A 57,671-nucleotide genomic window follows, 5' to 3' on the forward strand; every position below is an offset into this window, starting at 1 on the left:
TTCCCGCCTCACTCAAAGAAAGTCCTTTGGTTTCGGGAGCAAATAAAACCGAAACAATTAACCCCACTAAAGAGATAAATGCGCCGATTAGCATCACCGTATTTATTCCATAGCGAGTAATAAATACCGGCAAAGCCCACATCGAAATAATCGCGCCAATCCGGCTGATAGACATAATCACCCCAACTGCAGAGGCGCGTATATCGGTGGGGAAGAGTTCGTTGGGATAAAGCCACTGTAATATTCCCGGACCACCAGAGAAAAATGCGTACACCGCAAAGGCAATAACCACCAGGCTAATTTGTAAATGATCAACCAGCCCAAGAATAGCCAGAGCGCCGGTCATCATCGCAAAACTCCCAATCAACAGCGGACGACGGCCCAGCGTATTGAGCCAGTACATGGCAGGAATGCAGCCTAGCATAAAGAAGAGGCTTATCACCACATTCCCCAGCGCCGCATTTTTCCCCTGATCCCAACCCAGCAGGCCAACGATTTGCGGGCCAAAGGTGTAAATCGCAAACATCGGAATAACCTGACAGGTCCAGATCACGGCAACAAAGAGCACTACGGGAAAATGTCGCTTGCTAAACAACTGCAAGAAACGCGTTTCCGGCTGCGGTTCTTCGTCAAATATCAGCGGCTCACCGAACAGTTTCAACATCATTTGCTCGCACTCTTTTACCCGGCCTTTACGCAACAGCCAGCGCGGGGATTCAGGCAGATCAAAACGTCCGATAAGAATGACCAAGCAGGGGATAAAGGCACTGCCGAGCATCCAGCGCCAGCCATCCACCATATCGTAAAGCCAGAAACCAACAAGATTGGCGCAAGTCGCCCCGACATACCACATAGCCGCAATAAAACCGACGGCAAACGCCCGCTGGCGGGTGTTGGAAAATTCAGTAATCATTGAAGTTGCAATGGGATAATCAGCGCCAATAACAATACCGATTAATACCCGCATGACCAGAAGTTCTGCGGGTGTGGAAACAAACATGGTCGCGACAGAAATAAGTCCGATGGCGACAATGTCGATCAGGAACATTTTTCTCCGCCCAACGCGATCACAAATATAGCCAAACAGTGAGGTACCAATAAATAACCCCACCAGCGTCCCAGCCCCCAACAGGCCAATCCATTGCGCATCGAGTTTTAATAATGGCGTGAGTTGTTCCAGCGCCACGCCGATTATCACCAGGACATAACCATCCAAAAATGGGCCACCACTGCCCCAGAGCATGATCCGCCGATGAACTGACGAAAACTGAATATCATCATATTTTCTGGGCTGCATATGCGTTTCCTTTTTTATTACAAAAAACTTTCATATTGCGAGCAAAAAAATCAACCGTAACGATATTCCACGCCGAAAGTTCCGCGCGGGTATTCCCATTTTTCCAGCGCACTTCCCAGCCCGAGAATTCGACAGGTTCCACATTCAAGACACCCGGCGTAATCAAAACGCACTGAACCATCCTCTTGCTTTTTATATAACCCTGCCGGGCAGGCTTTGGTTAATAGCGTCATCACCTGCATATCGGGCTGCGATTTCACAATGATGTGCGGGTTTTGTTCATCGACGTTGAATTTATTGATGCCCAGTTTGACATCCACATTGACTGGCTTACTCATAGCGCAGTGACTCCTTTAATACCGTCTTTCACCAAGTTGATAAAGCCCACTTTCTTGGCGTGTTTAAGGATGTTTTTACGCAGCGGCACAGGTGGTTTTCCATTAATGGTAAATAACTCGCTGGCGATGCCAATGGCCATTTCCGGGTATTGCGTGAACATGCGAGGGTTGTCGAGGAACGCGGGCATTTTCTGGTACATTTTCATGTCCCGCAACGGTCCACCCTCAAGCAGAGCAAGGTATTCGCTGAGGCTCTTTTTACTATAATCGTCTCGCTTCATTGCGCTGAGCAGCGTTTTTGCGGCGGCTTCTCCGGAGGCAACCGCCAAATCCATACCGCGAATGGTGAACCCCAGGTTCATGCACATACCCGCCGCATCACCTGCAATCAGCACGCCATCTCCCACCAGTTCGCTCTGCATGCGTAGGCCCGCTTCTGGGACAACGTGGGCCCCATACTCAATCATCTTGCCGCCTTCAATCAGCGGAGCCACTACCGGATGGCGTTTGAAATCTTCCAGCATCTGCGGAACGGATTTTTTTGCGTCTTTCAAGTGATGAAGCCCGCAAACCAGCCCGAGCGAAAGCGTGGTGTTATTGGTGTAAAGAAAACCACCGCCCATTAATCCATCCGTTGGTGCACCAGCGAATAACCAGGCCACTCCTTCACTGCCTCGCAAATTGAATCGATTTTGCAGCACCTCTTTCGGCAACTCAATCAGCTCCTTAACACCCACGGCCACATTTTCTGCTGTAACCGGTTTGGTCATTCCCAATTGTTCGGCAAGCAGGGAGTTCACGCCATCAGCAAGAATCACCGCTTTGGCCTCAAGGACGTCGCCATCAGCTTCCACACCAATAACCTTGCCATCTTTTACCACCAGTCTGTCAACCCGAATTCCAGTAATGCACTGCGCTCCAGCGTTTTCCGCCTGATCTATTAGCCAGGCATCAAATTTGCTGCGCAATACCGAGTAAGAAACCTCCCCGGCTTTCGGCTCGTCGCCATTGTGATAATCCAATGTCATCGCGCGCGTTTGTGTCAGAAACGACAATTTTTCGTGGGTGATCACACGTTCGACGGGAGCCTGCTCGGCAAAACCCGGGATAATACGCTCCAGACTGTGGGCGTACATGCGTCCACCTGTCATGTTTTTTGCACCCGCAGAATTACCGCGTTCAATAAGCAGAACCTGCGCCCCTTCTCGGGCAAGCACCAGAGCTGCAACCGCCCCTGCAAGCCCGGCTCCAACAATGATGGTATCGAAGACATCTTCGGACATAACCACTCCTGAACCTGAATAAAGTGGCAACGCATACCTTCACACGCTGCCGAAAGAGATCAACTGGCTAGCAGACGAGTCAGCTTTGGAAGGATAGTGAAAAGATCGCCCACAATGCCGTAATCCGCGTACTGGAAAATCGGTGCATTTTTATCTTTATTGATTGCCACGATAGTCTGAGCACCATTGGCACCGACCATGTGCTGAATTTGGCCAGAGATCCCTACGGCCAGATAAAGCTCAGGTTTGAGGAGTAAATTCGAAATGCCTACATAGCGCTCGTGCTCCATCCATTTTTCGTTTTCCGCGACCGGACGCGAGCAGGCGAGTTCAGCACCGATAACTTCACACAAAGCATTCGCCAGAGCGATATTCTCCTTGCTTCCAATACCGCGCCCAACGCTGACAACCAGCCGAGCTTTATCAAGATCCACGGAATGGCTTTCCCGTACCTGTTTGCCAGTGCAAACAATGGTATTTTCGGGAGCCAGCCACTGCACCGGTTGTACCGTTCCGCTCCTCGCGACATCAGGCTTCGCCGCCTCGAAAGTTCCGCCACTCAAGGTCAGTATGCACAAGGGTGAATAAAGGGTTTCATTGCTAAAGGCCAACCCGCCGTAAACCATATGTTTTGCCACCAGCACGCCATCAGAAACCGCAGCTCCACTGGTATCATTCACTACAGCAGCACTTAGACGAGCCCCTAGTCTTGCCGCCAGCAATTTGCCACGACGGCTATTAGGCAACAGGACCAGTCCACTTTGGCTCTGGCCTTTAAGCATCTCAACCAGCGTATCTGCATAATCTTCGATAATACTGTCGTCCGGTTTGCCTTGCAGCTGCCAGACCTGGTTTGCACCCAGTTGAAATGCCGCCGTACTGTGTTCTGCGTTAAGGGCAAACACCTGAATATTCTCCCCCAAGGTCTGTGCCCCCCCCATCAGTTCCGGCAAACGGGACAAGGTATCGCTAAAAACCCAAACGTTTGAAAACTTGCTCATAACCTGCCCCTTTTTACTGGATAATCTTGCGTAAATACCCGGCAAATGCCGCAACCTGTTCATCGCCATCACCTTCGATGATGACCCGCAAACGTTCTTTCTGTTTTGGAGCAACGATTTGCTGTTCAGACAAAGCGGTGACATCCCCGATACCCACATCTGCCGCCATCCATACTTGAACGGGCTTTTTCGCGGCACCGAGGATGGCTTTCATGGAAGGAATTTGTGGAGTATTGATATCGGTGGTGACACAAATCACCGCTGGCAGCGGGACGGAAAGGGTTTCGGTTTCATCTTCGAGTTCGCGTTCAACCACAATCATATCAGCACTTATCGAAAGAATTTTTTTGATACCATTTAGCGCCGGAATGCGCAAAGCTTCACCAAGCAACAGGCCCACTTGTTGAGCGTAGAGATCGGCGGAGCCGTCACCACATAGAATCAGGTCAAACCCTAGTTTGTTAACTGCAATGCCTAGTACCGTTGCCGTGTGATGTGGTAAGGCGTGTTCCAGTTGTTCATCAATCACGACCACCAGTTCATCCGGCCCGCGTGAAAGCACATCCTTTCGCCCTTTAGCATTATTCAGGATGTTACCGCCCGCGCTAAGCGCGACAATGTGCGCATCCGCAACCTGTACTTTGAGTTGAACCGCGGCTTCGATAGCATTGAGATCGTACTGGCTGATTTTACTTTCGGCACGGGATAAATCTAATGAACCATCAACATAATTAACCGTAATATCCTGCTCATCGGGCACACTTTTGTAACATGTAATAATCCTCATCACATCTCCTGATATATTAATGAAAGCATTAGTCATTGCAGCAATGGGGTGAATAAATATCATATCCAAAAGTGAAAAAGTAAAACCCCAATCACCAATATTGAACATACCAAGCCATAATCATGGAAATATTCAATATTGCCACTTGCCTCACAAACATTGAATTTCACAGAGTGAAAAATCTTCACAACAAAACTCATCCCATTGTTTTAAATGAACTAAAACGCATTTCTTGTGATGCATTTATTACAAAAACAAATTTGACAGAGTTAACGATACAGGCGTTTACTAGTATTTAGCATTGTACGAGAGCTTACTCTATCAGGAGAAATTCATTTCAACTGAAATAAAATTAACATAATTTAAACAAACGAGAAACTTATTATTTCAAACATCCTTATTCACGCCATATAAAAGCGGGATTGACTATGAAAAATGAAAAGAAAAAGGTGGGAATAGAACCCAAAGTATTCTTCCCGCCGCTGATTATCGTCGGCATTCTCTGCTGGCTAACCGTCCGCGACCTGAATGCAGCTAATACTGTTATTAATGCTATCTTCAGTTATGTCACTAACGTCTGGGGCTGGGCCTTTGAATGGTACATGGTAGTCATGTTCGGCGGCTGGTTCTGGTTGGTTTTTGGCCGCTACGCCAAAAAACGCCTCGGTGACGATCCACCGGAATTCAGCACGGCTAGCTGGATTTTTATGATGTTCGCTTCATGTACCTCCGCTGCAGTACTGTTCTGGGGGTCGATTGAAATTTACTACTATGTCTCCAGTCCACCGTTCGGCCTCGAACCCTATTCCATACAGGCAAAAGAGTTAGGCCTGGCGTACAGCCTGCTGCACTGGGGACCGTTGCCGTGGGCAACGTACAGCTTCCTTTCCGTGGCATTCGCTTACTTTTTCTTTGTTCGCAAAATGGATGTGATTCGCCCGAGCAGTACGCTTATCCCGTTGATGGGTGAAAAACGCGCCAACGGAATTATCGGTACCATCATCGATAACTTCTATCTGGTGGCGTTAATCTTTGCGATGGGCACCAGTCTGGGCCTTGCGACACCACTGGTGACGGAGTGTATTCAGTTTCTGTTCGGCATTCCACATACGCTGCAACTCGACGCCATCATCATCACCTGCTGGATAATTCTGAATGCTATTTGCGTGGCTTGCGGTCTGCAAAAAGGGGTAAAAATCGCCAGTGACGTGCGCAGCTATCTGAGTTTCTTGATTCTCGGGTGGGTGTTTATTGTCGGCGGTGCCAGTTTCATCATGAACTACTTCACGGACTCCGTGGGTACGTTGCTGATGTATCTACCGAGGATGCTGTTTTATACCGACCCGATAGCTAAAAGTGGTTTCCCTCAGGGGTGGACCGTTTTCTACTGGGCCTGGTGGGTGATTTACGCCATTCAGATGAGCATCTTCCTCGCCCGAATTTCGAAGGGTCGTACCGTACGTGAACTGTGTCTCGGTATGGTTGCCGGACTGACCGCTGCGACCTGGTTGCTGTGGACCATTCTTGGCAGTAACACCTTGCAGTTGATGGATCAAAACGTTGTCAATATTCCTGAGCTTATCAAGCTGTACGGTGTGCCACGCGCCATCATCGAAACATGGGCCGCTCTACCACTCAAAACTGCCACCATCTGGGGTTTCTTCATTCTTTGCTTCATCGCCACTGTGACGCTCATTAATGCCTGCTCTTACACCCTGGCAATGTCGACTTGTCGCTCAATGAAAGATGGCGATGAACCACCGCTGCTGGTGCGTATCGGTTGGTCTGTTCTAGTGGGGGTCATTGGTATCGTGCTACTGGCACTCGGCGGACTCAAACCGATACAGACGGCAATTATCGCCGGTGGATGTCCGCTTTTCTTCGTCAACATCATGGTCACGCTTTCGTTTATCAAAGACGCAAAAATACACTGGAAAGATTAATAGTTAACAAATAAATCAATAAATTAAGAGGTTAAATAGATGGATTTTAGACTGAATGATGAACAAGAACTGTTTGTTGCTGGTATCCGGGAATTAATGGCCAGCGAAAACTGGGAAACCTACTTCGCCCAATGTGATAAGGACAGCGTCTACCCGGAACGCTTTGTGAAGGCGCTGGCGGATATGGGAATCGATAGCCTGCTTATTCCTGAAGAACATGGCGGACTGGAAGCCGGGTTTGTCACTCTTGCCGCCGTCTGGATGGAGCTTGGGCGGCTGGGTGCTCCAACCTATGTTCTTTATCAATTGCCAGGCGGGTTCAATACCTTCCTGCGTGAAGGCACTCAGGAGCAAATAGACAAAATAATGGCATTTCAGGGTACCGGCAAACAGATGTGGAACTCTGCTATCACCGAACCAGGTGCCGGTTCCGATGTCGGTAGTCTGCAAAGCACCTATACCCGCAAAAATAATAAGGTTTACCTGACGGGTAGCAAATGCTTCATCACCAGCAGCGCGTACACTCCGTATGTAGTGGTGATGGCACGTGATTCCGCCTCGCCTGAAAAAGCAGTATTCACCGAGTGGTGCGTCGATATGAGCTTGCCGGGGATCAAAATCAACAAGCTGGAAAAGCTAGGCCTACGCATGGATAGCTGCTGTGAGCTGACGTTCGATAATGTCGAACTGGATGAGAAAGATATGTTTGGCCGTGAAGGCAACGGTTTTAACCGCGTGAAAGAGGAGTTCGACCATGAGCGTTTCCTCGTTGCGCTCACGAACTACGGCACCGCAATGTGCGCTTTTGAAGATGCGGCACGTTACGCCAATCAGCGTGTGCAGTTTGGCGAAACTATCGGGCGCTTCCAACTGATTCAGGAAAAATTTGCCCACATGGCAATCAAACTGAACTCAATGAAAAACATGCTGCTGGAAACCGCCTGGAAGAGTGACAACGGGCTCATCACCTCGGGCGACGCCGCGATGTGTAAATACTTCTGCGCCAATGCAGCATTTGAAGTCGTCGATGCCGCTATGCAAGTGCTGGGCGGAGTGGGTATTGCCGGTAATCACCGTATTACCCGTTTCTGGCGCGACCTGCGAGTGGACAGGGTTTCTGGCGGTTCTGATGAAATGCAGATCCTGACTCTGGGGCGTTCGGTGCTGAAACAATATCGCTAAACCATTGCTGACTGACGCAGAGGCTCGATGGCCTCTGTTCAGTTTTATGACGAGGTGTAAACCATGACCACTCATTTACCGATGCCCGAATTTGGTCCCCTATCCGGGCTGCGGGTTGTTTTTTCCGGGATCGAAATTGCCGGGCCGTTTGCCGGACAGATGTTTGCCGAATGGGGCGCGGAAGTTATCTGGATCGAAAACGTCGCCTGGGCCGACACCATCCGCGTTCAACCGCATTACCCGCAGCTTTCGCGCCGTAATTTACGTGCGCTCTCCCTCAACATTTTCAAAGATGAAGGCCGCGAAGCATTCCTGAAGCTAATGGAAACGACCGACATCTTTATTGAGGCCAGTAAAGGCCCGGCGTTTGCCCGCCGTGGCATTACTGATGAAGTGCTTTGGCAGCACAATCCTCGTCTGGTCATTGCCCATTTATCAGGCTTTGGGCAATACGGTGATCCACAGTACACCAACCTGCCCGCTTACAACACCATTGCTCAGGCGTTCAGCGGCTACTTGATTCAGAACGGTGATAAAGACCAGCCGATGCCCGCGTTCCCCTATACCGCAGACTATTTCTCCGGCATGACGGCAACCACATCGGCGCTGGCTGCGCTGTATAAATCGCGCCAGACTGGCAAGGGCGAAAGTATCGATATTGCGATGTACGAAGTCATGCTGCGTATGGGCCAGTACTTCATGATGGATTACTTTAACGGCGGTGAAGTTTGCCCGCGCATGACCAAAGGCAAAGACCCTTATTACGCGGGCTGTGGACTTTACACCTGTAGCGACGGTTATATCGTGATGGAGATTGTCGGCATCACCCAGATTCAGGAAATCTTCGCCGATATTGGTCTTGCGCACCTGATCGGTACGCCAGAAATTCCGAAGGGGACACAGCTTATTCATCGCGTGGAATGCCCTCATGGCATGCTCGTTGAAGAGAAACTGGACGCATGGCTGGCAACACTCACCATCGAGCAAGCGCTGGCACGACTTGCAGAACTGAACATCGCCAGTGCCAAAGTTCTAACCATTCCTGAGTTAGAAAAAAACCCGCAGTACATTGCCCGTGAATCAATCACCCAGTGGAAAACCCTGGAAGGCGATACCTGCAAAGGGCCGAATGTGATGCCTAAATTCCGAAACCATCCGGGGAAAATTTGGCGCAGCATGCCTTCTCACGGAATGGATACTGACGCAATTTTGCAAAGTATCGGTTACAGCGAAGCTGATATCAGGGGGCTGGTCGCTAAAGGACTGGCCAAAACAACAGAGTAAGCGCATGACCGGCTCAAACGGATTGTTACCCACGTTTGAGCCATCTGCGTCTAAGAACGGGATAAGCGTTCAATGGACCTTATAGGTGGACAAAACTTACGCCAGATGTGGGACAACATGGCGGATGTTAATGGCAACAAAACCGCACTGATTTTTGAATCCGCTACAGGTGAGGTACGGCAATTCGGTTACCAGGCCCTGAATGAGGAAATTAACCGCACGGCTAACCTCTTCCATGGGCTTGGTGTGGAAAAAGGTGACAGAGTCGCCCTACATCTCGACAACTGCCCGGAGTTCATTTTTTGCTGGTTTGGGCTGGCGAAAATTGGGGCGATTGTAGTCCCTATCAACGCTCGCTTTTTAATCGAGGAAAGCCGGTGGCTGGTTGATAACTGCCAGGCTCGCATGGTGGTCACTACCCATCACTTTTATCCGCTATATCGGCAGATACTTGGCGAAAACAGCACCTCGCTTGAACGCATTCTTCTCATTTCAAACCTGGCAATTGCAACGGATGCGGTTACGCTTGATTTTTCAGCGCTCCAGCAACAGCAAGCGCCTGAGCTAATGTGTCATGTTGAACTGAGCGTTAATGACACAGCAGAAATTTTGTTCACCTCCGGCACCACGTCACGCCCTAAAGGTGTCGTCATCACTCACTACAATTTGCGCTTTGCAGGCTATTACACCGCCTGGCAGTGCGCGCTGCGTGCCGATGATGTTTATCTCACTGTCATGCCTGCGTTTCATATTGATTGCCAGTGTACGGCTGCCATGGCGGCATTCTCCGCAGGGGCCACTTTTGTGTTGCTTGAAAAATACAGCGCCCGCGCTTTCTGGAGCAAGATCCTCAAGTACCAGGCGACGGTCACCGAATGTATCCCGATGATGATAAGAACGCTGCTGGCTCAGCCTCACAACCCAGATGAAAGGCAGCATCGACTACGTGAAGTGCTGTTTTATCTCAATCTTTCGGTTGAGGAAAAAGAGGCCTTTATTGCGCGCTTTGGTGTAAGACTCCTGACCTCTTACGGTATGACGGAAACTATTGTTGGGATTATCGGCGACCGTCCTGGAGATATGCGACGCTGGCCTTCCATTGGCCGCCCTGGTTTTGGCTACGAAGCGCAAATCCGCAACTACCGCGGCGCGGTTGTTCCGCCTGGTGAAGTCGGCGAAATCTGCATTAAAGGTGAACCGGGAAAAACGCTGTTCAAAGAGTATTACAACCAGCCGGAAGCGACCGCCCATGCTTACCAACGCGGTTGGTTACACACCGGTGATTGTGGTTATCAGGACGAAGATGGCTTTTTCTACTTCGTCGATCGCAGCAGCAATATGATCAAACGCGGCGGCGAAAATATCTCCTGTAGTGAAATCGAAAATATTCTCGCCTCGCATCCGAAAATTCAAGACGTTGCCGTCATTGGTATTCCTGATGCTATGCGCGATCAGGCCATTAAAGCGTTTATCGTTCTTCATGAAGGGGAAAGTTTTAGCGACCACGAATTTTTCAGCTATTGCGAGTCCAACATGGCGAAATTCAAAGTTCCGACGTGTATGGAGATTCGTCAGGATCTCCCCCGCAACTGCTCTGGAAAAGTGATAAAAAAACAACTTCAATAATACATTGAAAAGGAAGGGAAAAATGAACAATGAATTACAGATCACCCGTAACGGTCCGGTTCTGGAAATCGTGCTAAACAGGCCAAAAGCCAACGCCATTGACGCCGCCACCAGCTTCAAGATGGGGGAAACTTTTCTGCAATTTCGTGACGACCCTGAATTACGCATTGCGATTATTACCGGTGCCGGCGAGCGTTTTTTCTCCGCTGGGTGGGACCTGAAATCCGCCGCGGAAGGAGAAGCTCCAGACGCTGATTTTGGTCCTGGTGGTTTTGCCGGACTTACGGAAATCTTCAATCTGGATAAACCCGTGATTGCCGCCGTCAACGGCTATGCTTTCGGCGGCGGCTTCGAATTGGCGCTGGCAGCAGACATGATTGTCTGTTCTGATAACGCGAGCTTCGCATTACCCGAGGCGAAATTAGGGATTGTGCCAGACAGCGGCGGCGTACTGCGCTTACCGAAAATCCTGCCGCCTGCCCTCGTCAATGAAATGGTAATGACCGGCAGACGCATGGATGCACAAGAGGCGCTCCACTGGGGAATCGTCAATCGTGTTGTCAGCCCCGATGCTCTGATGGACAGTGCGAGGGAACTGGCCGCGCAAATCGTTTCCAGCGCGCCACTCGCTATTGCCGCCCTGAAAGAGATTTATCGCGCTACCCGCGAATTGCCGATTGAAGCAGGCTACCAACTGATGCGTAGCGGTACACTTAAACATTATCCGAGTGTACTGCATTCAGAAGATGCGCTCGAAGGGCCACAGGCGTTTACTGAGAAACGCGAACCACAATGGAAAAACAGATAATTTGCAGTACTCCAGATGAGACGGAGCGCTTTCCTGATAGGAGAGGGAGATGAGTTTTTATTCGTTTGAAGGGCTGACACCTGTTGTGCACCCCACGGCCTGGGTACATCCATCGGCGGTGATCATCGGTGATGTGATTATCGGTGCGCAGGTCTACATCGGTCCACATGCTTCACTGCGTGGCGACTATGGCCGACTGATTATCGAGGCCGGAGCCAACATTCAGGATGGTTGCATCATGCATGGTTACTGCGATACGGACACCATCGTGCATGAATCCGGACATATTGGTCATGGCGCCATTTTGCATGGTTGCATCGTTGGCCGTGATGCGCTGGTTGGTATGAACAGCGTGATCATGGACGGTGCGGTAATTGGGGATGAGAGTATTGTCGCGGCAATGAGTTTTGTGAAAGCTGGGTTTATCGGTGCACCACGGCAGTTGCTGGTTGGCAGCCCAGCCCGACATCTGCGAGCGGTAACTGATGAAGAACGACATTGGAAAAAACTCAATACCAGGGAGTATCAGGATCTGGCAGCACGATGCCATACATCGCTTTATCCTACAGAGCCAATATGCAAGGTTGAAGCAAACCGCCCCAGGCTACGCGGCACGACAGATGTAAAGCCTAAACACCTGTAAAAACAGGCGCATTACGCGCCTGTTTGCTGCGGCCTCACAGGACCGAGTATTACCAACACGCATGCAACTTGAAGTATGAAGGTTATAAACCTACCGACGTTGTGTTTTGGATAGCATCCACTGCCACTTTTGCTCTTGGTTAAGCTCCCCAGGCGGCACTGCTGCCAGCCGGGGTGAGGAGATATGGAATACATTCTTTACTTCAGAAGAAGATTCCAGTCGGGCGTATAACTGCTTATCAATACTGCTGACTTTCAATAATCGCTGGCACTGGCATCCTCTGCCCTTGAGCTGAGTAGGCATCGTTTTGGTTTCACACTCGATTTCCTCAACATCGGCCAGAATATACGAAACGGTGTTAATGGCTTTACAGGGGGCGATATTAAACTCACAGGCAATTTCTTTGGCACTAATCCAGCGATTTTGTGCCATTACCCAATCCGCAATTAATAAATACAACGGTTTATCAATACATTTATCATTCATACAGTTTCCCTAATCGAAAAATAAAATTCAAATTCAGCGCAACTGCTGGCGAAAATATTGTGCACCATCGCGCAATGCTTCATCGGCAATATCCATCATGCGTGAGTAATGCAAAAAAGCATGTAGCGTACCCGGGTACATCTTGTAGCTGCACTCCTGGCCATGCTCTTGTAAAACATGGTAAAGTGCCACACTATCATCAACCAGCGGGTCATACTCTGCGGTGGCGATAAAACAGGGTGGTATGGCATTACTAAGATTATTATTAAACAAGCAGTAATACGGTGATTCACGATCGCTTACCTTATTGAGATAAGCCGTTTCATAGAAGGCTAAATCCTCCTGCGTCAGTCCATCCCAACTGCCGCCATACAAACGTCGACTGGCGGAATCTCGCAAACCATACAGTCCATACCAGAGCAAAAGCCCCTTCACGTGACCACAGTGGATATTTTTATCACGCATCCACAACATGGAAGCCAGTGCCAGCATAGCGCCAGCAGAATCACCCGCCAGACCAATCTGTTCCATGTTCAGCGCATAACTTTCGGCGTGGTGATAATAAAACTGACACACAGCAACAATATCTTCGATGCCCTGCGGGAATTTAGTTTCAGGAGAAAGGGGGTAATCAATTCCGATAACAGTACAGCCAGTATAGTGCGCCAGCAGCCGCATGATCCTGTCGTGGGTATCGAGATTACCCAAAACAAACCCACCGCCATGCAGATAGAAAAGCGTTCCCTGGGCGCGCTCTTGTGAAATGTAAATCCGGGTTTTTGTCTCGTAGCAGAATGTGGGTACCATAATATCCTGGCTACGAACAGGCTGCGGTCCACCTTCATTCCAGTAGCGACGCTCATCACTGTAGGCTCGCCGCTGCGCGGGAAGATCACTTTCGTCAACAGCAGGCTGTGGATGCGCTTGCTGAAACGCCAGGATCTCGCGCATTTGTGGTGAGATCCTTTCCAGCACGCGTACTTTGTTTTCAGGCTTCATGGTTCTCTCCGGATAAACTTCACTCCATTTTAGAAACCCTACGCCGAAAAACTGAGAACTCACCGACCGATATTGAATATTTTTACCATCGGTACTTGCGGATCTATGACGGGCACCTGATCTAACCTGGCCCATTGACTCTCCATTTCACCCAGAATGTGAATCAGGCACTGAGCGATAAAGAGCTAAATGATTCCGACATTGCCAAACGCCTGATGCAACCTACCGAAGCTGCGCAACTCACAGGAAAACCCACAAGCCAGACTACGGCTACCGCGTTCCTTACTTACGCAAAGTTTTATGACTCTGGTATCAGTCCATTGCAGTTGACTAACCAAGAGCCTCAAACTCGCCTCCAGATCACACCCTCGACATTTAACATGAAAAGTACAATTTTTTACCTGAATGTTACATTCCATTAAAATATCCTTCCCCCATACTCATCCCACGCCCACCCCTACCGAGGGAACCAACTGATGAATACTAGCAACCCGATGCTGGAAAAATTACTGCCCATTCTGCCACTTATCGCTGCCAATGCCGCACAGGCGGAAAGCGAACGAAAAGTACCGGATGAGAATATCCGTTTGTTAAAAAGCATAGGTATGCACCGGGTGTTTCAACCGAAAAAATTCGGTGGCCTGGAAATCTCCCTGCCAGAATTCACCGATTGTGTCGCCGCGCTGGCCGGAGCCTGTGGCGGAACCGCCTGGGCTTTCAGTTTGCTATGCACCCACAGCCATCAGATAGCGATGTTTTCCCCCAAACTGCAACAAGAGATCTGGGGCGATAATCCAGATGCCACCGCCAGCAGCAGTATTGCCCCGTTTGGCCGTATTGAAGAAGCCGAAGGCGGCGTCTATCTGAGCGGTGAAATGGGCTGGAGCAGCGGTTGTGACCACGCCGAATGGGCGATTGTCGGCTTTCGCCGCAAAAACGCCGACGGTGAGTTGCTCTACAGCTTTGGCGTGATCCCACGTAGCGATTACGAAATTCGTGATGACTGGTTTGCGGTTGGCATGCGCGGCAGCGGTTCCAAAACGTTGGTCATAAAAAACGCCTTCGTGCCGAACCACCGCATTGAAGCCGCTCAGGATATGATGCACGGGCGCTCTGCGGGTTTCGGCCTCTACCCAGACAGTAATATTTTCTACTCGCCCTATCGTCCCTATTTCGCCTGCGGTTTTGCCGCCATCAGCCTTGGCGTTGCGGAGCGTATGCTGGTCGCCTTTAAAGAAAAAACCCAAAACCGCGTGCGAGCCTATACCGGAGCCAGCGTGGGAACGGCCACCCCGGCGCTGATGCGTCTGGCAGAGTCCACCCATCAGGTTGCTGCAGCCCGTGCCTTTTTGGAAAAAACCTGGCAGGAGCATGCCGAACACGGCCGCAAGCACCAATATCCTTCTCACCAGACATTGACGTTCTGGCGTACCAACCAGGCCTACGCAGTCAAAATGTGTATCGAATCGGTTGATCGCTTGTTCAGCGCCGCAGGGGCAACCAGTTGGATGGAAAGCAATGAGATCCAGCGATTGTTCCGCGACTCACACATGACCGGGGCACATGCCTATACCGATTACGATGTCTGTGCACAGATATTAGGCCGCGAGTTGATGGGGTTAGAACCCGATCCGACGATGGTGTAACGAGCAGGAGAACCTATTTAATGACACATCACACAGAACCTGCTTTGGATCCCCGCGCATTTCGCCGCGCGCTGGGTAATTTCGCCACCGGCGTGACGGTAGTGACAGCAGCAACCGCAGATGGCACCCGCGTGGGAGTCACGGCCAATAGCTTTAACTCGGTATCACTGGATCCGCCGTTGGTATTGTGGAGCATTGATAAACGCTCCGGCAGCTACGCGATCTTTGAACAAGCCAGCCACTTCGCCATTAACGTGCTGGCCGCCGATCAGATGGATATCTCCAATCGTTTCGCCCGCCCCAGCGAGGATAAATTTGCCGGGATTGAGGTGGAGGCCGGCGCGGGTGACGTGCCTTTGCTGACCGACTGTGCCGCACGCTTTCAGTGTGAGAAATATCAGCAGGTTGACGGCGGTGACCACTGGATCCTGATTGGTAAAGTGGTGGCGTTTGACGATCTGGGCCGCGCACCGCTGGTGTATCACCAGGGATCCTATTCCATGGTGCTGCCTTACCCGCAGGTGGCGGAGCGCGTTGCACAGAACGCAGTAGGCAGCGCCAGACAGGAGCGCCTGAATAACAACGTCTTCTACTTGCTCACCCAGGCGCTGCGCAGCTATCAAAGCAGCTACCAGCCCAAGCAGCTCTCCACCGGGTTGCGGGCCAGCGAGGCCAGAATGCTGCTGGTGTTGGACAGCGACGCCTGCCTTGATAAGGCCTGCCTACTGGCAGAAATGGCGATGCCGACCAGAGAAATCGAAGAGGCGCAGGAAGCGTTGTACCGTAAAGGTTTGGTGTCCAGCACCGAGAATGGCCATCACTTGACCGAGGCAGGAGAACGCCAGGCCAGCGTGCTGAGAGATATTGCTGCCAAACAGCAAGAGCAGGTCCTGTCCGCCTTCACGGCAGACGAAGTGGGCATTTTGAAGAAGCTGTTGCGCGGTATTATTGCCAATAGTCAGTGAGTTTACTCGGTAAACCTCATGCGCATTGTCGGCAACGGCAATGCGCATGAAAACTTCACCACCACATCCTACCTATTCATGCAGCCGTGAACCTATTCGCGCCACAGACATCCTCTGCCCTACCCAACCTAGCGCCGCGCAGACGGCCATCACCAACGTCATGGCAAACGGTGTGTCATCCTGCAACCAGGAAACGGCCAGGCTTGCCAACGCCCCCATACCAAACTGCAACGAGATCGCCAGGGCACTGGCACTCCCAGCCTGTTGACCGCGTTGTTGCAACAGTAGCGACAGGCTGTTGGTGCCAATAGCATTCACCAGCGACATAAACAACACCACCAGAATCACCAGGATGGAGAGGCTCTGCTGATGGAACACCAGTAGCAACAGCCCAAACAATACCTGGGCACTGCTTTGTATCATCAATAATCGCGGCAGGCTGTAGACCTTCAGCATCCGCACGTTCAGCAGCAGCACGGCGATCATGCCAATGACGTTGCAGCCAAACAGCAGCCCGTAATACTGAGCGGGCACCTGGAAGTAGCTGATGTAGACAAAGGGAGAACCGCTGATAAAGGCAAACATCCCCGCGAAGGAAAACGCCAGAGTAGCAATAATGCCCATCGCTTCTCTGTCACGGACCAACAGGCAATAGTTATGAAACGCCTTCAGGATGCTGCCTGACTGCCCTGGAGGGGTTTTTAACGTCTCCGGCAGTACCCAGAACACCAATAACCCGCTGATACAGCCCACCACCGCCAACAACATGAAGATGGCTTGCCAGTCGAAGACCATCAGCAAAGCACCGCCCAACAACGGGGCCAGCAGCGGTGCGATCATGGTAACCAGCGTCATTAGCGATAACACTCGGGGAAGCTCTTCCGAGGCATAAACATCCCTGGCGATGGCGCGCGCCATCACCACCGCGGCCCCGCTACCAAATGCCTGTAACGCCCGCAATACCACCAGTTGCTCAACCTGCGTGACCTGCGTACATAGCACGCTGGCAATCACAAACAGCAGCATGCCGCTCAGCAACAGCTTTCGCCTGCCTAGCCGATCGCTAAGCGGCCCGTACAGCAACATACCGATACAAAAACCGGCAAAGAATGCCCCCAATGAATGCTGCATCTGCCCCTGTGTGGCATGCAGTTGTTGCCCCATCGCGGGTAACGCAGGCAGATACATATCAATCGACAGCGGGCCAAAAGCCACCAGCGATCCCAGTAGCGGGATCAACCAACGTGGCGGCCGGTTAGTAAAGGCAGGTGGCATAGCGGCTCCTTTATCATCAATAACGCCTCAGCGGCTGTGGGCGTAAGTCTTGGTGATTATTCGTTAACATATTAACAATCATCTTATGAGATGGACACATTTAAGACAACATTTGTCTATTTCCTGACGAGAATGGATTTTATTAATACATTAAAGAAAAGAGGACTGGCGTTGATCCGCAGAGGGATGGGAATGCTGGGAGGATGTATTTTTAGCGGGAACCCAGGGCTCCCGCAAAGGTTACAGCTATCGGGTTGCCTTAGATCGCATTCAACTTCGCAATAGCTTCGCCCGGCAGTTTGAGTTGGGCTGCGGCAAGATTTTCTTTCAGATGTGCCAGAGAAGATGTCCCTGGGATCAGCAAAATGTTTGGTGAACGCTGCAGCAACCAGGCAAGTGCCACTTGCATAGGCGAGGCTCCTACCTGCTGCGCAACGTCTGACAACGTCGTAGACTGCAACGGCGTGAATCCACCCAGCGGGAAGAACGGCACGTAGGCAATGCCCTTGCCAGCCAGTTCGTCGATCAGTGCGTCGTCATCCCGATGTGCCAGGTTGTAATTATTCTGTACGCAGACAATCTCACAAATCTTCTGCCCTTGCGCAACCTGAGCCGAGGTGACATTGCTCAGCCCGATATGGCGGACCAGCCCCTGCTGTTGTAGCTCGGCTAGCACGGAGAGTGGCTCTTCAAGCGACCCTTCTGCCGGGCCGTGTGCATCAAACATGCAGCGCAGATTGACCACATCAAGCACATCCAACCCCAGATTACGCAGGTTATCATGCACGGCCTGGGTCAGCTCCGCCGGAGAAAACGCAGGCAACCATGCGCCTTGCTCATCGCGGCGAGCGCCGATCTTGGTGACAATGACCAGATCGTCGGCATAAGGATGCAGTGCCTGGCGAATGATTTGATTGGTATAGTGCGGGCCATAAAAATCGCTGGTATCGATATGGTTGACCCCGTTGGCAATCACTTCACGCAGAACCGCGATGGCCGTTTCAGGATCCTTCGGCGGACCGAAAACTCCCGGTCCGGCGAGCTGCATGGCGCCATAGCCGAGCCGCTTGACGGTGTGCGTGCCGAGCGTAAAAGTACCTGACAGATGGGTGCTGGACATAATCAAACTCCTAATAAGATGGCGCAAAGTTCAAACGCTGCCGTTGCCGACGATAGGCAAACAATATATACCCGTCGCCTGGCAAGCTACAGCGTTCAAACCTATCCGCGACAGATTTAGGGTTGAATCATCGAGCCAGTTGATTAAATAACAAACCCGTAGTGCGAACCATCCGGCAGCTCGATATCCAGACGCAGCTTGCCCCCCGCAGCCTCGATATAGCGCTTGAGCGAGGAGAGCTTCAGATCGCGGCCAGGCTTTTCCATACCCGCGACGGTGGGTTGTTTGATGCCAAGCGCCTGCGCCATTTCAACCTGGGTTTTCTGCACCCGCTCACGAAGTTCGGCCAGGTGAATATTGAGCAGCGTATCCGCCGCAATGCGCTCAGCGCTGGCCGCTACTTCAGGTTTTTCTTCCGCCAGGATTTGTTCCAGTGTTCTGCCCATGGCCTACTCCTTGTTCTCTGATGTATTCAGAAATTGGGTAAACTCCCGATCGGCAATCGGGATCATCACCTCATAAAAACGCTTCTCATTACCGGCCTTGTTACCAGCACAAAGCAAAATACCGCGACGACGTGGATCAAAGGCAAAGAATGCCCGTATCGGTATGCCTCGGCTTTGCACGCGTAGTTCCTTCATGTTGCTGTAGCGCGATCCCTTTACCGTGTCGGCATAAGGTCTGGGCAACTGAGGACCTTTTTCACGTAGTACAATGAGTGACGCCAGCACAGAAGCTCTGTCAGTGTCCTCCAACCGGCTGAACCACTCATCAAACATATCCGTTGTTTTAATCTCCCACACATGTGCTCCTTAGCAATATAGGCCAAAAGCTATATAGGTGTAAACCTATAAATTGCATTATGTCGGAGCTTGGTACGAGAGACAGCGGCCACAATGATGAAGCTGGGGGCCGATCCCAGCATTTCGATGACGGTGAAACATGAGCGTTGATATTTTGCGTATCTGGTAGCAAAACATGGCGGCAAGATGGGAGCTAAAGAGAGGGTACGTCTTAGATAGCCCTTGATTGCCGGGCCCGGCAATCAAGGGAACATGGATCAGGCCCGATGGTGCTGCAAGCGTTCGCTGCGGTAGAAACTCAATACACACCAGCCGAGGGCTATCAGGGCCAGCGGCGCACCGACGAAGCCAATGTTTGGCATTCCCAGATGCAGGCTGACCTGGTTGCCCAGCAACGCCCCACCGCCGATCCCAAAGTTATACAAACCGGAGAAGATCGCCATCGAGACATCGGTCGCATCCGGTGCCAGACTTAGCACCTTCGCCTGCATTGAAAGACCAATCGCCATGATGGCCATGCCCCAAACCACACACAGCAACGTCAGAGTCGTTTCATTACCGGAGGCGGGCAACAGCAATAACAGGCTGAGGGCCAGCATACCAATTGCCCCGATGAAGAAACCCGACGGGAAACGTTCGCTGTAGCGGCTGAACAGCAGGCTGCCGACAATACCCGCAGCACCAAACAGCAACAGCATCAAGGTGGTGAAGTTGGCAGATAACCCGGCCACGGTCTGGATAAAGGGCTCGATGTAGCTGTAGGCAGTAAAGTGCGCGGTCACCACAATGATGGTCAACATATACAGGCTGACCAGCTCCGGGCGTTTGAACAGCAGGGGAACGCTGGCCAGTGAACCGGAATGCTCGCTTTTCAGCACCGGCAGCAAGCGCCACAGCATCACCAACGCCAGGGTGGCGCACACGGCAATGCCAATAAACGTCATACGCCAACCGAGTAACTGCCCCACCACTCGCCCTAACGGTAAGCCCAACACCATCGCCAGCGCGGTTCCCCCCGCCAGCATGCTAAGTGCCTGCGCCTTCTTGCCTGCGGGTGCGACACGAATGGCCAATGACGCGGTGATTGACCAGAACACCGAGTGCGCCAGCGCCACACCGGCACGCGAGATCACCAAGGTGGTAAAGTTCCAGGCCACCGCGGTGAGCACATGGCTGGCAATAAATAGGATAAATACCCCGATCAGCAGCTTACGCCGCTCAATCTTGCTGGTCAGCAACATACAAACCAGCGACATCGTGGCAACGATCCAGGCATAAATGGTGATGATTAGCCCCACCTGCTCGGTTTGCATCCCAAAGCTTTGGGCAATATCACTCAATAATCCGACGGGGATAAATTCGGTGGTATTAAAGATAAATGCCGAAATGGCCAAGACGACCACGCGCATCCAGGCGGTCGAGCGGGAAGTGCTGATTTCATCCATCGTAAGGTGTTCCGGAACAGGGGCTGGCAGTGGTGCCATTTTAACTAACCTGTAACCAGAATGCGACCTAGATCACGTTTTTGTGACGCTGTTTTTTTCAACAGCAGGGGCACACATGCGGCGCCCCTTCGATCAAGGATGTCAATGCGCCCCTCACCGGGGCGATTGCCTTTATGCGCCCCCCAGATAAGCCTTTCTCACCTCCTGATTGCTCAGCAGTTCCGCGCCGCTGCCGCTCAGGCGGATTTGCCCATTGACCATCACATAACCCCGATCGGACAGTTTCAAGGCATGATTGGCATTCTGCTCCACCAGGAAAATTGTCATGCCGCCGTTGGCCAGTTCACGCAGAATGCTGAAGATCTGTTTGACGATGATCGGTGCCAGCCCCAGGCTAGGCTCATCCAGCAACAGCAGCTTTGGCCGACTCATCAGCGCACGGGCTATCGCCAGCATTTGCTGCTCACCGCCGGACATGGTCATCGCCCGCTGGTTACGCCGCTCTTTCAGGCGGGGAAACAGCTCATACATCCGTTGCATATCTTCAACAGCATGATGGCTGCCGAGGGTAATAGTGCCCATCAGCAGGTTTTCTTCCACGCTCATGTCAGGGAAAATCCGCCGCCCTTCCGGGGCCTGGGCAATACCGCTACTGGCCACAAAATGCGTCGACCGCTGGCTGATATCCGTCCCCTGAAACAGGATCTGCCCACCGCTGATGCGGGGTTGGCCAAAGATTGACATCAGCAAGGTGGATTTCCCCGCCCCGTTGGCCCCGATCAACGCTACGGTTTCCCCTTGCCTGACCTGCAATGACACCTGTTGCAGCGCCTGGATCGGGCCGTAATGGACATCCACCTCGCGAAATTCCAGCATCACCTCGCTCATCCCGCCAGCTCCTCTTCGTCTGCGCCCAGATAGGCGGCGATCACGCTGTCATTGTGTTGGATCTCCTGCGGCGTTCCCTCGGCAATTACATTGCCGTGGTCCAGTACGATCACCCGGTCGGAAATCTCCATCACCATTCCCATATCATGTTCGATCAGTAGCACGGTAATTTCATGATGCTGGCGCAGAAAGCGGATGATCCGGCTCAGGGTCGCGGTTTCCACCGGGTTCAACCCGGCGGCAGGTTCATCCAGGCAGATCATTTCCGGGGTGGTGCACATCGCGCGGGCAATCTCCAGCCGCCGCTGCTGGCCGTAGGACATCTCCCCCGCCAGCCGGTTGGCACAGTCCACCAACTCGACCACCTCCAGCCAGTAAAATGCGCGGTCCAGTGCTTCATTTTCTGCCCGGCGATAGGCAGGCGTATTGAGCACGCCAGCAATCAGGTTGCGGTTACTCAAACGGTGTTGTGCCACCAGCAGGTTCTCCACCACCGACATCTCACGGAACAGGCGGATATTCTGGAAGGTGCGGGCCAATCCGGCTCGGTTCACCAGATGTGTGCCACCAAACATTTTGTAGTACAGACGCGACCCCAGTTGCGCGGGGTTAATCCAGTCCCCGGCACGGAATTTCTGGCCGAGGATACGGATCACATCAATCGGCCGTTTGTGGGTATTGAGCAGGATCGCCCCGCCGCTGGCACGGTAAAACCCCGTCAGGCAGTTGAACACCGTGGTTTTCCCCGCGCCGTTCGGGCCGATCAACGCGGTGATCGACCCACGCTCCACTTCGAGATTCACATCGTTCAGCGCTTTGATGCCGCCGAAGTGCATCATCAAATGTTCAACGCGCAAAATGGCATCGCTCATGGTGCTACCCCCTTGCGTGGCGTAAAGCTGCTACGGCTGATACGCACCAGGCCGCGTGGCCGCCAGATCATCATCAACACCATCAGTACGCCAAACAGCAACACTCGATATTCGGCAAAGCTGCGCAGCAGTTCCGGGGCCACCGTCAGGACAAAGGCCGCCAGCACGACACCGATAGTTGATCCCATTCCACCCAATACCACGATCGCCAGGATCAGCGCCGATTCAAAGAAGGTAAACGACGTTGGATTGACGAACCCTTGATAGGTGGCAAAGAACACCCCGGCGATACCCGCGGTGGAAGCCCCCATCATAAACGCCGAGAGTTTGACCAGCACATGATTAAGCCCGAGCGAACGGCAAGCGATTTCATCCTCCCGTAACGCTTCCCACGCCCGCCCTATCGGCATCCGCGTCAACCGATGTTTGACGAACAGCACCAGCAACACTACCAGACACAACACCGCGTAGATGAAGATAAACTTCAGGTTGGGATTATAGGTAATACCGAGGAACTCATGGATCGGTACTCCCCCTTCCTTGGCTCGGCGGCCAAACTCCAGGCCGAACAGGGTCGGTGCAGGAACCGAAACGCCGTTTGGCCCGCCGGTTAACGATACCCAGTTGTTCAGCACCAGGCGGATGATCTCACCAAAGCCCAGCGTCACTATCGCCAGATAGTCACCGTGCATACGCAGCACCGGGAACCCCAGTAATGCCCCGGCCAGCGCCGCCATCAGCGCCCCCAACGGCAACATCGCCCAAAAACCCAGGCCCAAATACTGATAGCCCAGCGCCAGACCGTAGGCACCAATGGCATAAAACGCCACGTAACCCAGATCGAGCAGCCCGGCCAGCCCCACCACAATGTTCAATCCTAGCCCTAACAACACATAAATCAGGCCGAGGATCGCCACGGTCAGCAGGTATTTGGTCGCCATAAACGGGAACAGCAATGCCAACACCGCCAATAGTGGCAGGATCCAACGCAGGCTCGTTCTGGCGCCGACTGGCCGAACATAAACACCGTCATTGCCCCCCTCAAAACGCGCCGACACCTTGCGCCCCAGCGGCGTTTGCAAAAACAGGCTGAGTAACAGCCGCCCCGCCATCACTACCGCAATAATCACCACCAGGCGGCGTGGCTCAAAGTTGAAACTGTAGCCGTCCAGCACGATGCCGACGATCGGGCCAAACACAATCAGCGCGATCAGGCCCGCGAGAACCGCATCCAGCAGGCTGCGTTTAACACTCAGCCCTTGATGAACAGTGGATTGAGACATAGTTTTCCCTCACACCTTAGCGACCATTGGTCGCCCCAGCAGGCCCTGAGGGCGGAAAATCAGGATCACCACCAGCAGACCGAATGAAAACACATCCTTGTAATCCGAGTTCACCATGCCGGCGAACTGTGCCTCTGCCACCCCAAGCAGCAAGCCTCCGAGCATCGCGCCGGGTAATGAGCCAATGCCCCCCAGCACCGCTGCGGTGAAGGCTTTGACGCCGATAATAAAGCCCACATAAAAATCGAAGGTGCCGTAGTTCATGGTGACCAGCACCCCTGCCAATCCGGCCATCGCCGCGCCAATCACAAACACCAGAGAGATCACCCGATCGGTATTGATGCCGAGTATCGATGCCATCTTGCGATCCTGTTGGGTAGCCCGGCAGATACGCCCCAGCCGCGTGCGTTGGATCACGTAGGTAAGCACCGCCATACCCAATAGTGCAGCGACCAGAATAAATACCTTGGTGTAGGTAATCTGGATCACACCACCATCAAAATTGAGCCGAAAAACGCCGTCCAGCAGCGTGGGGATCCCCTGCTGGCGCGGCCCTTGGCTGATCTGCGCATAGTTTTGCAGGATCAGCGACATACCGATGGCAGAAATCAGCGGAGCCAGACGCGTGGAGTTTCGCAGCGGTTTATAAGCGATACGTTCAATCACCCAGCCATAAACACCGGTGACCACTATGGTGAATACCAGGGTGCCCAGGATCAACAGCGGGAAAGAGTGGAGACCAAAGAAAGAGAGCAGCGCCAGGCCAATTGCACACAGATAGGCAGAAATCATATACACCTCGCCGTGGGCGAAGTTGATCATGCCAATAATGCCGTACACCATGGTGTAGCCGATGGCGATCAGGCCATACACCGCGCCAAGGGTCAGGCCGTTAATCAGCTGTTGCAGGAAGAATACATCCATAATAAGCAATCTCACCTGATGGGCGAGCCGCAAGTTCAGCACCACGCGGCCCAAAGGGGGTTAAGGAACGGATCCGCCATACGCTCGGATCCGTTGATCTTTACATCAGAGCTGGTGATATTTGCCTTTGTCATCCCATTGGTAGACCACGTAGTCTGATACCTTCAGGTCACCTTTTTTATCCCAGGCTTTTTTCCCCATCACGGTATCCACATCGTGAGATTTCAACCACTCGCTGGCCTTGGCGCTGTCTTTACCGCCGGTGGCATTGAACGCAGCGGCGATGGCCTGGATCGATGCGTAGGAGTACAGCGTGTACCCTTCTGGTTCAAATCCACTCTCGCGGAACTTGGCAATCACCGCCTTCCCTTCTGGGATCTGACGCGGATCGTTACCGAAGGTCATCAGCACGCCAGTGGTGTACTGTGGCCCGCCGGCCGCCGTTACCAGCTCCTCGGTAACAATACAGTCGCCGGAGAAGAATTTAGCTTTCACCCCTTGCTCACGCATCTGGCGCACCAGCGGACCCGCCTCTGGATGGCAGCCGCCGAAATACACCACGTCTGGATCCACCGAGGCGATTTTGGTCACCAGGGCGTTAAAGTCTTTCTCACCGCGCGACAGCCCTTCATACATCACTTCCTTCACGCCACGTTTGTTCATTTCTGCCTTGGCGGCATCTGCCAAGCCCTGGCCATAGGTGTCCTTATCATGGATGACGGCAATCTTTTTCGCCTTCAGGGTATCCAACATGTAATTGGTGGCGATGACCCCTTGCTGATCGTCGCGGCCGCACATGCGGAACATGTTATTCATGCCACGTTCGGTGATTTGCGGGTTGGTGGAACCGGGTGTGATGGCAATGATCCCGGCTTCGTCATACACCTCTGAAGCGGGCATGGTAGAAGACGAGCAGAAGTGCCCCACCACCGCAGCGACGTGATCCTGATCGACCAACCGGTTAGCTACCGAGACTGCCTGCTTAGGTTCACAAGCATCATCGCCTTGCACCAGCTTGATTTTTTCCCCTTTAATCCCCCCGGCCGCATTGATGTCTGCGGCAGCCTGCGAGGCCCCACGCCAGTATTGATCCCCATAGGTAGCATTTGGGCCGGAGAATGGCCCGGCGACGCCAATCACGATATCGGCATGTGCAGAAAAAGCCGTACTAAAACAACCAATAAGCAGAGCAGCAAGCGGGGTTTTTAGCAATCTCAATGACATTTTGCATTCCTCAGCACTGTTTTAGCGAAAGACCGTAGACCCGGCCAGGTGCAAATTGCGGCCAATAACGGCGGCAGTTGCAGGACGACGGGTAAATGACGTGGAGCAGTCACTTTATGTGTAGTCGGGGAAAATAATTTGCGCGAGAGCGCAACCGATTTACCCGCGTTTATCCAAGCAAAAATCTAGCCATTGTGACGGCGCATACAAAAATAGAGCCGATTTGCTGGCGCTCTCAGCCGTAAAAATGAGGAGGCTCACTGGTTTTAACGGGCAACGAGCGTTAGAAAAGAACAAGAAGAATTTGCTGGCGCACCTTGCTGGTGCAACTGGAGGGCATTTTGGATGAGCAGAAAACAAAAACGCTCCCTAAGAGAGCGTTTCTGGTACAACACCATGTATTCCCGGAATATCTGAATACGGGGTATGCGCGTTAGGCGCCAGTCACACGCTCGATCAAGGCATTGGTCAGATCGGTGCTGATACGGTTACAGGTTTTGGCAATGCGGAACTGATAGGCAGCATCCATGATTTGATGGATTTCGGTGCTGACATTGTCACGAATGCGCATGTAAAGCTTGGCCTGCGCCACAATATCGTTCAATTCTACGCTGCGGGTTTGATACAACCGCGGGCTAACCTGTTGCAGAGCATTCAGCTCTTTCATGCAGGGATACATGATGTCATCGGTACCGACAGAAGCCATCGGCTGAGCTGGCTGCGTAACGGTAGCGCTTGGTGTAACTGGGGTTGGTGCAGGGACACCGGCGGCGGTGGCAGGTTTGGTTTTCGCAGTCTGGCACCCTGCCAGCAACACACACAATGCGGCTATGGCGATTGTTTTTTTCATTACTAAAAAACTCCGGGAAACAAAGGAACGGCGTGGTTTACCGCTATAAAAATGGCTTGGCGTAGCATAGAGTAATAAAGCAAGCATTGACAAGATCTGCGAGAGCTTCATTACTGGCATCAGCATAGAATGCCCTCCAGAGTAACATAGAAGAATCTTAAAAAAAATCACTTATCGTCAGGCGACTAGCGCTATTATTTTGATTTATATCAACTTTATTAAAAAAACCAAGCATCCTAACGCTGAAAACTAAAAAAACAATCTCGATCACAGTTTGGTAAAAAATAAGCAGATATTTTGGGTTTTCGTTGGTGGCCCTATCCAGATGGCGTTAAGACCCTTCCTGATTAATTTATATTCGATGAGGAGTATTTTAGTGGGATCGCTTTATGGCGATACTGCTTAACATTCTGTCATGACAGGGGAATGGCGAAATGGGCAACCAGCTCACTTTGTGGGGGCTGCATACTGCGCCCGTTTAGCTGTATGTTGAACCCGTTACTCTTTGTCATCCCTATAGAACCGCATTTTTTCGCGTTGTTCATCAAAGCAAAGTGCCGAAAAACGAGCCAATATGCTCAATCTGGCAGCAAACGCACTTTTCCCTCACTTTAGTGCTTTGACAAACCCAATACGCCTCGCTATTATTCGCCTCGTTCACACGATTCCTCTGTAGTTCAGTCGGTAGAACGGCGGACTGTTAATCCGTATGTCACTGGTTCGAGTCCAGTCAGAGGAGCCACTTTCTATTCCAAGGATGTTTACTGACGTCCATGGATGCAGCAAAATCAATAAGTTATACGTAAATGTGGTTACGCTGAGTTCCATATTATTACGTTGACTGCCACAACTTTTGGGGGCTTTATTAGGGCCTTTTCGGTTCGATAATATCGAGGCCCCCAAATGTCAATTTCTGATGTTGTGATCCGAAACACCAAGCCCCAAGACAAACCCTTCAAGCTGAGTGATAGCGCCGGTCTTTACCTTCTGGTCAAACCCAATGGTTCAAAACTCTGGTGTCTCAAGTACCGCTATCGTGGAAAGGAAGCTGGCCGTTGGTGCCTATCCTGCCGTCTCATTTCCGATATCCGCACGGCTGATTTGCTGTGTGTTCTCAACGCCATCGAAGACAAAGGATTTCTGGAGATCGCCATGCGGTTGCAGCAACGTATCGTCAGTATCATGCGTTATGCCATTCAGAATCAGATGATCAAATATAACCCGACGCTCGATTTGAGCGGAGCCATTGCCGTACTGAAAAAGCGTCATCATGCCGCCCTTCCACTCTCTCGTCTGCCCGATTTCTTTGTCAGACTGAATCAGGATAAAGGACGACTTCTGACCCATTTGGCACTGCGCTTCAACTTTCTTGCAAAGGACCGGGGAATAACCGGTTCTTTGTAATCAAGTCAGCCAATGATTAGTTTTTGGGCAAGTCATTTTTTCTGAACGATGGGTGGGAACGCCGATAAATAACCATTATTACACCAGATAACGCAATTGCTGAGCCAATAATTTCATAAATATTCAACTGCTGACCAAACCACAAATAAGCGAATACCATCGTTGTGGGCGGTTCCAAATAAATAAGACTAGCCGTTTTATTAAGCTCACCTCGTCGAAGCATAATTGCCAGAAGACCATATGCGCCAAGCGTAGAAAATAAAGCCAACCAGAGCACCGCAAACCAGTTATCAAAACCAGACCAATCTTCAAGAGGGACCAGAAATATACAGATAACCAAAAATGCAATCATATTTATTATGGATTGCATAAACATCAATGGAGGGAGTTTAACTTCTATCTTGACATTTTTTTTCTGATAAATAGTGGAGGCAGTAAGACTTAGCATCGAGATAAATGGCAGCAAATAAATCCAAATAGGTAATGAAGAGCCATTGTCAGCAATAGTCCCGCCGATGATAACAAAACAAGTACCAAGCAAACCAATACCAAGCCCAACCCATTGTCTAAAAATGAGATTTTCTTTTAGCAACACACCTGAAAGCAAGGCAGTAACCACGGGCTGCAATGCTGCAATGAGTGCAACAATACCCGCTTGCAATCCTAATTTAATAGCGTAAAACACGCACACCAAGTAAACAAACTGTCCAAACAAAGCCGTTATTGCAACAAATTTAAATTTATTAAAATCGCCCAACACGGAAAGGATATTCTTCCTGAATATTACTACAACAGGTGACATTATGACGACAATAACTAAAAACCGTAAAAATAAAATTTGAAACGGATTATTATCACCAACTAACAGAGCACCGATGAATCCAGAGCTCCAGGTTAATACAAAGCCTGCTGATAAAATCATATTTATCAAACTTGCTTTGGAAAGAGTCATGCTAAATCTTCCCATGTTATAGGAGCACAACCGATAGCGGAATAGGCAGCATGGCTCCTTTTTTTAGCCGTTTGAAAAGCCCCCCAACTCTTCAGCGTGGCCGGGACTCCGTCATCACCAGCAACATGCCAGAAAGTATTTGAATCCATCTCTGGCAAGTAAGGGCAATACATGGAAAGAATAATTGAAACACGCTTACCTTTCGTCACTGGTGTTACGGCATGAAATACCTTACTCCCATGAACATAAATTGTATCACCGATATGTTTGGAAGGACTGGTCATGACTAAATCATCATTAGGACGCAATGAAAATTGGCTTACTGGTCCTTTGAAATAGATAAAATCACCTCCTTCAAACTCCGTAACATCACTTAATAATATATTGAAGACAAAGTTCATTCCATCAACATGCCATTTTGCGATTTTTTTATCCTGGCAATCGTCGTCTTCAGGATAGTAATAGTTCACTTGTGTAGCTGCATTTCTGATGAGATGAGGAACCAGAGGAGCCTGAGCAATTTTGGATAAATTAAGCAAGAAATTTCGATCTCTGATCATGTCATAGATGAATTTAGAATGGCTATCTGCAGCGCGAGTCCTTTTTGAGATAATAAAATTACTGCTTCTGGCGTAAGTTTCAAGATTTAAGCAGATCTCGCGTAACAGTATTTCTCCGGCGTTGGTCAAAATTTTACAGGGGCCTTTGAATGATGTCATAGCCAAAATGCTGTCTTCATAGTCTTTTAAGGAGTAACCTAATTCTTTGAGGGATATTAAATTATTGCTATCCTGTTGTATTGCATAGGAAGTTTTCCATTCAAAATCTTCCGGATTTATGCCGCAGACAGGGGGTTTGGCTCTCAGGGCCGTGAGGACCTGTTTTAGACCGGTAGCGTACGTTGGCAGATTCGTGGGTAACTTCATCATTGACATCCTATGCTGTGCTCGGTGCGTCAATCAACCTGACAGGTTTAGCCTTCAATAGGAAATCAAGAATTAACTCATTAAAATAAGAGGGGCTTATGTTGCGTGGCAATGCAAGGCAATTGACGTTAGAGCACATGCGTGTTTTTGTCGCTGTGATTGAAACAGAAAGTTTTTCAAAAGCTGGGGAGGAACTAGGAAAATCTCAGCCCGCTATAACGCAAATAATCAAAAGGCTTGAAGACATTTTAGCGTTACCACTTTTGCTGCGTAAGCAAGGGAGGATTGAGACTCCTACTCCTGACGGGCGGATTTTTTATCTCAAAGCTAAAAAAGTTCTAGATGCAACAGATGAAGCCTTCTTCTCCATTCGAGATTCGCCATTTTCCGGTAAGTTGAGAATTGGTGTTTTAGATGACTTTCAAGCCAAGTATATCCCAACGCTGATCCTCTCTTGCCGGATAATGTACCCAAATGTTGAATTAGAAATAACGTCAGAACTCTCATGGCGACTTAATGAGGGGTTACAAAGAGGGAATCTCGACGCTATTCTTAACAAACACATTTATACCCATGATTTTTTAGAGACACCGCTATCGGTTGAACCGCTAAGGTGGGTGGCTGCGCAAAATTTTGTTTTAACATCGTCGCCCATCCCATTAGTGGTATTTCATGAGGGATGTCTTTATCGCCAATGTGCTATTGATGCTCTAAATAACAGTGGGATGGCGTGGAAAATAGCCTATTCAAGTTATAGCTACAGCAATATTCAGGAAGCGGTCTCTGCCGGAATGGGGATTTCCCCTCTTCCTCCGAGAGCCATGTTATTAAACCACGATGACATAAGTTTGACGTTAGAGCTTCCCGCACTGCCCGATATCTGTATGACTATAAGGCTTTCACAATCATTACAAGCCGACCGTATGGCGAATGAGGTTGTTCGCCTGATAGCTAAAACGTTTGTTAAAGAAAACTCTTTGCTAGATTATGGAAATGATGACATATGCGTTCCAGAATAAATACTGGAACTTTTCAGGGGGCTTAGCCGTCATAAAGAGCATATTTTTAATATATATCATTAACTTCAATGCGTTGTGTTTTTTATTTAACTACCGAACATCAATATTATCGGGTATCAGCGACAAGGCTTTAGGGGATTTTCTGACTACTTGGTGATGGTGAGCTGCCTCTATTCAGGTGGCAAGATTCACTGTACCGCTACAAAATGTCTCAATATGTTATATTGAGGGTTGCCTCAAAATGTCAGTGTGTTACGGTATAAGACACATTTAGCACTATTGGGGAATAAATTCCCGTTTAAAACTTCACTCTGGTGAGCGAGAATCACTAGGCGTTAATGTGATGTCACATCAGCTTTACTGAACCATATGTCAGTGCGTGAAAAAGACAAGTTCGGAGAGGTATTCAATAGAGAAAAACCATCTAATAATAGGCTATGGATCATGAAGGGGAATAAACTCAGCATGGAATTAGCAGATATTTATTTATAAGTAAACCAGGAGGGATTTAATTATTCACATGCGCGTTAATCAAGAAAATTTGACTAATATATACTCTAAATAATTCGAGTCGCATGTAGATGGCAAGACCAAGAGTTACCAGGAGCATAGCCCACAATGTGACTGGTGCGAACGGATGTAGCCAACACCCATGCAGCTTGAAGCATGACGAGTATATACACCTAATTCAATCGGCGTAATCGTCGCAGACAGTTTAGGTATGGACAGCGCGTACACGCAGTCCGAGCGCTGCCGTAGCACAAAATGACACATAAAATAGCCTAGTGATTTAGGCCAGAAAAAGGAAAATCTATGCGCTCCACAGGAATCTGGGCCGTTGTACTTGCCACGCTGCTTAGCTCACAGGGTGCGACCGCTGCTGATTTACCGGGAAAAGGTATTTTGGTACAACCGGTGCAAAGCACTATTTCTGAAGAAACATTCCAGACGTTGCTGGTCAGCAGGGCGCTGGAAAAGCTCGGTTATGATGTTAAAGAACCCCGCGAAGTGGACTACAACGTGGCCTACACCTCGGTCGCCTCTGGTGACGCAACCTTTCTTGCGGTCAGTTGGGAGCCGTTACATGCCGATCAATATCAGGCAGCAGGCGGTGATAAAAAATTATATCGGGAAGGGGTGTACGTTAAGGGATTGGCACAAGGTTATTTGATCGATAAAAAAACTGCCGACCAATATCACATCACCAACTTTGAACAGCTAAAAGATCCGAAGCTTGCCAAGCTGTTTGACACCAATGGCAACGGCAAGGCTGATATGACCGGTTGTACACCGGGTTGGGGCTGTGAGGCCGTGATTGATCACCATATTGATGTCTACGGCTTAAGCGATACGGTGGAACACAATCAGGGTAACTACGCTGCTATGATTGCCGATACGATTACTCGCTTCAAGGAGGGTAAACCGGTGCTGTATTACACCTGGATGCCCTACTGGGTCAGTGATGTGATGGTCCTTGGGCGTGATGTGGTATGGCTACAGGTCCCCTTTTCTTCATTACCAGGCGAAAACAAAGATGTGGATACCAAGCTGCCGAATGGCGCCAACTATGGCTTCCCTCTTAGCAGTATGCATATCGCCGCCAATAAACAGTGGGCGCAAGCTAACCCTGCTGCCGCGAAGCTGTTTTCTATCATGAAGTTGCCGGTTGCCGACATCAATGCACAGAACCTGCGCATGCACGAAGGCCATGCCTCTGAAGCCGATATCAAAAACCATGTTGATGGTTGGATCAAAGCGCATCAGGCTACTTTTGACGGTTGGGTCAAGACCGCCGCAGAAGCTGCCAAGTAATAAACGTATTTGCACGAATACTGTGTAAAAACACCTTTCTGCGACCTACTTCTTAAGAGTGTCTGGGAACTCAATGGATGATGCCCGGATACATCACGGTGACGTTCTGGTTGTCGATCACTCATTGATGCCTGTGCATGGCAGTACTGTTATCGCCAGTATAGACATTGAATTTACAGTCAGCCGACCAGGTATTCAAGTACAGTGCGGCTGAACGGTTCATCCCCGCTAGCGCGGGGAACAGCTATTCCCTATACTTTCACATGCTCCCGCCGTAAATGGTAATCCACCTGGTACTCGCTGGCATTTCTGAACATCACCGAATAATTCACGAAATCGCCGCTGTCGCTGTATGACAGCGAGGTGATGCGCAGAATAGGTGTCTGCTCATCGACATTCAGCAGCTTCGCCATCTTTTTATCGGCCAGTACAGGCGTGAGGCTCTCATAATTGCCGCGCACGATGATGTGGCATTCATCTTCGATATAGCTGAATTTTGACCCCTCCAAGTGGGCAATGGACAAATTGCGATAGAGCTTCGCTGGCATATAGCTGTCTTCTACCATCAGAGGCTTGCCGTCGACCGAACGAACCCGGCGCGAGTAGTAGATCCGTTCATCAATCTTGATGCGCAACTGGCTAGCGATAGCGGGTGGCGCGGGCATAATAGTAAACTCCAGCACGTCGCTTACCACTTCCTTACCCTGATTGCGCATCACCTCGATAAATCCGGTCAGGTTGGTGGTTTCATGATGCACATCTTTCTTCGCGACATAAGTGCCGCTACCGTGGCGACGCTCCACCAATCCCCACCCCACCAGCAGATCTATCGCCTTGCGAATGGTCATACGCGAGACGCCAAACTCTTCCGCCAGGCGAACCTCCGCAGGCAATGGGCTGCCAATATGATAATCGGCGGAATTGAGCCGAATGCGTAGCCTGTCGGCTATGGATTTGTAGATCACTGATAGACCTCTCTGGCGTTTCGCACTGCGCTTAAATAATCCACGTCCTATAAATTAATAGGCTGTTTTTATTGAAGTTGTAAACAACCTCATCAGGTGAAAATTTCAAGTGAAATCGTCGTGTACAGTTTTATGACGAAAAGTAGACAACTTGGTGCAAACAAAAACCATGAATGCGATCACGAATCGGTGCGACGGACAAAGATAACCCCTCACGTACTCCCTACTCTGCTTCTCAGACCCGCGTTAAAGAATAAGGTCACTTCCCCTACAGGTTGTTATATGAGGATTTAAAATGCTCAGTCAAATACAACGTTTTGGTGGCGCAATGTTTACCCCGGTCCTGCTATTCCCGTTTGCCGGGATTGTGGTCGGTATCGCCATTATGCTGCGCAACCCGATGTTTGTCGGCGAAGCGCTCACTGCACCCGATAACTTATTTGCGCAAATCGTCCACATTATTGAAGAAGGCGGCTGGACGGTATTTCGTAATATGCCACTGATTTTCGCCGTGGGTTTACCTATTGGCCTGGCAAAACAGGCTCAGGGCCGCGCCTGCCTGGCCGTACTAGTCAGTTTCATGACCTGGAACTACTTCATCAACGCAATGGGAATGACCTGGGGCCAGTACTTTGGCGTTGATTTTAACGTCGACCCGGTGGCGGGAACCGGGCTCACGATGATTGCCGGCATCAAAACGCTCGATACCAGTATTATCGGTGCGATTGTGATTTCCGGATTGGTCACCGCTATCCATAACCGCTATTTCGATAAACAACTTCCCGTTTTCCTCGGTATTTTCCAAGGCAGCTCATTCGTGGTCATTGTTGCCTTCTTCGTCATGATCCCTTGCGCGTGGCTAACCCTGTTCGGCTGGCCAAAAGTACAGATGGGGATTGAATCACTGCAGGAATTCCTGCGCAGCGCGGGATCGCTCGGCGTGTGGGTTTACACCTTCCTTGAGCGCATCCTGATCCCAACGGGGTTACATCACTTCATCTATGGTCCATTTGTCTTTGGCCCGGCAGTCGTGGAAGGCGGAATTCAGGTTTACTGGGCGCAGCATTTGCAGGAGTTCAGTCAAAGCACGCTGCCGCTGAAAACGCTGTTCCCAGAAGGTGGCTTTGCGCTGCACGGTAACTCGAAGGTGTTTGGCTGTCTGGGGATTGCGCTGGCTCTCTACGCCACCGCTTCACCTGAGAATCAAGTAAAGGTGGCAGGCCTGCTGATCCCCGCCACGTTAACGGCGATGCTGGTCGGCATTACCGAACCACTGGAATTTACCTTCCTGTTTATCTCGCCGGTACTGTTTGTCGTCCACGCATTTCTGGCCGCTACCATGGCGACGGTCATGTATATGTGCGGCGTGGTGGGCAACATGGGCGGCGGTCTGCTTGACCAATTCCTGCCGCAAAACTGGATCCCGATGTTCCACAACCACGCATCAATGATGTTTATTCAGATTGGCATTGGACTTGCCTTTACCGGTATCTACTTCCTGGTGTTCCGCACCTTGATTCTACGTTTCAATCTGAAAACGCCGGGCCGCGAAGAGGCTGAAATCAAGCTCTACAGCAAGGCGGACTATCAAGCATCCCGCCAGCAAACTACGGCAGCGGCCGCGAAAGAAGCCAAACAAGGCCAGGCTGCCGGTTTTCTCGAAGCACTTGGCGGAACCAACAACATCCTGAGCGTTAACAACTGTGCGACCCGCCTGCGCATTACCCTGGTGGATATGTCGCTGACGCAAAGCGACGACATTTTTAAAGCGCTGGGTGCCCACGGTGTGGTGCGACGCGGCAACGGTATACAGGTGATTGTGGGGCTGAACGTCCCGCAGGTCCGCGACCAGATCGAAAACCTGATGAAAGACGCTTCTTCAAGCGAACTTAAATCCATGACGGAGGCAGTATCATGAATAAATTCTCTGTAGTTGTAGCTGGCGGTGGCAGCACCTTCACTCCTGGTATCGTACTGATGTTACTGGCAAACCAGCACCGTTTCCCGCTGCGCGCCTTGAAATTCTATGATAACGATGGTGCGCGCCAGGAAACCATTGCCGAAGCGTGCAAAATTATCCTGAAAGAGCAGGCACCAGACATCGAATTTAGCTACACCACGGACCCCAAAGTGGCATTTACCGATGTGGATTTCGTGATGGCACACATCCGCGTAGGCAAATACCCGATGCGTGAAAAAGACGAAAAAATCCCTCTGCGCCACGGCGTGCTCGGCCAGGAAACCTGCGGGCCAGGGGGAATTGCTTACGGTATGCGCTCCATCGGCGGCGTGCTGGAAATTGCCGACTACATGGAGCAATACTCGCCAAACGCCTGGATGCTGAACTATTCCAACCCGGCGGCGATTGTGGCAGAAGCAACCCGTCGTCTGCGCCCAACGGCGAAAATCCTCAACATCTGCGATATGCCAATCGGCATTGAAAGCCGCATGGCGCAAATTGCTGGCCTGAAAGACCGCAAAGAGATGCGCGTGCGTTACTACGGGCTTAATCACTTCGGCTGGTGGACGTCTATTGAGGATCTTCAGGGCAACGACTTGATGCCTAAAATCCGCGAATACGTGGCTAAATTTGGCTACGTTCCGCCCTCAGATGAACATGGTACGGAGGCTAGCTGGAATGACACCTTTGCCAAAGCGAAAGATGTCTGGGCGTTGGATCCAGAAACCTTCCCAAATACCTACCTGAAATACTATCTGTTCCCGGACTACGTAGTAGAGCATTCCAACCCGGAGCGTACCCGCGCTAACGAAGTCATGGATCACCGCGAGAAGCACGTATTCGGCTCCTGCAATGCCATTATCCAGGCGGGTAAATCCTCGGCAGGTGAGTTGGAAATCGATGAGCATGCCTCCTACATCGTCGATCTGGCAACCGCCATCGCCTTCAACACCCAGGAGCGCATGCTGTTGATTGTGCCAAACAACGGCGCTATTAATAACTTCGATCCGGAAGCCATGGTCGAGATCCCCTGCCTGGTTGGCAAAAGTGGCCCGCAACCGCTGGTGGTTGGCAATATCCCGCAATTCCAGAAAGGGCTGATGAGCCAGCAGGTGGCGGTAGAAAAACTGGTAGTCGATGCCTGGGAACAGCGTTCTTATCAGAAACTGTGGCAAGCCATTACGCTGTCGAAAACCGTACCTAGCGCATCAGTTGCCAAAGCGATACTTGATGACTTGATTGAGGCGAACAAGGACTACTGGCCTGAGTTGAAGTAAGTAAGGATAACGTTATTCCCCTCCCTTAATCCCTGTACAGGCCGAGGAGGGGAAGATTGGAACAGGAGTTAAATGGGCGCAGCAGCGCCCCTACAAAACCGCGTTTTACCAACGTAGCACGTTGCCTGCATAGTCAATAAAGTGATGCCCTCCTTTGCCTCGCCAGGCCAGCACCTGGCTCACAATGCCAGAGCCGCTTTGTTCGACAGTCAGCGTGGCATTCGTTCCGCCCATATCCGTTTGTACCCAGCCTGGATGCACCGACAGCAAAGTCAACTCCCGCCGTGCGGCGGTATCACGCAACCCGCGCGTTAACATATTCAGAGCCGCCTTGCTGGCGGCGTACAGCGGATAGGTCGCCGCGTCGTTCTCATTTAAACTGCCCAACTCCGATGTCATCAACGCCATCACGCCGGTGTGCGGTTTCACCAGCGGTATTAACGCTGCCGCACAGCGAACCGGCGAAAAGGTATTGGTCATAAACAGTTGAACGATCTCATCGTCATTCGCCTGGGTAACGTCCTGATGGGCTGGCCCGTAAACACCGGCGTTGATAAAGATAAGATCGAATTGTTGCGGCGACAGCCGCTCTTTCAGGGCAATCCTTTCATCCTGATGATTGATATCTAACTTCAGCCATTGCGTATCCGCCGGGCTATCGGCAGGCACCGCGTCGCGACAGGTTGCAACTACCTGCCAGCCCTGCATGGATAGCTGCCTGACAATACCTAAACCTATGCCGCGTGACGCACCGATGATCAGTGCCGAGAATGGAGATGTCATGATTTTCTTCCTTATGTCGATAGCTGTCGGTTTATCCCCCTGAATTACTCTGGGTCCACGTGGGTCATTTTGCCCATCACAAAGGCTAAATTAGCCGCCGCGATCAGTGCCGCAGCGTGGGCATCGGTACTCATCTGTTGCGCATAGAGCAGACCATTGGCAGCCTCGTTGGCCACGGTGATGGTCCCCACGCCGTTGCGATAAGACTCCAGCGCGGCGTCGTAGGTAATAAACGCGGTTTTTACCAGGTTCAAGGCTGCCTGGTTGGCTTCTAGCGCGGATTGCAACGTATCGGCAGCCACGATAATCTCTCGAACAGCAGCCTCCTGCGTCTTTTGGAAAGTCTCGTTTGCCACGGCAGCACGTGATTCGGCCTCTTTCACACGGGCAGCTCGTATTCCACCATCGTAAAGCGGTACGGTAACGCCCAAGAGAATGCTAGAGGAGGAGGTTTGCTGACCAATCGGCGGCAATCCCTGCATATCGAAGCGCCCATCGCCACCCGCGACCGCGCTGGCAAGATAGACCTTAGGCAGAAAGTCCGCCTCTGCCGCTTTGATACCTGCAGTTGCAGCCTGCGCAGCAGCATAAGTTGCCAATACGTCTGGCCGCTGGGAGAGCGCCAGTTTAATCATCTGCTGGGTTGGCGCACTGGCCGTCTGCGGTAAAGGTTTATCCTCGGCATAGCCTATTTTGATTTGCGATGAGGCTGATATGCCCATAGCTGCCAGTAAGGCCTGCCATGCGTCACGTTCCGTTCCCTGCGCCACAACGCGATTCAGTTCCGACTGCGCGACCTGCTGGCGTGCCTGCGCGACTTCCACCGTTGTCGCGACGCCATTTTTGTTACGCGCCAAGGCGGCATCGAGGATTTTCTGGCTATTGCGCAGCGTCTCCTGAGCTATTTTGCGGCGTGACTGGGCTGCACCGTATTGGTAATAGCTGCGCGTAACATCGTAAATAATCTTTTGATGCATGCCGTTAAAGGCGACGTTGGCGGCATAGGAAGTGTGCTTGGCCGCCTGTTGCAAAGCGCTACGCTGACCAAAATCGAAGATTAACCACTGCAATGCCAGTGCCGGTACAACCGCGCTGCCGGTGGTATCCAGATCGTGTTGGCCGTCAATGTCATAAGGCAACGGCGTGCGCGTTCTTTGATAGCCGCCGATAACGCTGGCTGAAATCATCGGCAAAAATGTCGCTTCAGCCATACCTACGCCCAGCGCAGCCTGCCGCGCCTGCTGCCAGGCGATGCGGGTATCCGGGTTTTGCATCTGGGCGATGTCGATAAGCTCGGGTAACTGGTAAACCTGTTCCTGGTTGATCGCTGGCGGTGCAGGGAGTTCCGCTACCGCCGGGTTGGCCGGAACAGCAAATTCATGACTGCTGATGCCGTCAGGCGCCCAGGGAGAGGAAGGGCTAGCCGGGGCCAACGCCAATTGGTCCGTGGCACAGCCTGCTAACAGACACAGCCCCACTGCCGTGCTGAAAGTTCGTATTTTGAAAGTCTGAGTGCGCGGCTTCATCCGAGAAGTTCCTCAAGTCGCCTGATGCTTTGTTGGATCTCAAGTTCAACGGCGGGTGGCAAACCGTTATTGCTGCCTGTTGGTACTGAGGGATCAATCACTCCACCGTTCGAGGAAAGTCGGCTGAGCCGTTCCACATCGGAGGAGGACTTATCAAAGGGCAAAAACAGCACCGGACAGAGGTTTTCCATTTCGCCAAGGATAGCTTGCAGACGCCGGCATTCTTCGGGAGAGGGGCGTAGCGATCTTGGCTCAAAAGGAACCAGCCTTAGCGCCTCCCGTGCCGTAGTCAGTTCTTCTTCAACCTCTGCCGCCTGTCTTATCGCTGCCGGGCGTTCTGTTGGTGCCAATGCGGCCAGATTGCTTAACCCCGTGACCAGGCTGCGGATGCGAGTGCGGACAAAATCAGCAATGGCGACGGGCCACACGTAAGTGAATATCAAATACACCACCAGATTCCCCAGCAGGATCCCCAGCACCCTGTCGAGCGCGACGCCCAAATCCGTGCTCGGCCCAAAGCCATGTAATACGGTCAGTAAAAATGCCAGTCCGATTTGTATTCCCGCATAGGCAATCCGCTCATTGCCGCTCGATACCCAGGCACTGAGCAGCAACGCGCCGAACACCAGCGCCATTAACTGGCCGATATCACTCAGCGACGGAACAATAAAAATCAGCGAAAGCACGCCCATCAATGCGCCTATCAGGCAGCCAACGATGCGCAGCGTCAGCTTGTGTACCGTCTCCCCCGCCGTGCCGAGCGCGGCGACATAACAGGTGATCATGGCGGTATGAATATCTTGCCAGTCCAGTGCGGTATAGACGAGATAACAGATCACGCTGGCCGCCGTGGTTTTTAAGGCAAATTGCTGATGGACGGGATTGGTAAAGGCGTCTGCGGCTAAAAATGAGGCTTTTGGCGCACTGGTGTCTACCGCGTTATCTGGCGTTGCAAGTTGCACCAGCGCGTGGGTGACTTCGTCATTTTTCCCACTCTGATTAAACGCAGGGGGTTCAACCACCTGGCCTGTGGTAATGGCCTCGGCGGCAGAACTGCACCAGTCTGCCAGTTCAGGGCGAGTTAACGCCGGTACGGTTTTATTGAGGGCTGAAATTGCCAACAGTAACCGATAGCTGCTGTTGACAGCGGCGGTTAGCCAGGCGGCCTCTGCGGCAGGCCGCAGATGGAAAATGCGCACGAGCATAGCCCGCTGTTGATGTTCGCTCTGCCCTTCCCGCAGCAGCTCCTCCACTTTACGCAGGCTGGGGGCATCCGGGTGGCGTAATGCCGCACCGGCAACCTCTAAGCGTTCTGCCAGACTTGCGCGTAACAGTTTCCAGGGTGGCCGCCCGATGAAAAGATTAAATGCCACTAATAGCAGCATCGGTGATGCGGCCATCAGCCAGGCATATAGCACCGCGCGTACCGCCAACTCTCCATTCGGCGCATCGCCAAGCAGCGACATGATAAAAGCGATCACCAGCGCAATAATGCTGCCCACCGGCCCGAGCTTGCTCGCCGAGCCTAGCCAGAGAAAGGCAAACGAGCTAAGGGCCAGCACCGCCATGCGTAAAGGCGCAGATTCCAGGGTATAAGGCAGGATCAGCAAGATCAGCCCCACCACTATGGAAACGAGCAGGGTCACCGCAATGGCCATCGCCATACTTTCGGCGGCGTCTGGTTTCATCACGAACAAAATCAGATAGCAGCTAATCGCTGATTCGGGGATACCGTACAGCATGGCAACCAGCGTCATCAGCGCACAAAGCGCACCGACCCGCCAGGCCATCGCCAATCGGCCAGGGAAATAGGCCAAATCGCGCTTCACCTGGCGCAGCATTCTGCCCCAGGGGCTGTCAGCAACCATGGTCGTCTCGTACGATTGCCACCGCGCTGGCACCAATTCGCATCAACTCAGCCGGCGGATCTTTAAGGTTGATCCGCACCGGGAAACGCTGTTCGACCCGCACCCAGTTCAGCGATTTCGGGACATAAGGCAGATTTCGTGGAATGTTAAACTGCTCCTCGGAGCTGATCCCCCAGCCAATGCCCTCCACTCTGCCCTGAATCGCACGCTGGCGATCGGCCATAACATAGACCGTGGCGCAGTCCCCCGGTTTGACGTGCGCCAGCTCTGTTTCGCGAAAGTATGCAGAGGCGTGCCAGTGGTCGCTATTAATCAGCGTAAATACTGCCTGGTCCGGCATCACAAATTCCCCCGACGAAACATTAAGCCCCACCACCAGGCCATTGTGCGGTGCTCGTATCTGGGTATTCTCCAGCTCTTGTTCGGCAATGGCCAATGCGGCGCGGCGAGCACTGAGCAAGGCCTCAGACTCCGCAGCGCTGCTGATTAATGCCTGCGAAGCGACGGTTTGCTTCAGCGCCTGTTTCAGGCTGATTTCCGCATCGTGTTTGGCGGTCTGGGCATCATCAACCTGCTGGGCGGTGACATAGCCCTTGCCCAGCAGCGGCTGAATGCGTGCCAGCGTTTGAGTTGCCAGCTTAAGGTTGGCCCGCGCCCGGTTAACCTGCTCATCGGTGATCGCCGCGTTAGATTGTTCTGCGATCATCGTGCGGTGCTGCGTATCCCAGGCAGCTTGCGCCATCTGCAGTTCCGCCCGCGCCTGCTCGACCCGCAAACGGTAAATCGTCGGATCGAGAGTGAACATCACCTCACCCCGTTGGACCTTGCCGTTTTCTGTTACGTTAATTGACTGGATACGCCCAGGAACGGAGCTGCTGACGTTCACCACGCTGGCACCGATGACCGTATCTTGCGACGTGGGATTTAACGAGTTTTGACGCAGCGTCAGCCACCCTGAAATAGCGGCAGCAATAACGATAACCACCCCGATGACGATCGCTATCCGACGTTTATTGCCCTGTTGTTTTAACCTGTTCATTTTTAGCGCACTTAGAATAAAAGCAATGACATAAATGCTACGGCGAGCGCCAGGCAGGTATAGACGAAGAGTCGCCACGGCAGGACTTCGTCAATTCCCGCAAAAATCAGCAGAACGCGAGCCCCTATCGCTACCGCGAGGCCAATCGCTGCACAGGCTAGCCAGGCAGGGAAATAAGAGCCGAGCAAGGAAAATGCTGGCGCACCAAAGTCACGACACCCGATGAGGCTAAAGGTGCTGACCAGCAATAAGGCCAACGCTCCATAGCGCGTATGGCCTGAACGAAAAAACAAAGGCCACCGGCGCTGACGAAAAGAGTGTGCGCTTGCCATTTTATCTCCCAAAACCGCATTGCGGCGCTGTACTAAACCGCGCTGTTTTCCAGCGTATTTTTATAAATTTGCCCGTTCTTCATGATCATCTGGAACGCGTCCTCAGGCTGGGCCAGCAGTTGAATATCCGTTAGCGGATCGCCGTCGACGATGATCATATCGGCCAGAGCGCCTGCTTCTATCACCCCAAGCTTCTCGGGATAAGGGTTACGTGGGCCGGAGAGCGCGCAAAGTTCAGCATTAACGCTGGTAGCCATTTTAAGAATTTCGAGAGGCGTATACCAGCGTATCAGCTTGGCAAGTTGCGCTCCTTGACGTGTGGCAAGCCGGGCGTCGAAGAGTGTGTCGGTACCCCAGGCAGTTTTAATGTGGTGCTTTTTCGCCAGTTGGTAGGCGTTATCGGTTCCAGCGGACATCACCAGTTGCTTGGCGCGTGAGGCCGGATTCGCCATAGGTACGGCATCTTCATCGTCCAGGAAAGGTTGCAGGCACCACCACAAATTCTGTTGCGCCATGAGCTCCACGGTCTGTTCATCCACCAACTGGCCGTGTTCGATACATTTCACGCCGCCTTTGATTGCCATGGTGACAGCGCGGGCCGTGTAGGCGTGAACGGTCACGTAGGTGCCCCAATTTTCAGCAGCGGTCACCGCCGCCTGGATTTCGGGCACGGAGCCTTCCGTCACGTCGATGCCGTCATAGAGCGAGGCTACTCCGCCACCGGCCATAAATTTGATCTGGGATGCTCCCCTCATCAGCTGTTCCCTGGCGCGTAACAACACCTGATCGGCACCATCGGCAATGGCGGTTATCCCCACCCTCTCGATATAGCTCAGAGAGTCCGCGGGGGCGCGAGGGACTTCGCTGAGCATGCGAAAATCACCGTGGCCGCCGGTCTGGGAAATGAACGCCCCGGACGGGTAAATGCGCGGGCCAACCGTAATCTGCTCATCAATTGCGCGCTTCAAGCCAAACACAGGCCCGCCCATATCGCGGACCGTAGTGAACCCACGCAGCAGCGTTGCTTGCGCTTCGGCAATCGCCAGCGCCTGGATATAGTTAAAATCGGCCGTCATCGCTGTCATCATGGAAGGGCGAGCCATGATGGCATGCCAGTGAGCATCAATCAGGCCAGGCATCAGCACGCCACCGTTACCGTCTATCACTTTTGCTTGCGCAGGCGGAGGCGTATCAGCAGGTTCAATCGATTTGATTTTGTTGCCTTCAACGATAACCTGCATCCCCTCGCGCAGTTGGTCAGAAACCCCATCAAAAATCCGTACGTTGATAAACGCTTTCAACTGCGTAGCGCTGGCGGCTGCATTGGAATGTGTGGATTGCCCTGCGGGTATTGCTGCTGCGACCGTGGCCGTCGTTATCGGCGGCGCTTTCGCCGCCTGGCGGGTTAGCACCGTATTAATACGTAAAAATGCCGGGCTGTGGCATAGGCATGCCTCAGAATGTTCGTAGGCAGGCAGAAACATGGTTTTTTGCTGCATAACTCATCACTCCTTATCAAATCAAACCGACTTCGCGGGTAACTGCAGGTTTTGTTTAGAGTAATTGTAGAACGTAATCCTCACAATGCTTTATTTTTCAATAATTTTATATCCTCATTAATAAACCATTAGGTTGCAGTGGATAATATAGGAATCACCTTATCAATATAGAGAAAAGTCTCATTAAAAGATTTAATGTTATTATAACCATGCTGTAACAATGATTAAATTACTGTCATAAAAATCCGAGTGCAGCTAGATCTATGAATCACCACACCCTTGCTTAAAAAACACTGGCAAAACGCTCAACAAGAAAAGCCTCCTTCTCACTGATTTTACTGGAAAATTACTATATTTAAGATGATTTCCTATCTTTTCCAGAAAATGTTCTAGAATTAACGCCAAGACTTGATGGCGTTAGTAGAGCACAGGGGACGGTTTTACATGGTCCTGCCGAGTATATTGACATATAAAAATCAAGAGGGTTTTTATGAGTAACAGCAACCAGAAAAATAACAGCAATGTTAATGATGATGTTTATTCTTCGATCGATTTAGCCATTTCACTACCGAAATCTGGGTTTCCAGACGCAGAGCGAAATCCTCGCCACGTATTTAGTGCCATCCGCGATGAATTAATGTTAGACGGTAACTCACGGCAAAACCTGGCGACATTCTGTCAGACCTGGGTTGATGAAGAAATTCGCGACCTGATGGATCTGTCCATCGACAAAAATATGATTGATAAAGACGAATATCCACAAACGGCCGAAATTGAAGCCCGCTGCGTGCGCATGCTGGCCGACCTATGGAAATCGCCGTCGCCGGACACTACGCTGGGCTGCTCCACCATTGGCTCGTCAGAAGCCGCTATGCTGGGTGGGTTGGCGTTGAAATGGCAATGGCGCAAAAAACGTGCCGCGCAGGGCCTGACAACCGATAAGCCCAATATGATCTGCGGGCCGGTGCAAATTTGCTGGCACAAATTCGCGCGCTATTTCGATGTAGAATTGCGAGAAATCCCTCTGGAAGGCGATCGTCTGATCATGAGCCCGGAAGAGGTACTGAAACGAGTCGATGAAAATACCATAGGTGTAGTACCCACCCTCGGAGTGACCTTTACCTGCCAGTATGAGCCGGTAAAAGCGGTCAGTGACGCACTCGATAAACTGCAACAAGACACCGGGCTGGATATTCCTATTCATGTCGACGGTGCCAGCGGCGGCTTTCTCGCCCCATTCTGTGCCCCTGATCTGGAATGGGATTTCCGCCTGCCCCGCGTAAAATCCATCAATACCTCAGGCCACAAGTTTGGGCTGGCCCCTCTGGGGGCGGGCTGGGTGGTATGGCGTGAAGCGGCAGACTTGCCAGAAGAACTTATTTTCAACGTCAACTATCTTGGCGGCAATATGCCTACCTTTGCGCTCAACTTCTCACGCCCTGGTGGGCAGATCATCGCCCAGTACTACAACTTCTTACGCCTTGGTCGCGAAGGCTACGCCAAAGTCCATAACGCTTGCTATGCCACGGCCCAGTATCTTGCCGACGAGATCGGTAAGCTCGGTCCGTTTGAAATTCTGTTTGATGGCGACAGTGGTAAAGGCATCCCGGCGCTGGCCTGGAAACTGAAAGAAGGCGCCAATATCGGTGGCTACACGCTGTATGACCTCGCCGATAAATTACGCTCACGCGGCTGGCAGGTACCTGCGTACTCCATGCCAGCTAATCGGGAAGATCTGGTGATCCAGCGTATTCTAGTCCGCCACGGCGTGAGTTTTGACCTGGGTAGTCTGTTGCTTGACGATCTGAAGCGAGCACTTGAGCATTTCGAAAGTCATCCGGTCGTTAACCCACTTTCGGAAGATGAAGCGGCCGGTTTTAACCACGGCTGATCCGCAGTTGGCCTGTTAATGGAGTGGCATGCTCACCGCCACTCCTGTTAACCATAAGAAATCAACTGGCAAGCATCTTCGCTTGTCCCAGGAGAATTGCCATGGCTACCAATCAAATCATCGCTGCGCCAAAACAACTCACGCTGTTGGGCTTTTTTGCCATAACGGCATCAATGGTGATGGCGGTTTACGAATACCCAACGTTTGCAACCTCTGGTTTTTCACTGACCTTCTTCCTGATCCTTGGCGGCTTGCTGTGGTTCATTCCAGTAGGATTGTGTGCCGCTGAAATGGCAACGGTTGAGGGCTGGCAGGAGGGCGGCGTGTTTACCTGGGTTTCTAAAACCCTGGGTGAGAAATGGGGTTTTGCCGCTATTTCGTTTGGCTATTTGCAAATCGCGATAGGCTTTATTCCGATGCTCTACTTCGTGCTAGGTGCGCTGTCCTATATTCTCAACTGGCCCGAACTCAATAACGATCCGATAGTTAAGACCGTCGCCGCACTGATTATTTTATGGGGTCTGGCCTTGACTCAGTTTGGTGGCACCAAGAATACCGCTCGCATCGCCAAGATTGGCTTTTTTGCCGGTATCCTGCTGCCCGCCGCAATTCTGGTGATCCTGGCCGTCACTTATCTGCGCTCTGGTGCTCCTATTGCGATTGAAATGAATGCCGAAACCTTCTTCCCGAACGTCACCAGCATGAGCACGTTAGTGGTGTTTGTGGCCTTCATCCTAAGCTATATGGGGGTGGAAGCATCCGCTACCCACGTCAATGAGATGAAAAACCCGGGCCGCGATTATCCGCTCGCCATGCTGCTGTTGATGTTTGCGGCGATTTGCCTCAGTTCAGTCGGCGGGCTCTCCATTGCTGCCGTAATACCCCATGAGCAAATCAACCTCTCTGCGGGCGTGATGCAAACCTTCACGGTGCTGATCAATCATTTGGGGACGGGTTTCGAATGGGCTATCCGCGGTATCGCTGCGCTGTTGCTCCTGGGCGTGCTAGCTGAGATCGCGGCATGGATAGTCGGGCCTTCCCGTGGGATGTTAGTGACGGCACAACAAGGGATCCTGCCTGCCCGTTTTGCCAAAATGAACAAAAACGGCGTACCGGTGGTGCTGGTCATTTCCCAGTTACTCATCACCTCGGTGGCACTGATTGTGCTGACCAATACCGGGGGTGGCAATAACATGTCGTTCCTGATTGCGCTGGCGCTGACGGTAGTGATTTATCTTTGCAGCTATTTCCTGCTATTCCTGGCTTATATCCAGTTGATCCGCAAACAGCCGAACAACAAACGCACCTTTAATATACCGGGAGGCAATGGGGTTAAAATTGCGGTTGCTGTCGTCGGGCTGCTGACCTCTCTGGTAGCCTTTGTCGTCTCCTTCTTCCCTCCTTCGGGGCTACCGGGTGGGGAAGCTAACGACGTCTATGCCGGTTTACTGGTCGTTTGCTTCCTGGTGGTGCTGGTAATCCCCTTCATTATTTACGCACTGCATAATAAAGCGGCTGGAGCGAAAAATATCACGCTGGTGCCAATCAACACGGATAGCGCTCAGGAAGGGCATTTCTTCATCCATCCGAAGGCACGTAGCCCGCACCACATCATTGTTGATGGTAAAAAGCTTCACTGATCGTCGATTATCAGGTGGATGTGCGGCAACGCCATCCACCCCTTTACCCCCCGGTTAAACAGCCTTCAAACGACTCAACTGCGTAATTTTGCCAGCGCTAAAGGCGTCATCGCCAACAGCGGATGGGTTTTCATCAGCTCAAATGACCAATCCACAAAGCTTCTCACCCGAACCGACAAATGCTTGCCGGTGGGGTAGATAATATGAATTGGCCGTGGGGCAAAGTGCCACTCGGGCAACACCGGCTGCAAGAGCCCACTCTTCACATAGCTTTCCACCGCGAAGGGTGCTCCGGAGCAGATGCCCGCCCCGCTAAGGCAGGCACTCATAGCCACATCGGGATCTTCGATCAGTAAACTGCTGTTGCCTACTACCGCAATGCTCCGGCTTGCCGATTGCAGATGCCAGCTAAGTTGCTTACCTCGCTGAATGCCAAAACTCCCAACCCATCGATGATGCTGAAGATCTTCAGGCTGCCTGATAGCTCGCGCTGAGCGGAGGTAATCAACTGAGGCATACAAGCCCATCTGCACGTCGCAAACGTGCCTGGCCACCAGCGTTGAATCCTCCAGTATGCCGCCACGGATAGCGCAGTCGATACCCTCCTCAAACAAGTTGCTGATGCGATCGCTGCTGGCAAGCCGCACCACGATCTCTGGAAAACGCGCCTGAAAATCATGCAACTGAGGTGCGAGGATCCAACGCGCAATAGAGGCCAAAGCCTCTATACGGATCTTGCCGCTAGGCGTTATCACCCCGCCACTGAGCCCCCCTTCCAACTCATCAATTTCCGCGAGAATATGCTGGCAACGCTCGAAATAGGCGCTGCCATCCTCCGTCAGGCTCAACGCCCGGGTCGTTCGATGCAATAGGCGCACGCTCAGGACGCGCTCAAGATCGCTAATACGCTGGGAGATCCGCGCTTTGGGAAGCCCCATGGCAATAGCCGCGCGGGTGAAACTCCCGGTTTCAACCACTTTGACAAAAGTGGCCATGGCTGCAAGTTTGTCCATTTGTTCACAAATATTGAACAGAGTTAGCTTTTATAGTCTATTTATTAATTTTTGCTGTCAAATATCATGATGACTGTGATCTCAACCAAGCTTGGAGTTTCATCATGATGCAATGCGATCCCACCACCGGCAGTTGTCTTCTGCCTGACGAGCCCTCTGATGCACAACGGCAACCCACTACGCCCAGCGATGTAGTCATTCGCTACGTCGGCGATCCGATGTGCTCCTGGTGCTGGGGCATTTCACCCGTGGTAAAGAAACTGGCGGAGTATTGCGAGCAACATGGCCTGAGTTTTGTGATGACCATGGGTGGCTTGCGCGCTGGTGGCGGCGATGCTTGGAACTCGGCATTCAAAGACTTCTTAAGGGGGGAGTGGAGTTACATCCAGAAAAAAACCGGCCAACCCTTCGGTTTCAGCCTGCTGGAAGCTGAGCAATTCAACTACGATACCGAGCCGGCCTGCCGGGCGGTCGCAACGGCTACTTTGCTGTTGGTTGAGCGGGGTTTACGTTCCTCGGCAGCGTTGCCGTTTCTCTCTGCCACTCAGCATAAGTTCTATGTCGATGGGCGAGATCCTAAAACCGAGGCGTTTTATCGTGATATCTGCGACCAGGTGGGCCTGCCATTTGAAGAATTCAGCCAAACCTTTACGTCACAACGGGCCAGAGAGGCGGTTAGCCAGGACTTTGCGCTGTGCCGCCAATGGGGCGTTCGCTCCTTCCCCACCCTATTGCTAGAACGCCATGGTGAGATTTCCCTGCTCTCTACGGGTTACGTGGACACCGAGACCTTGCTTAACCGTCTCAACGCACAATTACCGCAGGTTGCAGAACGCGCCACGGAATAACCCTGTTTCATATACAACCACTCGCCACGAAAAGGAGCACAATATGAGTGTCATTTTACAGATTGATTTTAGTTTCCCTGCCGACCAGCTTGGTGCAACCCTGTCCAAAAATGCGCAATCGCTGGCCGAAAGCATCAATCTCGAGCCGGGTTTTATCTCCAAGATATGGACTGAGAATGAGCTTACCGGCGAGGCAGGCGGGATATACTTTTTCGAAAACCGAGCGTTTGCCGAAACATATGCCGAACACCACGTCAAAAGGGCTGAGGCGATGGGTGCTAAAAATATCCATCTGAAAATATTCGACATCAACCTTCCCCTGACCAAAATCAACCATGGGCGTTGTGATTAATTTTGTGCCTATCTGTTCCCCCTTCCTTTTGGAAGGGGGGATACTGATTGAGTCAGCGAATTTGCTGTCTGCCTGAACGCCTTGCTTTTCGCCAATACCAAAAGCCGCCCAACAAACATACCATCACCAATGTCCCTATGGTCATTAGCCAGTTTATGTATCGCATTATAAACGGAGGCTCCCCACCATCACGAAGGGTCTGTACATCCTGCGCAGTCACTTTGTCGTCAATACCGGCAAAACGACTGCGAACATAGTTACTGACTGAGGCAATTTGCGCGTTGTTTAACTGGTCAGAAAATGCGGGCATGCTGATATCAGAGTTACTGGTTTTACGTTGGATACCTTCCACGATGACCATCACCAAATTCTGCGGACCCAATGCGGAAACCGCACGGTTGCGAGTTAATGCAGGATAAAAGTTATCGTCGGTTCCCTGACCGTCATGCCCATGGCAACTCGCGCAAGCATTTTCATAAAGTTTAGCGCCGTCCGTTGTTGAGCGGTCTGTCAGGGTTCCCTGCCCGGTGAGAACGCTATTGATATCAACCCCAAGCCGTGGCGATTGAAGCCCAATGTCGGCAACCGCCGTAGGAATGGCTGGCACCTGCTTAACCCATGAAGCGATCGCATTCAAATCATCATCCGTCATCAAGCTGAAGCTGTTTTGAACGGCTTCCGCCATCGCACCTGCCGCCTGTGCCTTACCAACCAGATGCCCGGTTTTCAGGTAGGTGACCAAATCCCGCTGGCTCCAATCGCCAATGCCACTCTTATCTGGGGTAATATTAGGGGCGTACCAGCCACCCAGCGGGCTACCGGAAAGGTTAAGGCTGCTCTGCTCTGCCATCATAATATTGCGTGGGGTATGGCAGGCGCTGCAATGCGCCAACACTTCAACCAAATACTTACCGCGCTCCAATGAACCAGGAACCGCCTCTGCCTTATCAGCGGAAGCGCCGCTGAGATACAACAGATTCCAGCCCCACATAATCTGCCGGATATTAAACGGGAAACTCAGATCGGTACGTGCCGAAGGGGGAATATCTGCGGGTTCAACCCCCTGCATAAAGTAGGCATAAAGTGCCTGTACATCCGCCGTCGTCATATCACGGTATGACGTGTATGGCATAGCTGGGTAGAGATTCTTGCCATCAGCGGCGATCCCCTCACGCACAGCCTTGGCAAACTGCTGTTCGCTATAATTACCGATGCCATACTGTTTCGAGGGGGTAATATTACTGGCAATGATACGCCCCATCGGTGACTCAATCGCATATCCCCCTGCAAAGGGAACACCATTATTGAGAGCCTGGCGATGGCAGGCACCGCAATCAGCAGCGATCGCAATATATCTCCCACGCTCAACCAACGCCTTATCGGCGGCAAATACAGCCAAAGAGTGGCTAAACCCAATAAACAACACGGTTACAGCGAGAAACCTGAAAAGTATTTTCATATTCAAATCTCACGCTCAATGATTTCAGCTGCGCGAATACTCAGAGCGACGCCCGTCAGCGTGGGATTGACGACTCCCGAAGCGGGGATCACCCCAGTCGTCGCGAGAAACAGGTTGCTATGATCCCAGCACCGGCACTCGTGGTTTACCACTGAATCTTTTGGGTTATCGCCCATGATGACGGTCCCCATTAAATGGTCACGGTTTTGCCAGCCAGTATTGTCATTAATGACGGTGCCCCCCATCAAAGCGACGAATCTTTTGTAATCTGCCTCCACCACGGGTTTTGCCGCTTTGACATAGTCATCGACTTCGTAATTCACCGTCAGCATCGGAATGCCCAATGCATCTTTGCGTGTGGTACTTGGACGTACGGTATTGCTTGCCTGGGGGAGGGTTTCAAACACCGTTGAGATATCGACCCAGCGTGCCGCCTGATGGCGGATCTGCTTGTCCAGTTCGCTACCTATGACACCTTTAGCTATGAGACGTTGCGCTACGGCCATATTGGGGACATTGTTAGCAATGGCGTGCTTGATTGCCGCTCTTGTTTTACGAAAATCGCCGTCGCGAGAGTTGAATATTCCCCCTTGCTGTACGGCGCCTCGCCCCGGCCAAAGAGGTTCATCGGCCAGAAACTGCAGGCCCATGCCAGTGTGATCCATTAAATTACGCCCCACCTGATCGGAACTGTTGGCGATATCCGACATTAACAACAGTTTTGCCGTTTCCAGCCCGTGTGCGGCAACGATAAAGTATTTTGCGGTTAACCGCGTATCGACACCTTTAGAACTGCGAACATGAGCTGCGACAATTTTATCATCAACGCCTTTTTCCAGTTTCCACACGGTTGAATCCGTGAATAAACGTGCACCGGCATCTTGCGCATGCTGGGCATGTTGATCACCGCTGTACATCGCACCAATCGGGCATACCGGCATACAGTTATTATTACCGCTGCAGGCGGGGCGACCATCATACGGACGAGTAGCACGCCCATTGGGTTCATGGATAAAATGATAACCTGCCGGAGCCATTCGGCTTTTCAGCCGCTGGAAGAGATAGGTTTCACCTTCAGGTAACATCGGATACGGCTGTGAACGCGGAGGAAAAGCGCTGCCGCCCTGCCCACTCTGATCGTCGGTATCACTGCCGCAAACCCCCAAAGCCACTTCGGCCTGGTGGTAGAAAGGCTCCAACTCGTGGTATTCCAGTGGCCAATCGCGCCCCACGCCATACAATGTTTTTAGCTTCATATCACTAGGCAAATAGCGCCAGCAAGCGGCCGCCCAATGCCAGGTTGTCCCCCCCACAAGTTTCAGCATGCCGGGGCGGAAATCAAAGGAACCGTTATTCTCTATGTATTGTTCGTCATAGGAGTGATGGGCCCAAGGCTCGTTGGGATAGGGGGAGTTATAGTTGGATTTTTTCGATGAGTTTCTGAAATTTTCGACGATCTTCCAGCGCGGTATTTTCTCTCCAGCTTCAAGAATAATAACCGCCTTGCCACTGCGGGCCAGCAAGGTTGCGGCATTACTGCCCAATGCGCCAGAGCCAATGACAATCACATCGGCATCATAGTGTTTACTCATGATATTGCTCTCATTTTCAACGGGAACTAGTCGCTGTTGAGGGTTATAGGTGGCTGCACCCAATAGTTTGTCTTGCCACGGGAATAAGTGGGGATCACGGTGGCGTCCAAAGTTGGAGCATAGGCAAAGGCATCGGTATAGCTGACAAAACGCGTGTTATCTGACGCCCGTAGCGATACAGGTGTTCCTGTATAACCAAGATACCAGGCAGAAATGATTTTCTTGGCGGTGTCGCCAGTGGGGCCAGCCATAATCAAATGATTATTCAGTTCATCGGCCGAGAGAATATTTTCAACTCTCAGCGCATTGGCCAGCAACTGCATTTTCTCCTGAAAGGAAGGATCCTCTTCCTGCAAACAATTCAAGGCACGCAGTGCTATTAATGGGCTCATTTCTTTCCCGTTGGTTAATAGCACTGAAAGCTTAATAAAAATGGCAGCGTCGCTGCTTTCACTAGGTATTCTTCCCCAGGATAAGGAAGGTTTGAATACGGCAAAGCCCGTCAGGGCAGCACCTACGGTTAGAAAACGCCTTCTCGAATACATAAATTACGGCCTAATTAAATAAGTACAGCGAATGTCCTCCAATAACCCTACAATGTAAACAGATTAATTTTCCCCTAAATTTATGACCACGTTGAAATTATCTTTTTTTGACATTAAAAAACAACTTAGGCATGTATATTGATGACCAATTGTAAATACCCCCCCATCAATTAGGAGACCGCTAGTGGCAAGCTATCAACTCTCGGTTTGTGCAGAAATGGTGTTTTTGGATTTACCCTTTATCGAACGTGTGAAGCGCATTCATGCACTGGGCTTTGGTGTTGAAATCTGGAGCTGGGCCAATAAGGATATCGATGCACTGGTGGCGACAGGAGCTCGTTTCACTTCCATGACCGGTTATCTCAGCGGCAATCTAACCGATGAACAAGAGATCGCGCAGTTGCTGCAAAGTGCAGAAACCTCCCTGATGATAGCCGAACGGTTGAACTGCCCCTGCCTGAACCTGCACGGTACCGGCCTGGATCCTCAGGGTTTACCGGTGAAACCGGTTGAGAGGGTGACGGGTAACATGTGGCTGAAGGCTGCCGATACGCTTCGTTGTTTAGCACAACTCGGTGAACGGGCTGGGCGTATCTTCACCCTGGAGAACTTGAACCTGACGGTTGATCATCCCGGCACGCCTTTTGCCCGCGCAGCTGACACACTGGCATTGGTGGAGACGGTCAATAGCCCAGCGCTTAAGATGAACCTCGACCTCTATCACGCACAAATCGGTGAGGGCAACCTGATTGAACTGATCCGCCGCTGCGGCACACAGATAGGCGAGATCCAGGTAGCGGATGTGCCTGGTCGTATGCAGCCTGGGACCGGGGAAATCAACTATCGCGCCATTGCCAGAACGCTGCAGGAGATTAATTACCAAGGAGTGGTAGCACTCGAAGGCTGGGCCTCCGGGGACAGTAGTGAAGCACTGGCACAGTTTCGCGAGAGCTTCACGCTGTGATGTTTTGCCCGGTGGGGAATCGCTAAATGGGCGCAGCATGTGCAGCGCCCCCCTCCCGTAAAGCGTGGTTTTGTCAGCGCTAGCGTGCGGCTGCGAGGTACTTGGCCATCTCGTCCTCAGGCACCATACCGCCACCGGTTGCCCAAACCAAATGCGTCGCATTAGCGATCCGTTGGGCATCGATCTGATGGCTGTCCAGATATTGTGGGTCGGCGCAGACTCGAGCTGGCCCCGCCATACCAGCCAACGCAGAAGGCTCCAATTGAATGCCCTCTACAGCGGCGAGCAAGCCAAGCAGGTCGTACATCTCCTGATCGCTCAGGGTGTAGAGACCATCCAGCAGGCGTTCCATAGCACGCCCGACAAACCCGGAAGCCCGGCCGACGGCCAATCCATCCGCCGCCGTGACGTTATCAATCCCCAGGTCCTGCACCGCAATGTGATCGTGCAGCCCTGTGTGGATCCCAAGCAGCATGCAAGGTGAGTGCGTCGGCTCGGCAAAGATGCAGTGCACATGGTCACCAAACGCCAGCTTCAAGCCGAACGCCACTCCGCCAGGCCCGCCGCCTACGCCACAGGGCAAATAGACAAATAGCGGATGATCCTGATCAACCTGGATATTCATCTGCGCAAACTGCTTTTTCAGGCGACCACCGGCCACCGCATAGCCGAGGAACAGGGTTTGCGAGTTCTCATCATCAATAAAGAAACAGTGCGGGTCAGACTCCGCCTGCTTGCGCCCTTGAGCCACCGCCACGCCGTAATCCTGTTGGTACTCCACGACGTTAACGCCGTGCTCACGCAGTTTGCGCTTTTTCCAGGCGCGAGCATCGGCAGACATATGCACGCTGACGCTGAACCCCAGCTTGGCGCTCATGATGCCAATCGACATCCCCAGGTTGCCAGTTGAGCCCACGGCGATGCTGTACTGGCTGAAGAACTGGCGGAATTTGTCGCTAAACAGGATACTGTAATCATCATCTACAGACAGCATGCCCGCCTCGATGGCCAGTTTTTCCGCATGAGTCAGCACTTCATAGATGCCACCACGGGCCTTGATGGAGCCAGAAATCGGCAAATGGCTGTCCTTTTTCAACCACATTTTACCCGCGATGGCCTGCTCATAACGCTGCTCCAGCGCGCCCTGCATCGCCGGGATTGCCACCACTTCAGACTCGATAATGCCGTTCGTTTGCTGCGTTTCAGGGAATGCCAGGCACAGATACGGAGCAAAGCGTTGCAAGCGCGCTTCGGCTTCGGCGACATCATTTTGCGTCAGCCCGACGTACGGTAACCCTTCCACCAGCGTGGTCGTATTAGGGTTGAACCAGGTCACCGCTTCCAAATCCATCAGCCGTTGCACCAAAGGAAATTTCACTACCAGGTTTTCAATGTCTAACGTATTCATAAATAGTCTCTTTTGGTCTAGTTGACTGCTCCACGACCTGAAGGACGAGGATTCCCACTTCAACGAGCCGAACCTAAACCGCGTGCTGCGATTCAGGATTTACAGGCTCTCCGTGGGCTAATACTGCCAGCCCGGCAGCTTTGATATTTCGGGCCGCGTTAATGTCGCGATCATGGGCTTCTCCGCACTCAGGACAAGTCCACTTACGAACATCAAGAGGCATTTTCTTCATGGTGAAGCCGCAACAACTACAACGCTTCGAGGACGGGAAAAACTGGTCGATAGCGACAACGCTACGCCCCGCCCACTCGCCCTTGTACTTTAGCTGGCGCACAAATTCGCTCCAGCCAGCGTCTGCTATCGCTTTAGACAGCTTCGGGTTGCGGATCATGTTTTTCACTTTTAGCGATTCAACACAGACAACTTGGTTCTCGTTAATCAGTCTGCGGGATAGCTTGTGCAGGTTATCCTGTCGGCAATCAGCAATTTTAGCGTGGAGTTTTGCAACCTTTAAGTGGGCTTTGGCGCGGTTCTTCGAGCCTTTTTTCTTCCTGCTTAACCTGCGTTGTTGCAACGCCAATAGCTTCGCATATTTAGCTGTGTGGCGGGGATTGCCGGTTTTGAATCCGGTGTCGGTGACGAACAAATCTTTTAAGCCAACATCAATGCCAACTGTTTTAGCGGTGATCGGCAGTGATACAGGCTCAAACTCACAAAGGCAGGAAATAAAATATCTGCCAGCGGTATCCCTGGAAATAGTAACGGTTGACGGCGCAGAAGGTAATGCACGACTCCAGCGGATGTCTAGCGGCGTTTTGCTCTTTGCCATGTACAGCTTGCCATCACGGTATTTAAACGCGCTGGCGGTCAGTTCTGCCGTTTGCTTGTGCCGTTTACTCTTAAAAGTCGGATATGCGGCGCGTCCGACGAAGAAATTAGCAAAGGCAGATTGTTGGTGGCGCAGAGACTGCTGTAGGGGGACACAGGAAACATCATTAAGCCAGGTATATTCAGACTCTTTCTTAAGGGCAGTAAGGCGAGCATTGGCCTGTAGATAACCGATTTTTTCCTTTCGCTCGTAGTACGCATCAGTGCGCCAGCGGAGGATTGAATTGTAGACGAAACGAACACAGCCGAACGTTTGAGCTAAAAGCTCAGCCTGTTCTGGTGTTGGGTATAACCGGTATTTATATGCACGTTTCATTTCTCACATTGTAAAAGGGAATATGTGAAATGCAAAACAACGTTAGCCTGAAAAACGCCTCCTTTCCTCCCCGGCCTGAAGGCCGAGGTTTCCCGGAGGCATTCTGATGATTTATAACTGGCGCAGCATGCGGCGCCCCTACTGATTAACAGGCGATAACCATGTACGACGAAAAGCACCAGCTCGCCCGCAACAGGCACCTAAATGGCTATCAGCTAGCCAAGCTGCATACGTTTGAGATTGCCGCGCGGCAAGGCTCGTTCGTGCTGGCCGCCGAAGAGTTGGCGATCACCCCCAGCGCCGTCAGCCATCGGATCAACAACCTGGAAGCCGAGTTGGGTTTCAAGCTATTTCAGCGCTTTCACCGCCGGATCGAACTGACCCCCGAGGGCGAGCGGTTATTCTGGGTGTTGAAATCGTC

At 51.7% G+C, this 57,671-nt stretch carries 53 protein-coding genes and 1 tRNA gene (2 of these 54 cut by a window edge); 21 read left to right on the forward strand and 33 right to left on the reverse strand.

All coding sequences use genetic code 11. The annotated features are described in order from the left end of the window. The 5 genes in view from IMQ33_RS12800 to fixA are tightly spaced (at most 59 nt apart) and all read right to left on the reverse strand, a layout consistent with a single transcriptional unit that may run on beyond the window. Positions 1-1,297: the 5' portion of an MFS transporter gene (locus IMQ33_RS12800; protein ID WP_196061500.1), read on the reverse strand. 35 nt of this gene lie to the left of the window's left edge; the window shows 1,297 of its 1,332 coding nt (coding positions 1-1,297); its start codon is at positions 1,295-1,297; its stop codon lies beyond the left edge, outside the window. A gap of 50 nt (positions 1,298-1,347) precedes the next feature. Then, positions 1,348-1,635 (reverse strand): ferredoxin-like protein FixX, encoded by a 288-nt coding sequence (gene fixX, locus IMQ33_RS12805; protein ID WP_024528119.1) that lies wholly within the window; start codon positions 1,633-1,635, stop codon positions 1,348-1,350. Further along, the gene (fixC, locus tag IMQ33_RS12810; RefSeq protein ID WP_098930572.1) at positions 1,632-2,918 is read right to left on the reverse strand and encodes an FAD-dependent oxidoreductase FixC; all 1,287 of its coding nucleotides are present in this window, start codon (positions 2,916-2,918) and stop codon (positions 1,632-1,634) included. Before fixC ends, fixX begins: the two co-directional genes overlap by 4 nt. 59 nt (positions 2,919-2,977) lie before the next feature. After that, positions 2,978-3,919 (reverse strand): FAD-binding protein, encoded by a 942-nt coding sequence (locus IMQ33_RS12815; RefSeq protein WP_196061501.1) that lies wholly within the window; start codon positions 3,917-3,919, stop codon positions 2,978-2,980. Between the two features lie 13 nt (positions 3,920-3,932). Then, the gene (gene fixA, locus IMQ33_RS12820) at positions 3,933-4,706 is read right to left on the reverse strand and encodes a putative electron transfer flavoprotein FixA (protein ID WP_161713895.1); all 774 of its coding nucleotides are present in this window, start codon (positions 4,704-4,706) and stop codon (positions 3,933-3,935) included. Between the two features lie 428 nt (positions 4,707-5,134). Here fixA and caiT point away from each other — a divergent pair, with 428 nt between their 5' ends. The 6 genes from caiT (at position 5,135) to caiE (ending at position 12,192) form a co-directional block, all read left to right on the forward strand. Further along, positions 5,135-6,649: an L-carnitine/gamma-butyrobetaine antiporter gene (caiT, locus tag IMQ33_RS12825; protein WP_173409021.1), complete on the forward strand. Its 1,515-nt coding sequence runs from the start codon at positions 5,135-5,137 to the stop codon at positions 6,647-6,649. Positions 6,650-6,688: 39 nt separating this feature from the next. Beyond that, on the forward strand, positions 6,689-7,831 hold the full coding sequence (caiA, locus tag IMQ33_RS12830; protein ID WP_098930563.1) for a crotonobetainyl-CoA dehydrogenase: 1,143 nt from the start codon (positions 6,689-6,691) through the stop codon (positions 7,829-7,831). A gap of 63 nt (positions 7,832-7,894) precedes the next feature. Then, positions 7,895-9,115, forward strand: a complete 1,221-nt coding sequence (gene caiB / locus IMQ33_RS12835) for an L-carnitine CoA-transferase (RefSeq protein WP_098930561.1) — start codon at positions 7,895-7,897, stop codon at positions 9,113-9,115. 72 nt (positions 9,116-9,187) lie between these two features. Beyond that, positions 9,188-10,741, forward strand: a complete 1,554-nt coding sequence (gene caiC / locus IMQ33_RS12840) for a crotonobetaine/carnitine-CoA ligase (RefSeq protein WP_196061502.1) — start codon at positions 9,188-9,190, stop codon at positions 10,739-10,741. Positions 10,742-10,763: 22 nt separating this feature from the next. Then, on the forward strand, positions 10,764-11,549 hold the full coding sequence (caiD, locus tag IMQ33_RS12845) for a crotonobetainyl-CoA hydratase (RefSeq protein ID WP_024528111.1): 786 nt from the start codon (positions 10,764-10,766) through the stop codon (positions 11,547-11,549). A 49-nt stretch (positions 11,550-11,598) separates the two neighbouring features. After that, on the forward strand, positions 11,599-12,192 hold the full coding sequence (gene caiE, locus IMQ33_RS12850) for a carnitine operon protein CaiE (RefSeq protein WP_098930555.1): 594 nt from the start codon (positions 11,599-11,601) through the stop codon (positions 12,190-12,192). Between the two features lie 90 nt (positions 12,193-12,282). On the opposite strand, the gene caiF is transcribed toward caiE, so the two are convergent. Both caiF and aes read right to left on the reverse strand, forming a co-directional pair. Then, on the reverse strand, positions 12,283-12,678 hold the full coding sequence (caiF, locus tag IMQ33_RS12855; RefSeq protein WP_196061503.1) for a carnitine metabolism transcriptional regulator CaiF: 396 nt from the start codon (positions 12,676-12,678) through the stop codon (positions 12,283-12,285). 33 nt (positions 12,679-12,711) lie between these two features. Beyond that, a complete protein-coding gene (gene aes / locus IMQ33_RS12860) occupies positions 12,712-13,677 on the reverse strand; it encodes an acetyl esterase (RefSeq protein ID WP_098930553.1) in 966 nt (321 codons plus the stop codon). 476 nt (positions 13,678-14,153) lie between these two features. Between aes and IMQ33_RS12865 the strand changes: the two genes are divergently transcribed. Together IMQ33_RS12865 and IMQ33_RS12870 are read left to right on the forward strand one after the other, a co-directional pair. Then, complete coding sequence (locus IMQ33_RS12865) at positions 14,154-15,323, forward strand: p-hydroxyphenylacetate 3-hydroxylase oxygenase component (RefSeq protein WP_024528107.1); 1,170 nt, start codon at positions 14,154-14,156, stop codon at positions 15,321-15,323. Positions 15,324-15,343: 20 nt separating this feature from the next. Beyond that, on the forward strand, positions 15,344-16,288 hold the full coding sequence (locus IMQ33_RS12870; RefSeq protein ID WP_161713888.1) for a p-hydroxyphenylacetate 3-hydroxylase reductase component: 945 nt from the start codon (positions 15,344-15,346) through the stop codon (positions 16,286-16,288). Between the two features lie 72 nt (positions 16,289-16,360). Here the strand turns inward: IMQ33_RS12870 and IMQ33_RS12875 are convergent, their stop codons facing one another. The 11 genes from IMQ33_RS12875 to IMQ33_RS12925 form a co-directional block, all read right to left on the reverse strand. Next, positions 16,361-17,563, reverse strand: coding sequence for a Bcr/CflA family multidrug efflux MFS transporter (locus IMQ33_RS12875; RefSeq protein WP_024528105.1), 1,203 nt, complete (start codon positions 17,561-17,563; stop codon positions 16,361-16,363). A gap of 259 nt (positions 17,564-17,822) precedes the next feature. Next, the gene (locus IMQ33_RS12880) at positions 17,823-18,683 is read right to left on the reverse strand and encodes an aldo/keto reductase family oxidoreductase (RefSeq protein ID WP_196061504.1); all 861 of its coding nucleotides are present in this window, start codon (positions 18,681-18,683) and stop codon (positions 17,823-17,825) included. 143 nt (positions 18,684-18,826) lie between these two features. After that, the gene (locus tag IMQ33_RS12885) at positions 18,827-19,129 is read right to left on the reverse strand and encodes a helix-turn-helix domain-containing protein (protein ID WP_065683275.1); all 303 of its coding nucleotides are present in this window, start codon (positions 19,127-19,129) and stop codon (positions 18,827-18,829) included. 3 nt (positions 19,130-19,132) lie between these two features. Continuing rightward, complete coding sequence (locus IMQ33_RS12890) at positions 19,133-19,486, reverse strand: type II toxin-antitoxin system RelE/ParE family toxin (RefSeq protein WP_098930548.1); 354 nt, start codon at positions 19,484-19,486, stop codon at positions 19,133-19,135. A 257-nt stretch (positions 19,487-19,743) separates the two neighbouring features. Then, entirely contained in the window at positions 19,744-20,931 is a 1,188-nt protein-coding gene (locus tag IMQ33_RS12895; protein WP_161713890.1) for a sugar transporter, read from the reverse strand. A gap of 171 nt (positions 20,932-21,102) precedes the next feature. Next, positions 21,103-21,819, reverse strand: a complete 717-nt coding sequence (locus IMQ33_RS12900; protein ID WP_065683272.1) for an ABC transporter ATP-binding protein — start codon at positions 21,817-21,819, stop codon at positions 21,103-21,105. Continuing rightward, positions 21,816-22,691 carry an ABC transporter ATP-binding protein gene (locus tag IMQ33_RS12905; RefSeq protein ID WP_024528101.1) on the reverse strand — a complete coding sequence of 292 codons (876 nt, stop codon included), beginning with the start codon at positions 22,689-22,691 and terminating at the stop codon, positions 21,816-21,818. The genes IMQ33_RS12900 and IMQ33_RS12905 overlap by 4 nt, the downstream gene beginning before the upstream one ends. Beyond that, a complete protein-coding gene (gene livM / locus IMQ33_RS12910; protein WP_024528100.1) occupies positions 22,688-23,974 on the reverse strand; it encodes a high-affinity branched-chain amino acid ABC transporter permease LivM in 1,287 nt (428 codons plus the stop codon). The genes IMQ33_RS12905 and livM overlap by 4 nt, the downstream gene beginning before the upstream one ends. Positions 23,975-23,983: 9 nt before the next feature. Then, on the reverse strand, positions 23,984-24,898 hold the full coding sequence (locus IMQ33_RS12915; protein WP_021180268.1) for a branched-chain amino acid ABC transporter permease: 915 nt from the start codon (positions 24,896-24,898) through the stop codon (positions 23,984-23,986). A 105-nt stretch (positions 24,899-25,003) separates the two neighbouring features. Further along, entirely contained in the window at positions 25,004-26,122 is a 1,119-nt protein-coding gene (locus tag IMQ33_RS12920; RefSeq protein ID WP_021805814.1) for a branched-chain amino acid ABC transporter substrate-binding protein, read from the reverse strand. A 433-nt stretch (positions 26,123-26,555) separates the two neighbouring features. Further along, positions 26,556-26,972: a hypothetical protein gene (locus tag IMQ33_RS12925; RefSeq protein ID WP_065683271.1), complete on the reverse strand. Its 417-nt coding sequence runs from the start codon at positions 26,970-26,972 to the stop codon at positions 26,556-26,558. Positions 26,973-27,638: 666 nt separating this feature from the next. On the opposite strand from IMQ33_RS12925, the gene IMQ33_RS12930 reads away from it, so the two are divergent. After that, positions 27,639-27,714 (forward strand) — tRNA-Asn (locus tag IMQ33_RS12930). Positions 27,715-27,875: 161 nt separating this feature from the next. Next, positions 27,876-28,376, forward strand: a complete 501-nt coding sequence (locus IMQ33_RS12935; protein WP_196061505.1) for an integrase arm-type DNA-binding domain-containing protein — start codon at positions 27,876-27,878, stop codon at positions 28,374-28,376. 16 nt (positions 28,377-28,392) lie between these two features. Here IMQ33_RS12935 and IMQ33_RS12940 read toward each other — a convergent pair whose 3' ends face one another. Both IMQ33_RS12940 and IMQ33_RS12945 read right to left on the reverse strand, forming a co-directional pair. Beyond that, positions 28,393-29,328 (reverse strand): DMT family transporter, encoded by a 936-nt coding sequence (locus tag IMQ33_RS12940; RefSeq protein ID WP_196061506.1) that lies wholly within the window; start codon positions 29,326-29,328, stop codon positions 28,393-28,395. Then, complete coding sequence (locus IMQ33_RS12945) at positions 29,325-30,257, reverse strand: 2OG-Fe(II) oxygenase (protein WP_196061507.1); 933 nt, start codon at positions 30,255-30,257, stop codon at positions 29,325-29,327. Before IMQ33_RS12945 ends, IMQ33_RS12940 begins: the two co-directional genes overlap by 4 nt. Before the next feature lie 95 nt (positions 30,258-30,352). Here IMQ33_RS12945 and IMQ33_RS12950 point away from each other — a divergent pair, with 95 nt between their 5' ends. The 3 genes from IMQ33_RS12950 (at position 30,353) to IMQ33_RS26320 (ending at position 33,299) form a co-directional block, all read left to right on the forward strand. Then, on the forward strand, positions 30,353-31,273 hold the full coding sequence (locus tag IMQ33_RS12950) for a LysR family transcriptional regulator (protein ID WP_196061508.1): 921 nt from the start codon (positions 30,353-30,355) through the stop codon (positions 31,271-31,273). Positions 31,274-32,086: 813 nt separating this feature from the next. Further along, entirely contained in the window at positions 32,087-33,085 is a 999-nt protein-coding gene (gene proX / locus IMQ33_RS12955; protein WP_196061509.1) for a glycine betaine/L-proline ABC transporter substrate-binding protein ProX, read from the forward strand. A gap of 73 nt (positions 33,086-33,158) precedes the next feature. Then, entirely contained in the window at positions 33,159-33,299 is a 141-nt protein-coding gene (locus IMQ33_RS26320; protein ID WP_304621663.1) for a hypothetical protein, read from the forward strand. 37 nt (positions 33,300-33,336) lie between these two features. On the opposite strand, the gene IMQ33_RS12965 is transcribed toward IMQ33_RS26320, so the two are convergent. Continuing rightward, the gene (locus IMQ33_RS12965) at positions 33,337-34,050 is read right to left on the reverse strand and encodes a GntR family transcriptional regulator (protein WP_196061510.1); all 714 of its coding nucleotides are present in this window, start codon (positions 34,048-34,050) and stop codon (positions 33,337-33,339) included. A gap of 295 nt (positions 34,051-34,345) precedes the next feature. On the opposite strand from IMQ33_RS12965, the gene IMQ33_RS12970 reads away from it, so the two are divergent. Further along, on the forward strand, positions 34,346-35,968 hold the full coding sequence (locus IMQ33_RS12970; protein ID WP_196061511.1) for an alpha-glucoside-specific PTS transporter subunit IIBC: 1,623 nt from the start codon (positions 34,346-34,348) through the stop codon (positions 35,966-35,968). Further along, a complete protein-coding gene (locus IMQ33_RS12975; RefSeq protein ID WP_024528097.1) occupies positions 35,965-37,287 on the forward strand; it encodes a 6-phospho-alpha-glucosidase in 1,323 nt (440 codons plus the stop codon). The genes IMQ33_RS12970 and IMQ33_RS12975 overlap by 4 nt, the downstream gene beginning before the upstream one ends. A 105-nt stretch (positions 37,288-37,392) precedes the next feature. Here IMQ33_RS12975 and IMQ33_RS12980 read toward each other — a convergent pair whose 3' ends face one another. From IMQ33_RS12980 to IMQ33_RS13005, 6 genes are read right to left on the reverse strand one after another with little or no spacing between them, the layout of a single operon-like run. After that, complete coding sequence (locus IMQ33_RS12980; RefSeq protein WP_196061512.1) at positions 37,393-38,070, reverse strand: SDR family oxidoreductase; 678 nt, start codon at positions 38,068-38,070, stop codon at positions 37,393-37,395. A 44-nt stretch (positions 38,071-38,114) separates the two neighbouring features. After that, positions 38,115-39,596 carry a TolC family protein gene (locus tag IMQ33_RS12985; RefSeq protein ID WP_196061513.1) on the reverse strand — a complete coding sequence of 494 codons (1,482 nt, stop codon included), beginning with the start codon at positions 39,594-39,596 and terminating at the stop codon, positions 38,115-38,117. After that, on the reverse strand, positions 39,593-41,464 hold the full coding sequence (locus IMQ33_RS12990; RefSeq protein ID WP_230326637.1) for an FUSC family protein: 1,872 nt from the start codon (positions 41,462-41,464) through the stop codon (positions 39,593-39,595). The genes IMQ33_RS12985 and IMQ33_RS12990 overlap by 4 nt, the downstream gene beginning before the upstream one ends. Next, positions 41,454-42,503: a multidrug transporter subunit MdtN gene (mdtN, locus tag IMQ33_RS12995; RefSeq protein WP_065683256.1), complete on the reverse strand. Its 1,050-nt coding sequence runs from the start codon at positions 42,501-42,503 to the stop codon at positions 41,454-41,456. The genes IMQ33_RS12990 and mdtN overlap by 11 nt, the downstream gene beginning before the upstream one ends. Before the next feature lie 11 nt (positions 42,504-42,514). Next, complete coding sequence (locus tag IMQ33_RS13000) at positions 42,515-42,835, reverse strand: YtcA family lipoprotein (protein WP_098930500.1); 321 nt, start codon at positions 42,833-42,835, stop codon at positions 42,515-42,517. A gap of 32 nt (positions 42,836-42,867) precedes the next feature. Beyond that, positions 42,868-44,334 (reverse strand): amidohydrolase family protein, encoded by a 1,467-nt coding sequence (locus IMQ33_RS13005; protein ID WP_161739741.1) that lies wholly within the window; start codon positions 44,332-44,334, stop codon positions 42,868-42,870. Positions 44,335-44,824: 490 nt separating this feature from the next. Here IMQ33_RS13005 and IMQ33_RS13010 point away from each other — a divergent pair, with 490 nt between their 5' ends. Both IMQ33_RS13010 and gadC read left to right on the forward strand, forming a co-directional pair. Next, positions 44,825-46,225, forward strand: coding sequence for a glutamate decarboxylase (locus tag IMQ33_RS13010; RefSeq protein WP_065683254.1), 1,401 nt, complete (start codon positions 44,825-44,827; stop codon positions 46,223-46,225). 101 nt (positions 46,226-46,326) lie between these two features. Beyond that, positions 46,327-47,865, forward strand: coding sequence for a glutamate:gamma-aminobutyrate antiporter (gene gadC, locus IMQ33_RS13015; protein ID WP_173409005.1), 1,539 nt, complete (start codon positions 46,327-46,329; stop codon positions 47,863-47,865). Positions 47,866-47,939: 74 nt separating this feature from the next. Here the strand turns inward: gadC and IMQ33_RS13020 are convergent, their stop codons facing one another. Further along, positions 47,940-48,878, reverse strand: coding sequence for a LysR family transcriptional regulator (locus IMQ33_RS13020; protein WP_098930494.1), 939 nt, complete (start codon positions 48,876-48,878; stop codon positions 47,940-47,942). A gap of 104 nt (positions 48,879-48,982) precedes the next feature. Here IMQ33_RS13020 and IMQ33_RS13025 point away from each other — a divergent pair, with 104 nt between their 5' ends. Together IMQ33_RS13025 and IMQ33_RS13030 are read left to right on the forward strand one after the other, a co-directional pair. Then, a complete protein-coding gene (locus tag IMQ33_RS13025; RefSeq protein ID WP_098930493.1) occupies positions 48,983-49,726 on the forward strand; it encodes a DsbA family protein in 744 nt (247 codons plus the stop codon). A gap of 43 nt (positions 49,727-49,769) precedes the next feature. Next, positions 49,770-50,078, forward strand: coding sequence for a monooxygenase (locus tag IMQ33_RS13030; RefSeq protein ID WP_065683250.1), 309 nt, complete (start codon positions 49,770-49,772; stop codon positions 50,076-50,078). A gap of 52 nt (positions 50,079-50,130) precedes the next feature. Here IMQ33_RS13030 and IMQ33_RS13035 read toward each other — a convergent pair whose 3' ends face one another. Genes IMQ33_RS13035 through IMQ33_RS13045 form a run of 3 tightly spaced genes read right to left on the reverse strand, consistent with a single transcriptional unit; the run spans position 50,131 to position 53,674 of the window. Beyond that, positions 50,131-51,537: a cytochrome c gene (locus IMQ33_RS13035; protein WP_196061514.1), complete on the reverse strand. Its 1,407-nt coding sequence runs from the start codon at positions 51,535-51,537 to the stop codon at positions 50,131-50,133. Between the two features lie 2 nt (positions 51,538-51,539). Next, positions 51,540-53,129, reverse strand: coding sequence for a GMC family oxidoreductase (locus IMQ33_RS13040; protein WP_196061515.1), 1,590 nt, complete (start codon positions 53,127-53,129; stop codon positions 51,540-51,542). 26 nt (positions 53,130-53,155) lie between these two features. Then, positions 53,156-53,674 carry a sugar dehydrogenase complex small subunit gene (locus IMQ33_RS13045; protein ID WP_196061516.1) on the reverse strand — a complete coding sequence of 173 codons (519 nt, stop codon included), beginning with the start codon at positions 53,672-53,674 and terminating at the stop codon, positions 53,156-53,158. Positions 53,675-53,858: 184 nt separating this feature from the next. Here IMQ33_RS13045 and IMQ33_RS13050 point away from each other — a divergent pair, with 184 nt between their 5' ends. Then, on the forward strand, positions 53,859-54,638 hold the full coding sequence (locus IMQ33_RS13050) for a TIM barrel protein (protein WP_098930487.1): 780 nt from the start codon (positions 53,859-53,861) through the stop codon (positions 54,636-54,638). Between the two features lie 79 nt (positions 54,639-54,717). On the opposite strand, the gene IMQ33_RS13055 is transcribed toward IMQ33_RS13050, so the two are convergent. Both IMQ33_RS13055 and IMQ33_RS13060 read right to left on the reverse strand, forming a co-directional pair. Further along, positions 54,718-56,046, reverse strand: coding sequence for a D-serine ammonia-lyase (locus IMQ33_RS13055; RefSeq protein WP_196061517.1), 1,329 nt, complete (start codon positions 56,044-56,046; stop codon positions 54,718-54,720). 73 nt (positions 56,047-56,119) lie between these two features. After that, positions 56,120-57,250, reverse strand: coding sequence for an RNA-guided endonuclease TnpB family protein (locus tag IMQ33_RS13060; RefSeq protein WP_196061518.1), 1,131 nt, complete (start codon positions 57,248-57,250; stop codon positions 56,120-56,122). A 161-nt stretch (positions 57,251-57,411) separates the two neighbouring features. Between IMQ33_RS13060 and dsdC the strand changes: the two genes are divergently transcribed. Further along, a protein-coding gene (dsdC, locus tag IMQ33_RS13065; protein ID WP_065683238.1) for a DNA-binding transcriptional regulator DsdC crosses the window boundary here: on the forward strand, positions 57,412-57,671 show its 5' portion. It continues 682 nt past the right edge of the window; 260 of the gene's 942 nt are visible here — the first part of the coding sequence; the start codon lies at positions 57,412-57,414; its stop codon lies beyond the right edge, outside the window.

The sequence above is a fragment of the Serratia sp. Res13-Sevr-LER1-36-b genome (assembly GCF_015673035.1).
Classification (GTDB): Bacteria; Pseudomonadota; Gammaproteobacteria; order Enterobacterales; family Enterobacteriaceae; genus Chania; species Chania fonticola_C.

Excerpts from the sequence above, each read along its gene's own strand:
- caiE (WP_098930555.1), top strand. The coding sequence starts at position 11,599 with ATGAGTTTTTATTCGTTTGAAGGGCTGACACCTGTTGTGCACCCCACG.
- IMQ33_RS12900 (WP_065683272.1), bottom strand. The coding sequence starts at position 21,819 with ATGAGCGAGGTGATGCTGGAATTTCGCGAGGTGGATGTCCATTACGGC.
- IMQ33_RS12895 (WP_161713890.1), bottom strand. The coding sequence starts at position 20,931 with ATGGATGAAATCAGCACTTCCCGCTCGACCGCCTGGATGCGCGTGGTC.
- IMQ33_RS12875 (WP_024528105.1), bottom strand. The coding sequence starts at position 17,563 with ATGCCACCTGCCTTTACTAACCGGCCGCCACGTTGGTTGATCCCGCTA.
- caiD (WP_024528111.1), top strand. The coding sequence starts at position 10,764 with ATGAACAATGAATTACAGATCACCCGTAACGGTCCGGTTCTGGAAATC.
- IMQ33_RS13040 (WP_196061515.1), bottom strand. The coding sequence starts at position 53,129 with ATGAGTAAACACTATGATGCCGATGTGATTGTCATTGGCTCTGGCGCA.
- IMQ33_RS12985 (WP_196061513.1), bottom strand. The coding sequence starts at position 39,596 with ATGAAGCCGCGCACTCAGACTTTCAAAATACGAACTTTCAGCACGGCA.
- fixA (WP_161713895.1), bottom strand. The coding sequence starts at position 4,706 with ATGAGGATTATTACATGTTACAAAAGTGTGCCCGATGAGCAGGATATT.
- IMQ33_RS12870 (WP_161713888.1), top strand. The coding sequence starts at position 15,344 with ATGACACATCACACAGAACCTGCTTTGGATCCCCGCGCATTTCGCCGC.
- IMQ33_RS12980 (WP_196061512.1), bottom strand. The coding sequence starts at position 38,070 with ATGACATCTCCATTCTCGGCACTGATCATCGGTGCGTCACGCGGCATA.
- caiT (WP_173409021.1), top strand. The coding sequence starts at position 5,135 with ATGAAAAATGAAAAGAAAAAGGTGGGAATAGAACCCAAAGTATTCTTC.
- IMQ33_RS12865 (WP_024528107.1), top strand. The coding sequence starts at position 14,154 with ATGAATACTAGCAACCCGATGCTGGAAAAATTACTGCCCATTCTGCCA.
- IMQ33_RS26320 (WP_304621663.1), top strand. The coding sequence starts at position 33,159 with ATGGATGATGCCCGGATACATCACGGTGACGTTCTGGTTGTCGATCAC.
- IMQ33_RS13010 (WP_065683254.1), top strand. The coding sequence starts at position 44,825 with ATGAGTAACAGCAACCAGAAAAATAACAGCAATGTTAATGATGATGTT.
- IMQ33_RS13035 (WP_196061514.1), bottom strand. The coding sequence starts at position 51,537 with ATGAAAATACTTTTCAGGTTTCTCGCTGTAACCGTGTTGTTTATTGGG.
- IMQ33_RS12950 (WP_196061508.1), top strand. The coding sequence starts at position 30,353 with ATGTTGCGTGGCAATGCAAGGCAATTGACGTTAGAGCACATGCGTGTT.
- IMQ33_RS12940 (WP_196061506.1), bottom strand. The coding sequence starts at position 29,328 with ATGACTCTTTCCAAAGCAAGTTTGATAAATATGATTTTATCAGCAGGC.
- IMQ33_RS12925 (WP_065683271.1), bottom strand. The coding sequence starts at position 26,972 with ATGAAAAAAACAATCGCCATAGCCGCATTGTGTGTGTTGCTGGCAGGG.
- IMQ33_RS13025 (WP_098930493.1), top strand. The coding sequence starts at position 48,983 with ATGATGCAATGCGATCCCACCACCGGCAGTTGTCTTCTGCCTGACGAG.
- IMQ33_RS12880 (WP_196061504.1), bottom strand. The coding sequence starts at position 18,683 with ATGTCCAGCACCCATCTGTCAGGTACTTTTACGCTCGGCACGCACACC.
- fixX (WP_024528119.1), bottom strand. The coding sequence starts at position 1,635 with ATGAGTAAGCCAGTCAATGTGGATGTCAAACTGGGCATCAATAAATTC.
- IMQ33_RS12815 (WP_196061501.1), bottom strand. The coding sequence starts at position 3,919 with ATGAGCAAGTTTTCAAACGTTTGGGTTTTTAGCGATACCTTGTCCCGT.
- IMQ33_RS12915 (WP_021180268.1), bottom strand. The coding sequence starts at position 24,898 with ATGGATGTATTCTTCCTGCAACAGCTGATTAACGGCCTGACCCTTGGC.
- livM (WP_024528100.1), bottom strand. The coding sequence starts at position 23,974 with ATGTCTCAATCCACTGTTCATCAAGGGCTGAGTGTTAAACGCAGCCTG.
- mdtN (WP_065683256.1), bottom strand. The coding sequence starts at position 42,503 with ATGAACAGGTTAAAACAACAGGGCAATAAACGTCGGATAGCGATCGTC.
- caiC (WP_196061502.1), top strand. The coding sequence starts at position 9,188 with ATGGACCTTATAGGTGGACAAAACTTACGCCAGATGTGGGACAACATG.
- fixC (WP_098930572.1), bottom strand. The coding sequence starts at position 2,918 with ATGTCCGAAGATGTCTTCGATACCATCATTGTTGGAGCCGGGCTTGCA.
- IMQ33_RS13045 (WP_196061516.1), bottom strand. The coding sequence starts at position 53,674 with ATGTATTCGAGAAGGCGTTTTCTAACCGTAGGTGCTGCCCTGACGGGC.
- IMQ33_RS12935 (WP_196061505.1), top strand. The coding sequence starts at position 27,876 with ATGTCAATTTCTGATGTTGTGATCCGAAACACCAAGCCCCAAGACAAA.
- IMQ33_RS12975 (WP_024528097.1), top strand. The coding sequence starts at position 35,965 with ATGAATAAATTCTCTGTAGTTGTAGCTGGCGGTGGCAGCACCTTCACT.
- IMQ33_RS12970 (WP_196061511.1), top strand. The coding sequence starts at position 34,346 with ATGCTCAGTCAAATACAACGTTTTGGTGGCGCAATGTTTACCCCGGTC.
- caiF (WP_196061503.1), bottom strand. The coding sequence starts at position 12,678 with ATGAATGATAAATGTATTGATAAACCGTTGTATTTATTAATTGCGGAT.
- IMQ33_RS12990 (WP_230326637.1), bottom strand. The coding sequence starts at position 41,464 with ATGGTTGCTGACAGCCCCTGGGGCAGAATGCTGCGCCAGGTGAAGCGC.
- IMQ33_RS13000 (WP_098930500.1), bottom strand. The coding sequence starts at position 42,835 with ATGGCAAGCGCACACTCTTTTCGTCAGCGCCGGTGGCCTTTGTTTTTT.
- IMQ33_RS12885 (WP_065683275.1), bottom strand. The coding sequence starts at position 19,129 with ATGGGCAGAACACTGGAACAAATCCTGGCGGAAGAAAAACCTGAAGTA.
- IMQ33_RS13005 (WP_161739741.1), bottom strand. The coding sequence starts at position 44,334 with ATGCAGCAAAAAACCATGTTTCTGCCTGCCTACGAACATTCTGAGGCA.
- IMQ33_RS12920 (WP_021805814.1), bottom strand. The coding sequence starts at position 26,122 with ATGTCATTGAGATTGCTAAAAACCCCGCTTGCTGCTCTGCTTATTGGT.
- aes (WP_098930553.1), bottom strand. The coding sequence starts at position 13,677 with ATGAAGCCTGAAAACAAAGTACGCGTGCTGGAAAGGATCTCACCACAA.
- IMQ33_RS13030 (WP_065683250.1), top strand. The coding sequence starts at position 49,770 with ATGAGTGTCATTTTACAGATTGATTTTAGTTTCCCTGCCGACCAGCTT.
- gadC (WP_173409005.1), top strand. The coding sequence starts at position 46,327 with ATGGCTACCAATCAAATCATCGCTGCGCCAAAACAACTCACGCTGTTG.
- IMQ33_RS13020 (WP_098930494.1), bottom strand. The coding sequence starts at position 48,878 with ATGGACAAACTTGCAGCCATGGCCACTTTTGTCAAAGTGGTTGAAACC.
- IMQ33_RS12945 (WP_196061507.1), bottom strand. The coding sequence starts at position 30,257 with ATGATGAAGTTACCCACGAATCTGCCAACGTACGCTACCGGTCTAAAA.
- proX (WP_196061509.1), top strand. The coding sequence starts at position 32,087 with ATGCGCTCCACAGGAATCTGGGCCGTTGTACTTGCCACGCTGCTTAGC.
- caiA (WP_098930563.1), top strand. The coding sequence starts at position 6,689 with ATGGATTTTAGACTGAATGATGAACAAGAACTGTTTGTTGCTGGTATC.
- caiB (WP_098930561.1), top strand. The coding sequence starts at position 7,895 with ATGACCACTCATTTACCGATGCCCGAATTTGGTCCCCTATCCGGGCTG.
- IMQ33_RS12905 (WP_024528101.1), bottom strand. The coding sequence starts at position 22,691 with ATGAGCGATGCCATTTTGCGCGTTGAACATTTGATGATGCACTTCGGC.
- IMQ33_RS13060 (WP_196061518.1), bottom strand. The coding sequence starts at position 57,250 with ATGAAACGTGCATATAAATACCGGTTATACCCAACACCAGAACAGGCT.
- IMQ33_RS13055 (WP_196061517.1), bottom strand. The coding sequence starts at position 56,046 with ATGAATACGTTAGACATTGAAAACCTGGTAGTGAAATTTCCTTTGGTG.